Genomic DNA, 49,543 nt, shown 5'->3' with positions numbered 1-49,543 from the left:
GCTGCATCGGCGACACCGTCTTCGGCGCCGGCCTGTCCGCATCCACCGCCCGCCTCCTGGCCTGCGACGCCAAAATCATCCCCGTCGTCCTCGGCTCCAACTCCGAACCCCTCGACGTCGGCCGCTGCGAACGCCTTGTCACCAAAGGAATGCGGCGCGCCCTGAACACCCGAGACCGCGGCTGCGTCGTCTGCGGCGCCCCACCAGTCCAATGCGACGCCCACCACCTCAGATCCTGGATCGACGGCGGCACCACCGCGGTCAGCAACCTGGTCCTGCTCTGCCGCATTCACCACGTCGACCTGCACGCCGGCAAATGGGTCATCACCATCACCAACGGCAAAGTCCACGTCGCCCTCCCGACCTGGGCCAACCCACCATCGATCAAACGCCGAACACCCCCAAGAACTCCAGCCGAACCGTCGCTGGCGACTGCGCGCGCCCACGCCACCTGCACCTCCAGCACAACCAAACCCGGCATGACCGAGACCGGCATGACCGAGCGCTGCATGGATGGGCTGGGTGCGCGTGGGCTGCAGGCGGGCGAGCCTGGCGCGGACGGGCTGGTTCGGTGTGGTCCCGAGGCGGGCGGGGACGAGGGGTCTTTGCTGACGGCAACGGATATTCGCGCGGCCACCATGCGTGCCGTCTGGGGCGAAGACCTGCCACCCGAACCAGCAAGACACCGCGCACGGTTGGACCTGAGCAGCGACTTTGATCCATGGGGCGAGGCGCACGCGGGTCCCACGTCACCACCCTGCCCAACCTGACCTCGGTCAATTGGGTCAGTGCCTGAGTCGTGCAGTCGGTGGGAGCAGTTCAAGACGCACCCCGCAGGGTCAGCGCGGTCGATCAGGCGGTCGCACGTTGACGGGCTGCGTGAATCAGCCTGCCGGGTGATACACGGCCCGTGCGGTCGGCGAGTGTGAGAAGTTGCCGCCGAGTGTGACCACCGTGCCGCGGTACATCGTTTGCCTGCGGCAATCTCCTCACAGTCGAGGCGGGCTGCCTGTGGTGGTGCGCCGAGTGAAGCCACCGTGCCGATGGGTACACCAGTGAGCGGGCGACGGACCGCCATCACCGTCTAACAGTGCGCGGACCCGCATGTTCACGCTCAGCACGCCCTGCCCTGGGCAGCTCAATGCACTTAGACGGTGGTGCAGGTCCGAGCCCGGCCACCCGGTCGGCGCGAGTCGCGTTCCGCCCGCGCGGATCGATCACAACGTCCGAAAACACGCCGACACGCACCGACAGCCACCGCGAGTCTTCGGACGTAACGCCCCCACGCGCGGCTGCTCGCCGGGCTCGAACCGGACCGACGTCTGCCGGAAGAACAGCCGAATCCGATCCCATCAGTACCTGAGCCCGCCTGCCCGGACAAGCATCTCGCAGGCCAGCGTCATGCATTGCTTCGAATGCGGCGAGGATGACTGAAGTCAGGAGGCACACGCGGGTCCTACATCACCACCCTGCCTAACCCCGTGGCCGGATGATGCGGGGCATTGCGAGATCGCTGGCAAGGTTCGGTGAGTGCGTCGGTGAGTTGCTTGGCCTGGCCAGTCGGCTTGCCGATCGCGACGGCGGGCCGCCGTACTGGAGGGTCTCATACTGCGATTGACCACCGCCGAACGGTACGACGGCATGCCCGCGGACCTATCGGGCGACGTCGTACACCGGTACGCCCGTTGGCACGTATTTGACTAGGGCAACGTTCTCCCGGACCAGTTCCTCGGCGGTGGTCTGGCCGGTGCGGCGGTCGATCACCGAGCGCCAGATCTCGTTCCGCCGGAAGTAGTCCGTTCCGGTCCGCAGGAACCGCTCGCCCTGCGCGAACACCCGGTACGACGTCGCGGTTGGCGCGTCGGCGCGGATCTCACCCTCGAGGTACCGATCGCTGACTCCGACCCGGAGCTGGAACGTGTGATCGGTGTCGTTGCGGAACTGCAGGTCCACGTAGTTGTAGACGATGCTGCAACCGACACCCCACGGCAGCACGCGACCGTTGTCCGGGAACGGGTCGAAGCTGTGGGTGGATCGCTGCGTCACAGTCATCGGCGAGTGCAGCACCATCCAGTGCAGCAGGTTCGCGAGTTGGCAGATGCCACCGCCGATCCCGGGCCGCGCCTGGCCGTTGGAGAGCCGCATGCCTGGGAGATAGCCCTTGCGGCGGGTCGCGTTGCCGACCAGCTTGTTGAAGGAGAACGTCTCGCCCGGCCGGATCACCAGACCGTCGACCCGGTCACAGGCCAGCCGCAGGTTGGTGACCTTGTTGTGCTGCATCCACATCTCGGTCTCACCGAGCTGGCGCAGTAGCAACGACTTGTGCTGTTTGACTCGCACCGGCAAGTCCGCAATACGGCGCTCCTGTGCGTACGGCGTCCTGGATCGCAGCCACTCAACGCGTTTGCGGGCGCGGTGGTAGCGCACCGCCAATGGATACAGTGCGGGCACTCGCTCGGCCCAGCGTCGCCGCCGCGCTCGCGGAGCGACCCGGGCGCGTTCTGCGGCGCTGAGTTCGGCGAGACCGATTCGCCAGGCGAAGGTCACCTCACGGGGGTCGGCGGCTTCACGAGCCGGCACCACCCCAGTGGATGCCGGCCGTGCAGTCCGCCCCACCTTGGTATTGCTCTCACGCATTTTCGTTCCCCCGAACGACTCCGGCCTGGCGGCCGCCCCGGCAACGGTACGCCGGAGGTTCACCAGCCACATGACGACAACCACACGATCACATTGCGCTCTAAGGACTCCCGGACGCTGCGATTTGTTCGGGCCAAGCCCGAACGGGCTTCCAACGTGCCCGATCAGCCGACCTCCAGAGCGGTGCAGACCCAGCGGTTGCGGCGGAGCTCCATCCGCAGTGCGATCGCGCGGGAGCGTCCGCCGTGCCGTACGTGCGCAGCGATCTCAGCCACCTCAGAGTTCGGCCGACACACTCGCACTGACTGCAGTGCGCACCGGTCCTTCGTGCCGCGGCCGGTGGCGGTGGTGGTTAGCCCGAGCAGTCGCACCCGCCGGTTGAGCTCGACGAACACGTCCTCATCGGTGAACCGCACCAGCTGAGCCACCGGACGATCTCCCGCCAGAACCTCCGATACCGCCTGCGCCAATCGACCACCCCAGGCACGTGCTTCCGGAATGAGCGGCTGGGTCCCGTCGACCGCGGGCACCACGTCCAGTCGGACCCGCTGCTGCTGGATCGAGGTGCTGATCTCCTGGTGCGCACTGGTCATGTCACTGCTCCTTGTGGGTGGGCGGCACTCGCAGTACTTGGCCGGGAAGGATGAGGTTCGGGTCGGCGCCGATCAGCTGGCGATTAGCGGCGTACCACTGCGGCCAGCGCGCCGCGATCTCCTGATTCGTCGCCTGCACTCCGAGCTCCCGCGCCGCGAGATCCCAGAGCGTGTCCCCCGCGGCGACGGTCACCCGCGAGGCCCGTCCCGACCGCAGATCGGTGTACCGCGTCGCAGCACCCACCTCAGGCCGATCCGGCACCTGCACCCCACCAACCACCGGTACGGCGTCCTGTCGTGCCGGCCGTACGTCGCTGTCCCGCGGCTGAGGCACACCAGCCCCCGCCCGTACGCCGTTCCGCGGCCCGGCCTGCTGTCCCGAGCGAGCGGAGCGCGCGCCGAACTCCGCAGCTGACCGCGGCTCGGTAGCCCGGAGGGTGGTGCGGTTGGCGTCAATCTCGACAGCAGACCGCGGCTCAGTCGCCCGGAAGTCGGAGCGCTCAGCCGGCTTCTCCACCACTGAGCGCGGCTCGCTCTCCCGGAGGCCATCGCGAGCGCCGTCGATCCCCATGGTGGAGCGCGGCTCGGTGGTGCGGACGTTGGAGGCGATCTGCTCCGATGACCGCGGCTCGGTCGCGCGGGAGTGGGTGCGGGTGCCGCCGACCTCCACCGACGGCTGTGGCTCGGTGGTGCGCCAGATGTTGCCGGTGAGTTGGACGGTGGAGCGGGGCTCCGTGGCGCGCCAGGTGGCGGCGGGTTGGGTAGTGCCGGACTGCGGTGCCGGCCAACCGTGGGGAGACGCTGCGTGCGCGACGCCCACGGTGAGCGGAGTGACTGCAGCGACGCCGAGAGCGGAGCGCAGCAGAGCCCGGGAGGTCGTGGAGGTGATGCGGGCAGCAACCGCCCCTGCCGCTGCACCGAGAGCGCCGGGCAGCTGCTCGAGAGCCGTCGCAAGCACTGCGAGGACCAGCCACCCATAGGCGACCCACGCCACCCCGCCGACCGCGAGCACGGTCAGCGAGTCCAGGTCGTGGCTGTTCGCGGCCGTGATAGTCCCGGCCGTCACCCAGCGCAGCGCGACCCCGACGGCCCCCAGTGCGCCGATCGCCAGCAGGCTCTTTACCCCTCGAAGCATCCCGTTCACCCCGCTTCGCCTCCGACCTATGAGTTTGCTTTAGTTTGCGTTGGCTTGACCACTATAGACCGGAAGTGGCGACAGTTTGCAAGCGAATACGTCACGGAAGGTGAGGTAAGTTGGCGCATATGCAGTGGGATGCGCTGTTCGAGGACCTGGAATCGCAGTTCGACGCGCTCCAGGAAGGCGACCTGTACGGCGAGGTCGCGGACCGGATCCGGACCGAGGTCGGGAAGATCACCGTGCTCGACCGGCTCCGGGGTGCCGTGGACACGGTCGTCCGGATCGAGCTGGCCACGGCCGAGCCGCTGCAGGGACTACTCACCCGCGTCGGCAAGGACTGTCTGCTGATCGAGGCCGACCGTGCCGAGGAGTGGCTCGTGCCGGTCGCCGCGCTCACAGCGGTGCACCGGCTCGGACCCTGGGCCGAGCCTGCGGTCGGCGCGGTGGCCGGGAAGCTCGGCCTCGCGCACCTGCTTCGCGGAATCGCCCGGGACCGCTCACCGGTGACCCTGTTCTGCGGCGGAATCCCGATCACCGGCACGATCGACCGCGTCGGCGCGGACTTCCTCGAGGTCGCCGAACACCCCCTCGACGCGCCCAGGCGCCGTACCGAGGTCTACAACGTCCGGCTCATCCCCACCCAGGCCCTACAGGCCGTACGTCGACGGTAAACGTTAGAGCTGGGCGTCCTCGGCCTCTTCGCCGAACGGATGGCTGTCGATGAACTGCTTGGTCTCGGTGTAGAGCCGCTCGATGTACTTCTCGAGCTCGCTGGCCTCGACCCGCCACTGCCCGCGGCCGCCGATCTTCACCGCGGGGATGTCACCGCGGCGGACCAGGGCGTAGACCTGGTTGGCGGAGATGTTCAGGACCTCGGCGACGTCGGCGAGCTGGAGGAAACGCGGTGCCGGCATCGAGGAACTCCTTCAGGTAGTAGCGGGTTCCTTCAGTTTGCCACGGTTCGCCCGAGGACGATCAAGTTTGTCCCCAGCCATGACAATCTGTGGATAACTGCCTACACAGAGTCGCCAAACACGGCAGAATGCACACAGAAGCGAAGCGACTGGGGGAGCCGACGTGGTGGACACAGCAGTGCGGAGTGGGTTCGGGGCGCCGTCGGTCCCGGCGCAGCGCACCCGGCGGGCGCGTTGGAAGGACGGCCGTCTCGTTCTGGGCGTTCTGCTCGTGGCCATCACTGCGCTGGTCGGTGCGAAGCTGCTGTCGTCCGCCGACGACACCACCACGATCTGGGCGGCCAAGCGCGACCTGCCCGCCGGGACCAAGCTGACCGGCGAGGATCTCGCCACCGTCCGCGTCCGCTTCACCAGCGGTCAGGACGCGGAGCAGTACGTCGCTGCCGACGCGGAGCTGAAGGGTCTGGTCGTGGCGCGCGCGATCGACGCCGGTGAGTTCGTGCCCCGCGACGCCGCCGTACCGCAGGCCGACAGCGACCGCACCGAGCTGCCGCTGTCGGTGGCGACCGGCAGACTCCCGTCGGACACCGCCAACGGTGACAAGGTCGACATCTGGGTGGTGCCGAAGGACGACGGACAGGCGGCCAAGCTGCTCTGGAGCGACGTCCGGGTGCTGCAGATCGACTCGGTGAAGGGCGTCGCCGGTGGCTCCGCGCGCAGACAGGTGCTGGTCGCGCTGGCCCCGAAGGACCTGCAGAAGCTCCCGGCCGCGCTGACCGCGATGAGCCAAGGCGAGCCGACTCTGGTCCGGCGGGCGGCCTGATGGCGATTCCGGTCCTGCTTGCGGTGACCGGTGCGCCGTGGGAGGCAGACGTTGTACGCCGGACCGAGCGCGCACCGGGCATCCGCGTCGTCCGGCGCTGTGTGGACATCGCGGATGTGATGGCGGCCGCGGCGAGCGGTCAGGCCCGGGCCGTCCTGCTTGCCGATGACCTCTCGCGGCTGACGTCCGATGCAGTGTCCGCGCTGCATGCGCGCGGCATCGCCGTACTGGCTCTGGTTGATCCGAGTGAGACCGGAGAGGCCTTCGGCCCCGAGGACCGGCTCAGCCGGATGGGGATCGAGCGGATACTGCCGGCCGATGTCAGCCCGGAGGATCTGGGTCGTGCGATCAGTGACGCGGTCGACGCCGGCCCGCCGATCGCGCTGTCGCATTTCGCCGGCGGATTCGTGCCGACCGGCGGGGAGACCGAGCACAGGTCGGCCCAAACGGAGTACGCCGCCGGGACCGGCCGCATCTTCGCGATCTGGGGCCCGACCGGTGCACCCGGCCGGACGACGGTCGCGGTCGGCCTGGCCTCCGAGCTCGCAGCCAGAGGCATGCCCACACTGCTCGCTGACTGCGATGTGTACGGCGGCACTGTCGCCCAGCAGCTCGGAATGCTCGACGAGACGTCCGGCCTGGCCGCCGCAGCCCGCTCCGCATCGAGCGGCACGTTAGACATGATGACGCTGGCCAAGCATGCCCGGCAGGTGGAGCGGCACCTGATGGTGCTGACCGGGCTGAGCCGGGCCGACCGCTGGACGGAGCTGCGACCAGCCGCGGTCGAGTCGATCTGGTCATCCGCGCGGCTGCTGTCGCCGTGCACGATCGTCGATCTCGGGTTCTGCATAGAGACCGATGAAGAGATCTCGTTCGACTCGCTCGCCCCGCGGCGCAACGGAGCGACGGTCGCGACACTCGAGCAGGCCGACGAGGTGATCGTGGTCGGGTCCGCGGACCCGGTCGGCCTGACCCGGCTGATCCGCGCGATCCACGAGGTGCGCGGGCTCGTCCCCTCCGTCAACCTCCGCGTCGTGGTGAACCGGGTCCGCTCCGGTTCCCTCGGCAGCTCACCGGCGGAGGCCGTCGCCGACGCCCTCGGTCAGTACGCCGGTATCCAGGTGGCCGCCCTGCTGCCGTACGACCTGGGCGCGGTGGACGCGGCGATGGCGCACGGCCGCAGCCTGGCCGAGGCCGCGAGGTCCAGCAAGCTCCGCAAGTCCCTGCAGCAGCTCGCCACCTCGATCGACAAGACCTTCGTCCGCTGACTCACCAGGGTCGGGCCAGGGAGATATGGGGGTTAACCCCACCGACACCGGCCCGCTCGTGTGACAGGCTGCTGGGGATGAGGGAGGAGCTTGATGTCTGAGTCGCAGCGGCGGCCGGCGAGCACGATGAGCGCCGAGCGCAGGTACGGGATCGCGATCTCGGTCGCGCTCATCCTGGGTGGCGTCTACTGGGCGCTCACCGGTCTGACCGAGGGTCCTCGGAGCGGGCAGACCACCTACAAGCTGGACGACCGGACGCTGGTGGTCGAGGGGAATTCGACCAGTGTCGAGATCCGGCCGGGTGACGGCGACGAGCTGAAGGTGGATCGGCAGTTCGAGCGGAACGCGCTCGGGTCCGACCCCACCGACACGTTCAAGGACGGCAAGCTCCAGCTCAAGGAGACCAACTGCGGATTCCTCTCCTTCGGCTGCAAGACGACGTACGTGCTGACGGTGCCGCGCGACGTGAAGCTGACGGTGAAGAGCACCAGCGGCCCGATCAAGGTCACCGGGATGACCGCCGACACCGAGGTCAAGACGAGCTCGGGAGACATCGAGGTCCACGACCTCGGCGGCACGCTCCGGATGGAGACGAGCTCCGGCAGCATCGACGCCGACGGGCTGAACGCGAGCACAGTCACGACCAAGAGCAGCTCGGGCAGCGCCGAGGTCGTTTTCGCCACCGCGCCGCTGTCGGTGGACGCGAAGTCCAGCTCCGGTGACGTGCTGGTCAGGGTCCCGTCGGGACCCGAGACCTATCAGCTCGAGACCGACACCTCGTCGGGTGACAACGAGCCGGAGATCCGGCAGGACCCGTCCGCCACCCGCACGATCAAGGTGAAGACCTCCTCCGGCGACATCGACCTGGGCTACGGCAACTGACAGTAACCATCAGGACCACGTCAGTGAGTCCGTTTTGTCCTGAGTAGTCTTGCCGCCATGGCAGAGGTCGACGCGGTACCCCGTGGGTTGCTGGTGGACTGGGGTGGCGTGCTGACCTCGGGACTGGATCCGGCGTTGCGGCGCTGGGCCGAGCTGGACGGGTTCGACTTCGACTCCTACGTCAAGGCCGTGATGGCCTGGCTGCCGGTCGAGACCGCCGAGACGGCCGAGATCAACCCGGTGCACGCCCTCGAGCGCGGGCAGATCGCCGTACCGGATTTCGAGCGCAAACTCGCCACCATCCTGATCCGGCCGGACGGCAGCCAGGTGCCCGCGGAGGGCCTGATCGAGCGGATGTTCGCGCATTTCGAGCACCAGCCGGCGATGAACGCGCTCGTCCGCCGGGCCAAGGCGCTCGGCATCCGCACCGCCCTGCTGTCGAACTCCTGGGGGAACAGCTATCCGCGCGACACCTGGGACGGCATGTTCGACGACATCGTCATCTCCGGTGAGGTCGGGCTGCGCAAACCCGAGCCGGAGATCTTCCTGCTCGCGGCCAGCCGGGTGAACCTTCCACCCGCGGAGTGCGTCTTTGTTGACGACCTGCAAGTGAACGTCGACGGCGCCCGTGCCGTCGGTATGACCGGCATCCTGCACACCTCGTACGACGAGACCCGGCGCGAGCTGGAGTCCCTGTTCGGAGCAGACCTGACGTGAGCACGACGACCACCAGTTCCACCGCATCCCAGCCGCTCGACCGGCGCCGTACCGTGATCGTCGTGGTCGCCGCCGCGGTCCTGGTCGCGCTCGGCGCGTGGATCGGCGGCAAGTACCACGGCATGATCGACCTGCGCGTGTACCGGCTGGGAGGTGACGCGCTGCTGCACGGCCCGGCCCTGTACGACGCGAAGCTGCCGGGGATCGGACTGCCGTTCACGTACCCGCCGTTCGCGGCGATCGCCATGGTGCCGCTCGCGCTGGCGCCCTGGGGGCTGGCTCTGATCGTCTGGACCACGGCGTCCGTGCTCTGCATCACCCAGCTGTGGCGTGCGAGCCTGCCGAAGACCTTCTGGTCATTCGTCACCCAGCGCAAGCGGACCGCGGTGCTGGTCGCGCTGACCATCGTCTCGCTGCTGCTCGAACCGGTCTGGGCGACGATCGACTTCGGTCAGATCAACTTGTTGCTGACCGCAATGATCCTGCTGGACCTGATCCGGCCGAAGGGCGCTCGCCTGCGCGGGTTCTGGCTCGGTGTCGCGATCGGCGTCAAGCTGACCCCGCTCCCGTTCCTCGCGCTGCTGGTCGTCACCAAGCAGTGGAAGGCCTTGCGGAACGCGATGTTCGGCCTGCTCGCCACGATCGCGATCGGTTTCGCGTTCGCTCCCCGTCAGTCCTGGCGGTACTGGACCGAGGTCGTCTTCGACGCCAACCGGGTCGGCGGGATCGCGTACAGCGGCAACCAGTCGATCAACGGTTTCCTGCACCGCCTCGGCAACACCGCGAGCTGGGTGCAGCCGACGTGGTTCGTTGCCTCGGTCATCGTTGGCCTGGGCGTGCTTTGGCTGGCACGCAAGTACTGGCTGGCCGATGAGCGCGTCACCGCGATCGCCGTGATGGCGCTGGCCGTCCTCTATGCCTCGCCGATCTCGTGGAGCCACCACTGGGTCTGGATCATCCCGCTGGGCGTCAGCCTGATCCGCGGCGTCAACCGCGTCTGGGGCCTCAACCCAGCGGTCGTCGCCGGGGTCCTCTGGTACGGGCTATTCGTGCTGCGCTCGATCTGGTGGGTCCCGTTCCGCGACGACCGCGAGCTCGACTGGTCCTTCTGGCAATCAATCCCCGGCAACTCGCACCTGATCCTCGGCCTGATCGCCTTCGTCGTCCTCGCCATCACCAGCCGAGGCCTCACCCGCACCGATCCTTCCCTCCGCTAACGTCCGAAGGATCGGAGGAGGGCCCTCCGGGTTCCCTGTAACGTCCGAAGGATCGGAGGGCCCTCCTCCGGGTTTTCGGACGTTAGGACGAGAAGAGCAACAGCAGGCCGCCGGCGGTGTAGCCGACCATGACGATCAGCAGAGGGAGCTGACCGGCCAGGGCCTTGTTGCGCGGGAACAGCGCGACGGCACGGTCGTGGGCGGAGATGACACCGAGCAGGTGGCCGCCGACCACGGCCAGCACCTGGAGCACCGAGATTGCCGTGCTGTGGTTGGTGATTCCGGTGTTCACGGCGAGCAGTCCGGTGCCGAACACGTTGGCGCCGTTGCTGAGCGGATCACTCAGATAGATGAGCGTCCGCTGCCCCTCCAGGATGAACAGCGTCAGGTAATGCGCGATGACGTAGCCCAGGGCAATCGGTACGACGGAATGCGCGAACAGCCCGGGCAACGTCGTACGGGAGCTGTCTGACAGTCGCCCGGCGAGCAAGGTGGCGCCGGAGTACGTGCCGAGCACGAAGAGCATGAACACGATCAAGGCCGCCGTACCGAGCCAGGTCATCGAGATGTCCTGGTTCTGGGCCCATCCGACCCACGCCGACGAGTTCGAGAAGCCGTCGTACGCGGTCGATCCCAGAAGCGCGGCAACCATGCCCACGAGTCCTGGCTGGGCTTTCAGTCCGTCCAGGTTCTCGAGTGGTCGCCGTACCACCAAGGAGCCGTCGGTACGGCGGCCCCACGGGGACAGGCGGGACATGAGCGTCGCGTAGACCTCGAACGGGTCGCCGGTCGCGAACCACCGGTCGCCGAACAGGACTGCACCGAAGAGGTTGATCACCACGTAGAGCGCGATCCACGCTTGTAGTACGGGGATGGTGGCGCGGTCCGGTGCGACCAGTTCCAGCCAGGTGAACGCGAAGATGCCGAGCGCGGCCGGCCAGAGCCCCACGCGTGGGGACAACTGGAGCAATCCCTTGGAGGGTGACTGACGCAGCAGCTTGCAGAACAGCAGATGCAGCGTTCGCAGCGGGTTGAGCGTCCGCCAGACCGGGCCGAGCAGGATCGAGAGCGGTACCAGGCCGACCCAGAGCAGGATGTAGATGAAGCCGAAGATCGGGTTCGTCAGCCGGTCCACGCCGAACACCAGCGCGAACATCGCGTACAGGAAGATCGCCAGCCCGACCAGCCGGACGATCCAGCGGAACCAGGCCGCGTCGACCGTCCGGGTGATTGCACCAGGCAACGGCTTCCCGGACTTGTTGCCCCGGTACTTGGGCGACTGCCACGCGAGCCCCAGTACGACGAACGAGACCGCCACGGCGACCGCTGCACCGCCCACGGCCAAGCCGAAGGGGATCGGCAGGTCTTGGCGACCGCCGATTCCGTGCAATGGGATCACGAGACTACGAGCTTCGCTACCAGCTTGGCGCTCTTGTGGGTCTCGACCTCGAAGGTGCCCTTCATGTCCGCGGTGAACTTCACCTGCGCGGGCTTGCCCGGGGTGAGCTCGAGCTCCTTGTTGTACCCGTGGATGTGCAGCTCCTCGTCGGCGTCGCTGACCGCGGTGACCAGCACGGACTGACCGGCCTTCACCTTCACGGTCGCGCCGCTCGGGTTGACCTTGCCGTTGGCAACGGTGATGGCCAGCGTCACGTCGGCCTGGTCACCGGACGGGTCGGCGGTGTTCGAGGGGCCGGACGAGTTCGGCTTGCCCGGTGTCGGCGTGTTCGTCGGTACGTCGGACGGTGCCGTCGTCGGGGCGGTCGTCGGGGTGCTGGGGGAGCCGCCACTGCTGGAGTCGTTGCCACAGCCGGCCAGGACGAACAGGGCCAGAGCGGGCAGGAGAGCGGTGGCGGTACCGCGAGCGATCGTCGAACGCATGGGTCGAGGGGCCTTTCAAAGGGTCTGTTCAGTTCTCAGGGTGCGGAGCGCACCCTCTTGCCTGACGAACACCGAAGACTCAGTGTTCCCGTACCAAGCAGTGTCGCAGCCCACTGTCCGTGGGTACGGCTAGGGTGACGGAAAGCCATCCGCCAGAGAGACTGTTCCGCCAGAAAGGAAGGGTGACGTCCATGCCAGACCGCCTGTCATCGCTGGATCTCACCTTTCTCAAGGCCGAGTCACCGGCCACCCCGATGCATGTCGGCACCGTCGACATCTTCGAGCCGCCGGTGCACGGTGACGACGAGTTCGACTACGAGAGCCTGGTCGCGCTGATCCGGGACCGGATCGCGTTCGTGCCGCGGTACCGGCAGCGGGTGCAGCAGGTGCCCGGCCGGTTCGCCGGGCCGGTCTGGGTGGACGACGAAGACTTCGACATCACCTTCCATGTACGGCGCTCTGCGCTGCCCCGGCCGGGGACGCACGCGCAGCTGCTGGAGCTGGTGGCCCGGATCATGTCCCGGCGGCTGGATCGGGCCCGGCCGCTGTGGGAGATGTACCTGGTCGAGGGTCTGCAGGGCGACCGGTTCGCGATCATCGCCAAGTCGCACCAGGCGCTTGTCGACGGCAACAGCACGGTCGACATCGGTCAGGTCGTGCTCGACGCGACGGCCGAGCCGACGGAGACCCCGGTCGACACCTGGCAGCCCGAGCATCCGCCGTCCGCGCTGGAGCTCCTGGCCGGCGTCTTCGCGGACGCGACCCGGCACCCGACCGCGGCCCTGGAGCTGGCGCGGGCCGAGATGGCCAGCTTGACCGGATCGACCTCGGTTCGCGAGGTCCTCGGCGGCGTGGTCGGCTCACTGGCCGCGCGGCAGCACGCCCAGGAGAGCTCGCTGCACGTGAAGACCTCCGGCCAGCGCCGCTTCACCACGGTCGAGACCAACCTCGAGGACTACCGGACCGTGCGGGCGATGCATGGTGGCACGGTCAACGACGTGGTCCTGGCGGTCGTTGCGGGCGCCGTACGGGCTTGGATGATGACGCGTGGCGAGGGCGTTGGTCCGACCCGCCACGTGCGGGCCGTCGTCCCGGTCAGCATCCGCGATGACGACGACGAGGAGCCGACCTCGCTCGGCTCCCGGGTGATCGCCTCCGCGGTGACGCTCCCGGTGGGGGAGAACTCCCCGGTCATGCGGCTGCACCAGATCTCGTACCAGACCAAGGTGCACAAGGACACCGGCCGCGCGGTCAGCGCCCGCTCGCTGGTCGGCATCGCCGGATTCGCGCCGACCACGCTGCACGCGCTCGCGGCCCGGGTCGCCACCGCCACGGTCCGTCCGATCGACGACGTGGTGATCACGAACGTGCCCGGACCGCAGTTCCCGCTCTACGCCCAGGGCGCTCCGATGCTCGCGTCGTACCCGGTCGTGCCGTTGATGCCCGGACAAGGCCTGTCCGTCGGCGTCACGTCGTACGACGGGAAGGTGTTCTACGGGCTGAACGCGGACCGCACCGCGATGCCCGATCTGGCCGTTTTCGCCCAATGTGTGACCGATGCGCTGGACGAGCTGGTCGACACCACGAAAGGCAGCCGCAACCGGGCCTCCCGGGGGCGGAAGAAGCCGCGCGGTGGGCAGACTGGGAAGAACGACGCGGCGAAGAAGGCGGGTACATGAGGGTCTACATTCCATCCACACTGCGGCTGCTCGACGAGGCCTGCCACGCGGGCGAGTTCGGGCCACAGCCGCTCACGGTCTACGCCGTGACCCCGGCGCTGCGCGAGTGGTACGCCGAGGGCGACGACGAAGAGCTCGAGTACGCCGCCATGGCGCAAGCCGCCCGGGCGTCAGTCGGCCTCCTCGCCGACGACCCCGGTACGGCGCGCCGCCGGGTGGTCGTCTCCGCCGAAATGAGCGCCGTACCGCCGGCTGACGGTGCCGCCGAGCTCGGTGACGCCCGGCTGGAGCTGCACGTAGTCGTGCCGTGGCGCGCTGTCGCCTCGGTGCATCTGGACGAAACCGGAGCCGCCGCTACCGTCGGAAAAGCGGCAGAATTGTGGGCGTCGGCCCAGAACGGCGACGACGACGCGCTCTTTGCCCTCGACTCGTGCGAGGGTGAGGATCTGATGTGGTACGCGACCCAGGAGATCCCCGATCTGCTGGCCGCGGAAGGACCCCGCGGCCGACTTTAGGGAGCTGATGACATGCAGGCCATCTGGAAAGGCGCCATCTCCTTCGGGATGGTGACGATCCCGATCAAGGTGTTCTCGGCGACCGAGGAGAAGGACATCTCCTTCCGCCAGGTGCACGTCGCCGACGGCGGCCGGATCCGGTACAAGCGGATCTGCTCGATCGACGGCGAAGAGGTGCCGTACTCCGACATCGGCAAGGGCTACGAGATGCCGGACGGCCGGATGATCGTGCTCGAACCGGACGACTTCGCCGACCTGCCGCTGACCAGCAAGAAGGTCATCGACGTCCTGGAGTTCGTCCCCGCCGACCAGGTCGACCCGCTCTACCTCGGCAAGTCCTACTACCTGGCAGCCGACGGCGGCCCCGGCGCCAAGCCCTACGTCCTGCTCCGCGACGCCCTCGAAGGCTCCGAGCTGTACGCCCTGGTCAAGGTCGCCCTCCGCTCCCGCGAGAGCCTCGGCCTGCTCCGCACCGTCGACAACATCCTGATCCTCCAGGTCATGCTCTGGCCGGACGAGATCCGCGACGCCGCCTTCGCCGCCCCACCCGAGGACGTCGAGATCCGCTCCCAGGAGAAGGCGATGGCCTCCTCCTACATCGACACCCTCCGCGGCGAGTTCAACCCCGACCAGTACCACGACGAATACCGCCAGGCCCTCGAACAGGTCGTCGAAGCCAAGGCCGCCGGCGTCCCCCTCCCCGCCGAGTCCGACGAAGAAGAGACCGAAGGCGCCGAGGTAGTAGACCTGGTAGCCGCCCTCCGAGCCTCCGTAGAAGCAGCCAAGGCCCGCCGAGCCGGCACCGGCGACGCCCCCGCAAAGAAGACGGCAGCCAAGACCCCCGCCAAGAAGGCAGCCGAGCCCAAGAAGGCCGCAGCCAAGAAAACCGCAGCCAAGAAGACAGCCAAGAAAGCCACCAAGAAGTCCGCATAAGCAGCGTGGGGGGACCAACGATGACTGAACGAACCGAAGTACCCAAGGACCTCTCGGAGATCCCGGTAGACCCGGCGCATCCCCTGGTTGTGCCGGGCGCATTCCTGCTCGAGCTCATCCCGATGCCCGTCGCGGACCTGGACCGAGCCAAAGCCTTCTACGCTGACCAACTCGGGTGGACCTGCGACGTAGACCTCAGCCCTGGCGACGGCGTCCGGATTGTGCAGTTCACCCCACCGGGCTCCTACTGCTCGATCCTCCTGTCCACCGGCCTGCCCCAGATGGACATGCCGGTCGGCTCCCAACGCGGCCTGCACCTGGTGGTGAAGGACCTCGAGGCCGCCCGCCAGCAGCTCATCGCCCGCGGCGTGGAGGTCAGCGAGACCGAGGACCTCGGCGGCGTCTTCTACGCGTGGTTCACCGACCCCGACGGCAACACCTGGGCCCTCCAACACATGCCCTGGCGCGCCTAGCCCTCCTCGGCTGCGGCAGCTGGGGCTGCGGTTCTGCGACGCTCGAGGAGCTTCATCAGACCAGCCAGAGCCAGGAGCGCAGCCAGGGCGGCGGCTCCGGTCAGCAGGCCGAGCCGAAGTCCGGCCGGACGGTAGACGCAGGAGACGCTGCTCGCCGTTGGGCCAACCGAGACCGCCATCAGACCGGCCAGCTGGGTCGGTTTGCGGGCTGTGCGGTCGTCGACCCGGCATTGCCAGCCGGGCGTCTTGACGACTCCCATCACCACCAGGCCGCGCTTTCCAGGCGTCAGCTTGAGGTCGATGCGATGTCCACCGACGCTGACCGCGGCGGGCTGGCTGCGCTCGAGGCGGGTGACAGCAAGGTTCAGCTTGGCGCGGTCCAGGCATCCGATCGCGCCGACCGGCAGTTGGGTCGTGGCCGACGTCCGGAGCTTCAGGTCGAAGGAGCCGCTCGCATCGGTTGAGCCCACCGCACGCACCGCACCACCGCTGTAGATCCCTGGCCGCTTCCCGAACGCGGGAAGGAAGGAAGCCCACTGCTGCCCGGGCACCAGAACCTCCCCGGCGAATTCGCGCCCGGACAGATAGAGCTCGGACCCAGGCCGGCAGCGCCCGGCGAGCCGGAACTCAGCCGGCGTCGGAGTGCCCGCCGGCAACTTGATCGTGAGCAGACCTGGCCGGCGATCACTGATCGCGAGTGTCGATCCGGCGGCCGGCACAACCGTCAGCTTCGGGATCGCGTAGACGTCACTGCCGAGCGCGGTCTCCTGCAATCCGTAGGGTCCCGGGTCGGCCGAGACCCAGGGCTTGATCGGACGGACAGTGACGAACGGCGAGGCTGTACTGCGCGCCAACTCCAGCCCACCCTGGTCATCGGATCGGACCCGTGCGCCGACCGAGAAGACCGCGTCGATCACGGGGTTGGCCGGGTCGATGACAGCACGCCCGAAAGCCCAGTACCCGAACCCGAGGTTGATCAGCTCCTCCGACAGCTCGTCCGGAATCGTCGAGCTGTAGTACTCCGGCCCTTCACCGCCGACGAGCATCGGATCGTTCACGGTGCTGAACGCGCCCGGCGACACGCGGTGCCGCGGCCAGTCCTGGGCAGACATCACCAGCGCACGGGCCTGCTCCTGCAGCGGTCCCCACGTCGGCGTGGCGCTGTACTTCTCCGCCCGGGCCTTGTCGATCGCGTACGTCGACGCAGTCACCTCGGCCAGCACCGCCACAACGAGCAGTCCCGCGGCAACTCGCAGTACCAGCTGTGACTGTCGCCAACGCCAGGCAGCCCACGCGAGCACCGCCACGGCCACCATGGCCGGTACGACGACGCGCGTGAGCGGAGTTGTCGACCATGCCCCGAACGCAGCGCCGTACAAGGCCATCAGCAGCACCACTGGTACGGCGATCGCCAGCACATCACGTACTCCCGCGGCCAGCGACAGCCAGCCGGCGATCACCAACATCCCGGCCACGACGAACGCCTGCCGGAACGGGTTGCCGTTCGGCGAGTCGAACCCGTGCCAGATCTCGTGTGTGAGCGGGATCTGCATGCTGACGATCGTCAGCAGGATGACCACCGACCAGACGATCCGCTCCCGCCGCGCGATCCGCCGGTTGAGCGGGAAACTCAACGCGGCCAGCAACAACACAGTCCCAACAGCGAGTCCCGGCGTCTTGCCGACACCCTCAGAGGCGGGCAGCAGCCGTCCGAAGAAGCTCAGCCAGCTGATCGCGTCGAAATGCTCGTCCGGACTTGGCCGGGCATACCCGACGGACTTGAAGGTTGGCACCAGCAGTGGCGCGGAGAGCGCGATTCCGATCCCAACCACGACGAGGCAGCGCACAGAGCCGGTGAACCGATGCCACCACGATCCACCGTCGGGGTCGGACAGCACGCGCGCGATCAGCACCAACGCCGCGCCAAGTGTCGCCATGTAGACCGTGTAGAAGTGCGAGTACCAGAACAACGCAATCACGAACGGCGCAACCAGCATCGGAAGGACAGCTCGCCGCCGCCTGACCCACTCGCACAGCAAGCAGATCAGCGGGAACGCGATCAGCCCGTACAGCCAGCCGGTCATGTAGCCGCCATCATCGAGCGCCCAGCCGCAAGTCGCGTACGACACTCCGGCCAGGGCCGAAATCCAGGCCGGCGCGCCCGGTCGCAACATCCGCAAGTACGCCGTCATCGCCGCGGCCGCGGACGCGATCGCGACGATCATGATCGCGTACAGCGCAAGATCGATCCGGTCCCGCGGGAACAGCAGCACGATCCAGGACAACGCGGCCCCGTTATAGGCCATGAAGTCGCCGATATACGGAACGCCGTACCCACTGGACCAGTTGAAGATGAAGTCACCCGGAGAGGACCCAGTCATCACATCGCGCAGATGAGCATGCATCGGCACGAACTGCTGCCCCAGATCAAGAATATTGCGGCTACGCGCCCCGAACGGATACGTCCCCCGCAGCAAACCCCCAAGAATCACCGCAACCGCCGCAGCCAGCGCCGCCACCCCAGGCACCGCCATCCGCCCGCGACCTACCACCCTCAAACCCCAATTCTCTGCTCGTCCCCCGCCCCGACCGTACCGGACAACCACCACCGACCCCGCGCAATTGCTGCCATTGTCCAGAACCGGAAGCCCCGCGCACCCCTTCAGACACAAGCAAATCCATCGCTCGCCGTAACCGTTGCCTTACGCAACATGCTCGGCGTTGATTCGGGACAGCGGCAGGGCCGTTACAACTCCAAGGTCCGGCCCAAGACGCAGCGCGACATCGCCGGCTGCAACGACCCTCCGCCGGGTTGTACGGGTCGGGCAGCGCTCTGACCTGCACGAACAGCTCTTCCGGCGGTTGACCAGGTACTCCCGTATGTCACTTCGTGCAATTTTGTTGACTCGGAGCGTATCCGTGGGTCACCGTTAGTGCGCTTCTCTACCGCCATCGAGAAGCGCACCTCGGGGGTGCTGGCAGTTCAACTGTGGTGACTTCAGGGGTGAGGCATGTCTTTCAACGGGTGGGTTCTGCGCGCCTTCGCGCGCCCGATCGGTGTTCTTTCCGCAGCGACGATGGTCGCGTCCGGGCTGGTCGGGACGTCTCCAGCGGTGGCCGCCAAGCCACCGGTGGCGCCGAAATCGGCCAAGACCGAGGCTGAAGCCTCGCGCCTGGCCGCACAGTTCAACACCTCGGTAGAGGTGGAAGACAAGCTCACGGAGTACACGCGCACCGTCGCGACTCCGCAGGGCACCTTGCAGGCCGAGATCTCGAACCAGCCAGTGCGGATGCGCAGGGGCACGGGCTGGGTGGACCTCGATTCCACTCTCGAGACCCGCGCTGACGGACTCGTCGCGCCGAAGGCCTCTGGTTCGGATGTCGCCTTCTCGAACGGCGGCGCCGGCCCGCTGGCGCGCTACAAGCACGACGGCGCCACCTTCGAACTGAACAGCCCGTGGGCCTTGCCGAAACCGACCTTGTCCGGCTCCAAGGCGACGTACGCCGGAGTCCTGCCCGGCGTCGACCTGGTAGTCAACGCCACCTCTGACACCTTCAGCTACAACCTGGTCGTCCAGACCCGCGAAGCCGCCTTGAACCCGGCCCTGAAGGCTCTGACCTTCCCCGTCACCACCCAGAACCTCGAGCTGCGTACGACCCAGCCGGGCCGCCCGTCGTACGTCGATCGCTCCGGCCGCCAGGTCCTGTCCGTCGGCGAGGCGCTGATGTGGGACGCAGGCGGCACCAAGTCCAACGCAAAGCCGAGCGCCGCGATGGCGGTCGGCGAGGGGCCGTCGGGCCAGGCGAAGCGCGCGCTGATGCAGTTCGACGGCACCGCGGCGGGACTGACGGTCAAGCCCGATCAGCGGATGCTTGCCGCAGCCGACACGGTCTTCCCGGTCGTGATCGACCCCACGATGGAACTCACCAAGGACCGCGTCGGCTGGACTGCCGCCTGGGAGCTGTACCCGAGCACGTCGTTCTGGAAGACCGAACACAGCCTCGGCGTCGGCTACGAGGGCTGGGAGCAGAGCAAGATCGTCCGCTCCTACTACCAGTTCAACACCTCGTACTACACCAACAAAAAGATCATCAAGGCGTCGATGACGGCCTACGAAACCCACTCGGCCAGCTGCACCAAGAAAGGCGTCATCCTCTCGCGGGTCAAGCCGATCTCCCCTCGCACGACCTGGAACAACCAGCCCGCAGTCGAGGCCGACGTCGCGTCCGTGGTCGACGCCAAGGGCTGGAGCTCGGCCTGCCCCGCAGGCTTCCTCGAGTTCGAGGTCACAGCCTCGATGCAGGCCACCTCGAACGCCAACCTCACCTCGACCAGCTTCCGGCTGCGTGCCTCGGACGAGACCGACATGATCGCCTGGAAGCAATTCGACGCCAGGTCCCAGCTCCACGTCGAGTACGTCGCCTACCCGCTTCCTGGAGAGAATCTGGGCGCCGCTACTCCGACCGACTTCCCGGAGCCCTGCGCACCGTCGACCAATCCCACAATCGTGGCCTCGCTCAAGCCAGAGGTCTACGCGGCAGGCAAGGTCGGGGTCGGCGATTCCACCGCCCGGGTCTTCGTCCGGTTCCTGATCCGGGATAGCAGCGGCACCAATTTTGGCTTGGACAGCGGTCTCGCGTCTCCGGGTGTCCGCCAGGTGCGAGCCCCGGGGTTCAATCTGGTCGAGGGCAGGTTGTACACCTACAACGCGCAGACGGTCTATCCGACGCCGGCCGGCGAACTCCTGTCGGAGTGGTCGCAGCCTTGCTTCTTCAAGATCGACACCACACCACCGCCGCCGCCCACGATCAAGGCGGAGTACAACGGTCAGGTCGTGACGAATTGTCTGACCAGCCCGGATCCGAACGTCTGCCCCCTCGTGGTTCCGTTCGGCGAGAAGGTCAAATACACGATCTCGTCGAGCAGTCCCGATGTCACTGCCATCAGCTACGGCTTCAACGGCAAGATGACCCGCGTCAACTCGAACTCGGTCACGGTGTTCCTGGTGACGCCCAATCCGACCATCATGCTGCTGGGCGCCCAGTCTCACGATGCGGCCGATCACCCCAGCAAGACGGCATACCACAAGCTTGGTGTCGGCGCCCAGCCACCACCAGCAGCTGCCTGGAGTTTTGACGACGGATCGGGCGGTATCGCCCCGGATTCGACGGGCAACAACCATCCGTTGACTGTGACGGACGCCCAGTTCGACAGCAGAGGCAGAGTCAAGGGGTCCTTGCTCTCCAACGGCGTCAATAGCCGTGCGACGACACCGGCAACGTTCGTGGACACGTCCAAGAACTTCAGTATCTCGGCCTGGGCCCGGCTGACCGGTACGACGGACAGCGGCGTGGTCACCATTACCGGACAGGTGGCGCACGGTGGCCAGTTGCGGTACAACGCGACCACCAACCGTTGGACCTTCATCCAGACGATCTCGGATACACCCGCGCAGCCCCAGGCACGGGTGGAATCGCTGACCCCGCCGGTCAAGAACGCGTGGACGCACCTGCTCGGTGTCTACGACGCCACCGCCAAGACGATGACTCTGTACGTCAACGGCAGGTTTCAGAAATCCGTGACGTTCACCCACACGCCCTGGAAGGCCACCGGCAAGGTGGAGGTGGCATCGGTGCGATCCGATCCCAACATGGGCCCGGGCATCTTTCCCGGCTCGGTCGACGAGGTCAAGATCTACCAGCGCATCGTTCAACCCGCCGAGGCCGAACAACTCGCAAGTCCCCGCATCGATCAGTCCGGCAACGACCTCCCGATCGCAGGTCTGACCGCGAATTACCCCTTCGAAACGACTGCCGGTGGAACGACTCCGGACACCGTGTACGGGTCGAACCTGAATGTCGCCGGTTTCGCCGGTACGGACCAGAGTGCGGCGATCACCGAGGACGACGAGCGCGGAAAGGTTCTGACCGGGACCGGACAGAGCGCCGAGAGCGTCTCTATCGGTCGTCCCCTGGTTGATGCCTCAGGAGGCTTCACGGTCCTGGTGTGGGTCAAGCTCGCAGACCCCTCGAAGAACCAGGTGATCGTTCGGCAGGCCGGTACGACCAAGGACTCCTGGCGACTGGAATATCGGCGACTCGCCACCGACGACAAGGCGGAGTGGGCCTTCGTCAGATCGAGCGCAGACTCAACGTCAGGCGTTAGCACCTCAGCGATCCAGAGCACGACAACCATGGCAGCGTCGGAAGAGTGGACCGCACTCGCGGCTCAGTACGACGCAGCGACCGACCAGATCTTCCTGAAGCTGGCCGACCGGTCGGCCAACGGGAGCAGTAACCCGTTCGCTTCCCCCTTCACCACCGGCACAACCGTGGTCGGTAAGCCACCGGCGGACGCTACCTACGTGCCGTTCACCGGCTCCCTCGACGACCTTCGTGTCTACGCGGGCGTTGTACCGGACCACGATCTGTGCACCGAAGCCGGAAAGGTGAGCTGCTCCTGATGAGGCGAACCGTGCGCAAACTCAAGACCCGTAGCCTGCCGATCCTGCTCGCCCTGTCGCTGACTGCGGCCGTGGCAGTCGTCGGCCCGACCAGCTCGGCCGAGGCTCAGGACAAGTACCCGAACGCCCCGAAGGCGACCAAGCAGAAGAATGCCAAGGTGACGCCGCGCAAGTCGGTGGCGCCACCTAGCGAGGTCGACCCCGCGGCGGCAGCCGCCGATGCTGCCAAGGTTGCGAGCCAGCCGGTCAACTGGCCGGCGCCAGGCCGCCAGAAAGTCATCGTCGATGCTCCCGCAGCGAAGTCCAAGGGCTTGGTGACGGCCACTTCGGCGAAGGCCGGCACGGGAGTTACCGCCGATCTCGAGTTTCTCGACCAGGCGGCAAGTGCGCGCGCCGGCATCAGTGGAGTGCTGGTCAAGGCCACGACGCCGAAGGCCGTCCCTGATGCCCAGCTGACCTTCGACTACTCCGGCTATGCGAAGGCATACGGTGCCGACTGGGATCAGCGCCTCCAGGTCATCGCTCTGCCGGCGTGCGTTCTGACAACGCCGAACGTTCCTGAATGCACAACGAGCACGCCGCTCCAGAGCCGAAACGACGCGGCGTCGAAGACGGTGACCGCGAAGGCGCCCCTGAGCACGCAGCAGTCGGTCTTCGCCGTCACGGCAGGCTCGGAGTCCAGCACCGGTGACTATGCCGCGACAGGACTGGCGGCCTCCTCGAGCTGGTCGGGTGGTGGCTCCAGCGGTGATTTCACCTGGTCTTACCCGCTGCGCGTGCCGCCGGCCGCGGCTGGACCGATGCCGAGCCTGGCCTTCTCGTATTCCGCGCAGTCGGTCGACGGTCGCACCTCGGCCACGAACAACCAGGTCTCGTGGGTTGGCGAAGGGTTCGATCTGACCGAGTCGTTCGTCGAGCGTAAGTACACGAGCTGCGACGAGGACGGCAACCAGGGCAAGTACGACCAGTGCTGGAAGTACGACAACGCCACGCTGACTCTGAACGGCAAGTCGAACGAGCTTGTCCGCACGTCCGGTGGAGACACCGGAGCGAGCACCTGGAAGCTCAAGAACGACGACGGGTCGAAGGTCGAGAAGCTGATCACGACCGTCATCAATGGCGACTCTCGCAAGGAGTACTGGAAGGTCACGGCGACCGACGGCACCCAGTACTACTTCGGCAAGCACCAACTCAAGACCGGTATGCAGAAGTACACCCAGTCGGTCTTCACTGTGCCGGTTGCGGGTGACGACGCGGGCGAGCCCTGCCACGCCTCCACCTTCGCCGCTTCCCTGTGCACGTTGGCCTGGCGCTGGAATCTTGACTACGTCGTCGATCTGCATGGCAACGCGATGTCGTACTGGTACACCAAAGAGGTCAACAACTATGCGAAGAACGGTGTCGCTTCGCCGGGTACGCCGTACGTCCGTGGCGGCTACCTGAACCGGATCGACTACGGCCTCCGTGAGGACACGCTGTCCGACACCACGGTTGCGCCGCACCAGGTCGTCTACACGACCGCCGAACGTTGTCTGGCGAACTGCTCGACTCTGAACAGCACGACTAAGGCGAACTGGCCGGACGTCCCGTTCGACCAGATTTGCGAGGGAACAACCGCCTGCACCAACAAGGTTTCGCCGACCTTCTTCACGCGCAAGCGGCTGTATCAGATCCAGACCCAGACGATGGTCGGATCCGCCCTCCAGCCGGTCGACTTGTGGCAGACCAACCTGACCTTCGAGTCGAACGGCGACACTGCCAGCAAGCCGATGTGGCTGAACGGCATCTCGCACAGCGGTCAGGTTGGCACGGCGTTGAGCGTTCCGAACGTGACTTTCAAGAAGGTCGGTCTGGCCAACCGGGTCGACAATACGTCAGATGGTCTGCCGGGCATGGTTCGGTATCGAATCGGCGAGATCAACACCGAGACCGGCGCCAAGATCATGGTCAACTACGCGCCAAAGGAGTGTATGTCCGGCGAGCGGCCGGACAAGGACACCAACACCAAGCGCTGCTATCCGGCTGAGTGGACTCCGCCGGGGGAGGTCGAGCGCACCGACTGGTTCCACAAGTACGTTCTGGACAGCGTCGTGACGGCCGATGAGATCGGCAACGGCGCCATGATGACGACGCAGTACGTCTATTCCGGCGGTGGCGCCTGGCACTTCCAGGAGTCGCCGATGCTGAAGACCGAGGACAAGACTTGGTCCGAATGGCGTGGCTACGGCACGGTCACGACGTACGTCGGCGATCCGGCCGAGCCGGCGAAACGGTCGCGAAGTGTTACCAGGTACTTCCGCGGGATGGACGGCGACAAACTCGAGGGCACGACTGCCCGGCGGAATGTCGATATCGCTGACTCCGAAGGCACAGTCAAGGCTGACGCCGAGCCGCTGGCCGGCAGCCCGCGTGAACAGGTCACCTACCCGAACGCGACGTCGAACACGGAGATCTCCGGGTCGATCACCGATTACTCGATCGATGAGAAGGCCAGTCAGACCGTCCCCGGTGGCGTGCTGAAGTCCAACTTTGTCGGTACGTCGGCCACGAAGTCCCGAACCACTCGCGACGGGGGCCGTGCGGACCTGGTTCGTTCGACGGCGACGCAGTACGACCCGGACAACAACCTGCCGGTCAAGGTCACTGACTTCGGCGACGCTGCGAAGAGTGGCGACGAGACCTGCACACTGACGAGCTATGCCAAGAATCCGGCAACTGGGCTGATCGCGCTGCCGCTGCGGAACGTGTCGTCGACCGGTGCCTGTGACGCCACGTCCGCGAGTCCGCCGGAGGATCGGGTTCTGTCGGACGTGCGGAGCTACTACGACGGCAAGCCGTTCGGCACGGTGACGCTCGGCGACGCGACGAGCATCGAGCGGCTTCAGCATTACACCGACGGCGTCCCGTCGTACCAGAAGACCGGTACCAAGGGATATGATGCGCTCGGCCGGGTCACGTCGTCGGGCGATGCCCTCGGACGAGTCACTACGACGGCATACACGCCCGCGCTCACTGGTCCGCTGACCCAGACCGTGGTGAAAGCACCGACCGTGAACAAGTACGACGGAGCGGCGGTCAACTTCACAACGACAACGACCTATCGACCCGAGTGGGGTCTGCCGTCGAAGACTACCGATCCGAACGGCAAGGCCACGGAGATGGCCTACGACGCGCTCGGTCGTCTGACCTCGGTGTGGCTGCCGAGCCAGGTGATTGCTTCGCCTAAACTCGCCAACACCAAGTACACGTACACGATCTCGAACACCTCGGCCTCGTCCATCCGCACCGACTCGCTGAACATCGAGGCGAACGGCTACATCACGTCGTACCAGCTGTACGACTCGCTGCTGCGCCCTCGGCAGTCCCAGGCGCCGGGAGCGAACACCGGTCGCGTCATCAGCGAGACCCGGTACGACGCGAGCGGCCGGGCGATCTATGCGAACAGCGACATCTGGAACGAGTCGGCACCTGCGGCCGTCCTGGTCGACGTACCGAACGCGTCCGTGCCCAACCAGACGTTCAACGAGTACGACGGTGCGGGGCGGAACGTCAGGTCGACGTTCATGAGTGCGCTGCAGCCGAAGTGGTCGACTACAACCCTCTACGGCGGTGACACGACCACTGTGCTGCCACCCGCCGGGAGCAGCGCGACGTCGACCGTCGCCGACGCGAGGGGCCAGGTCGTCGAGCGCCGCGAGTACAGCGGCAACACGCTGAGCGGTACTCCTGATGTCACGAAGTACACCTATGACCTTGCCGGCCGGATGGTCCGGATGGACGGCGCCAGTGGAGTCTGGACCAACAAGTACGACCTTCGCGGGCGGAAGATCGAGAGCACGGATCCTGACTCCGGGAAGTCGACGTCGACGTACGACGAAGGCGACCGCCTGGTGTCCACGACGGATTCGACCAGCAACACGCTCGTCACGACGTACGACTCGCTGGACCGTAAGACAGCGCTGTACAAGTCGACGGCCGCGCCGGCGAACATGCTCGCGAACTGGAAGTACGACAAGACCGACCTGCTAGGGCAGTTGGCCGAATCGGCCAGTTACACCGACGGGCAGGCCGGTCCGAAGTACCTGACGACGATCGATTCTCGCAATGTTCTGTACAACCCGACGAAGGTGACCAAGTGGATCCCGTCGGCCAAAGAAGGTGCCGAGCTCGGCGGTAGCTACTACACGAACTACGACTACAAGCCGGACCAGAAGACACCGAAACTGATCTCCTACCCCGATGGTGGTGGGCTAGGGGCGGACAACGTCTCGTTCTCCTACACGCCGCAGGGCTTGCCGCAGCGCATGTACAACGCGGCGGGCGCGACCTATGTGAACGATGCCGAGTACAACCAGTTCGGCGACCAGACACTGCTCGATCTCGGCTCGAAGCATGACATGCCGGTCTCGAACATCTACGAGGACGGCACCCGACGTCTGAGCCGCAGCACCAGCGGCAAGGAGCAGGTCTTCTCCGACCACGTCTACACCTATGACGCAACCGGCAACGTCCTCAAGGATCACAACCTGGTCGACGGCGGCGACGCCCAGTGCTTCGACTACGACGGTCATCGCCGTCTCACCGAAGCCTGGACTCCGGCCAACGCCGACTGCACACAGGCCCCGAGTGCACTGGGGCTCGGCGGCGTGGCGCCGTACTGGCAGTCCTGGACCTACACGCCGACCGGTCTCCGGAAAACGCAGGTCGATCACTCCACGGCCGGCAACACCACGAGTACTTTCGCCTACAACACTAACCAGCCGCACACGCTGGCCAGCGTCACCCAGGTCGGTGTAGGTGCCGGCCCGGTGAAGGCCTTCGATTACGACGCCCGCGGAAATACCACCGTGCGGCCCGGTCAGACGCTCACCTGGAATGCGCAGGGCAAGCTCACCAAGCTGTCCGGCACTGAAGGTGACACCGAGTACGTCTACGACGCCGATGGCAGCCTGCTGGTCCGCCGTAACCCGACCGAGGTAACCCTGTTCCTCGGCGAGCTCGAGCTGACCCTCGATAAGGCCACCCGCAAGGTCCAAGGCAAGCGCCAGTACAGCTTCAATGGCCAAACCATCGCCGTCCGCACAGACAACGGCACCCCGACCTCCGACGTGTCCTGGCTCGTCACCGACTACCACGGCACCTCCCAGGTAGCCGTGAATGCGGCCACCCTGACTCCGACCAAGCGCTACGCCAAACCTTTCGGCGACCCACGCGGTGCCGCAGTGGCCTGGCCCGACGACCACGGCTTCCTCAACAAACCCGAAGACAAGCTAACCGGCCTGACCACAGTCGGCGCCCGCGAATACGACCCCACCATCGGCCGCTTCATCAGCCTCGACCCCCTGCTGGACCCCAACGACCCCCAGCAAATGCTCGGCTACACCTACGCCAACGACAACCCCGTCTCCGGCTCAGACCCCACCGGCCTCATCAACTCCGACGACGGCGAGGGAGGCGGCGGCTACACCGACGACGACGTCGACACGCAGTACTGCCCCGGCTGTCCCAACACCAACCCCAACCCCAACGGCCCCAACGCCGGCTATGGCGATGGCGGCGGCAACGACGACGGCGGCACCAACCACCCCAAAAAGAAGAAGCGCTGGTACGACCGCGTAGCCGACAACGTCAAGGACACCGTTGACCACGCCCACCAATGGGCCCAGGACCACGCCTCTGAGATCGGTACAGGCATCGCCATTGGCGTGGCCGTCGCCGGAACAATCGCATTCTGTGCTGGTACCGCCGGAATAGGCTGCCTGATTGTCGCCGGTGCAGTAATGGGGGCGTCCGGTGCAAGTCTGGGATACGGCGCTCGGATTGCTCTCGATGACCAAGAGTCGTTCGATACAGCCACCTACGCCACGGAAGTGGCAATAGGCACGGCCTCAGGTGCTGCTAGTAGTGCGGTCGGAGCTGGCATCCCTGCTGCGGCTGCCCTAACCGCGGGAACGGTCGGAAAGGCGGCTCTCGGAAAAGCCGGCAGCGCTGAAGGCAACGCAGCCCTCGGCGGGGCAAGTCCGAAGGCGACACGCGGCTCCGTGAACAAGGTTGGAGGTACCCAGAACTGCGTCTCCTGTGCGATTGCTGGAGATTCAACCCTCGGCGGAAGCCCGGCATCCGCGATCAAGCGAAATCCGGATGAGCCGTTTGCTGACGGGATGGTCTTGATCGAGCGATATGCTGGATCAACATGGCGTTGGATGGGACGGCCTAAGATCGAAGCAGAGTTGCTGGCGGCAGGAGAAGGTGCCCGCGGCATCGTCTACGGCGAGCGCAGAGGGACTGCGCACGTCTTTAATGCGGTCGTACAGCGCGGGCAAGTCAATTTTGTTGACTTCCAAAGTGGCGGTGCTGGAGTGTTTGAAAGAAGTTTCCGACGTACTGCATTTATTAGGACGAGGTGAATTTGGTGCAGCCGCAAGGGGAAGGCCCGGTGCTACTTCAGGATGCATTTGAGGCAACTCAGGAGTTGCTTGATATGAGGATCCGGCCTGTGCACGGGGCTGATGTTGTCATCTGCTCGTGCGAGGAATTTCCGAGCTTCTTCGTGTTCGGCTATAACACGCGCCGATTTCTGATCGGGATGAAGCTCACCGACTCACTCGTGGGGAATGGGCCTGTCGTCGTGCCGAAGTCGGGTGCTCCTCTCTACCTGGGCGGGTCCGGGAGCCCGATCGAGGAGCAACTCGGGGAGCGTCCGATCACCGAGGAATTTGGGGAGCCTGACTGAGGTTGTCGGAGTCGTCGCCAAGATGGCAAACTGTCGAAAACGAATCTCGAAGCTGCGTTGATGGTGGTTCCCTTTACGACAGTGCCGTAAAGGGAAAGTCTTACCTCAATCGACAGCGTCCCGGCGGCGGGACTGTTACGGGAGTGGCCGCCGCCTTCGGCCGGACGCGGATCACGCCGAAGCGATAGAGCAGGGGTACGACGCTTCGGGGAACCGGACCTGGTCGGAGGATGCCAACGGCAACCGGTTCGAGTACAAGTTCAGTGATCTGAAGATGCCGACCGAGGTCTGGGACATGAACCAGCCGGTCGACCCGAACAATCCTCCAGTCGACGAGCCGCGTGAAGGCGTTGACTACAAGGTTCGCTCCAAGACGCAGTACGACCCCGCGGGCCGCAAGGTGGCCGAGGTCGACGCGATGGGCCGCGTGGTGAGCCTTACCTACAACGCCGATGATTCGCTGAAGAGCCGGAAGCTGGTCGGGTTCCACGATCCCGACGGTTCGACGCGGGACGTCGTACTGGAGGACAACACCTACGACAACGCCGGAAACCGGATCAAGTCGGTCACCGACAACGGCAAGTCGACGACGACCTACACGATCGACAAGGTCGGACGGGTAACGACCGAGATCACCGACCCGACAGGGCTGAAGCGTAAGACGACGTCCACGCACGACCTCGCGGGCAACGTGACCCGCCAGGAGACGACGGGCGAATGGTCAAACGCGGACATCGCCGGTCCGACGGCAGTGACCGAGGCGACCTCCTTCGTCTTCGATGCGGCCGGACGTCGGGTGTCGCAGACGGTGGAGAACGCCAGCGGCAACCTGCTGACGTCTTGGACCTATGACCAGCGCGGGCTCGCCACCTCCACTACCTCGCCGCGCGGCAACGTGTCAGGCGCAGTCAAGGCTGACTTCACCAGCGTCTCCAGCTACGACGAACTCGGGCGTCTCGTGAAGACGGTCGCGCCGAAGGTCAAGGCCGAGTCCAACGGCGGTGCGCCGGCTGACGTGCAGCCGACTGCGACGATCGGGTACGGCGCGTTCGGGCAGGCGACCTCGTCGAAGGATGCCCTCGGCAACGTGGTGAAGTCCTCGTTCGACAAGCTGGGCCGCCAGGTCGAGGTGGCAGCACCGTCGTACACACCTCCGGGTGGATCGGCGCTGACTCCGAAGACTGCGTTCCGCTATGACCCGGTGGGCAATCTGCTGGAGCAGATCGACGAGCGTGGCAACGCGACCCGATTCACTTACGATCACCTGAACCGGCAGGTCCAGGTCGACGCGCCGGGCAAGACGAACGACGAGCGCGTGATCAGCAAGGCGACGTACACGCCGAACGGTGATGTCGAGTCGACGACCGATGCGCTCGGTGCGGTGACTCGATTGACGTACGACGATCTTGATCGGGTTGCCACGTCGACCGCGGTTGAGCGGAAGCCCACGGCGGCGAACTTCGTCACGCGGCTGACCTACGACGACATGGACAACGTGGTGAAGGCCCAGGCGCCTTCTGGAGCCTCCGCCACCAGCACGTACGACAGTCTCGGGCAGCTGATCCAGTCGACGGATCCGAACAACGTGGTCAGCCGCTTCGGCTACGACTACGCGGGTAGGCAGGTCCGGTCCTCGGATGCGCTGGGACGCAGCAGCGTCGCGGCGTACGACAAGGCGGGTCAGCTGATCACGTCGAAGACGCTGAACTCTTCGAACACCGCGCTCGGCACAACGAGCCTCGCCTACGATGCCGACGGGAACCTGAAGTCGTCGACACCGGCCTCCGGCAATCGGGCAACGACGTACACCTACGACGCACTTGGGCGGCTGATCGCTCAGGTCGACTCGGTGAACGCGACCGACTCGATCAACATCTCATACGGGTACGACGCAGCCGGCAACCGGACTCGCTACACCGATGGCCGCGGCAACTCGACCGTCTACACCCTCAACACGCTCGGGCTGCCCGAGAAGGTCATCGAGCCTTCGACCACGGCGCACCCGGCAGCCGCTGACCGCACCTGGACAGCGTCGTACGACGCAGCCGGCAACGCGGTCTCGCTGCTGTCGCCCGGTGGCGTCGTACGCAATCGGACCTTCGATGCAGCCGGTCGGTTGTCCAAGGAAGACGGCACCGGAGCCGAGGCCTCGACCGCGACCCGCGACCTGACCTACGACCTTGCAGGCCGCGTCGCCACCACGAGTTCTCTCGACGGCGTCAACACCTACACCTACAACGACCGCGGCATGCTCCTCCGAGCCGACGGCCCGTCAGGCACCTCAACCCACGGCTACAACCCCGATGGTCAGCTCACCCAGCGCATCGACGCAGCCGGTACGGCCGACTTCACCTACACCAACGGTCGCCCAGCCACCGCCACCGATCCAGTCACCCGGACACTGCAGACCCTCGGCTACAACGCCGCCGGCCAGCTGTCGACGATCGACTACGGCTCAGCGCGGATCCGCACCATCGGGTACGACCCATACGGCCGGATGAACTCCGACGTACTGAAGGCCGGTACGACATCGGTCTCGTCCATCACCTATGGCTACGACCCCGACAACAACGTCACCTCAAAGAAGACCACCGGTGTAGCCGGAGCAGGCGACAACACCTACGCCTACGACCAGCTAGGCCGCCTAACCACCTGGACCAAGGGCACCACTGCAACCCAATACGGCTGGGACAACGCCAGCAACCGCACGAAGGTCGGCACCAAACTAGCCACCTACGACGAACGCAACCGCCTCATCAACGACGGCACCTCGACGTACACATACTCCCCGCGCGGAGCCCTGCTCTCCAGGGTCAGCACCGAAGGCGGAACCACCACCACCGAAGCCTTCACCTTCGACGCCTTCGACCGCATGATTCGCACGGCAGACCGCGACTTCACCTACGACGCCCTGGACCGACCGGTCCAAGCAGGCACCGCCCGCATGCGCTACGCCGGCTTCTCCGACGAGGTAGTTTCCGACGGCACCCAGTTCTTCGGCCGCTCAGCCTCCGACGGCCTCTTGTCGATCGGCTACGAAACCACCAAGCGCCTGGTCCTCTCAGACCGCCACGGCGACGCCATAGCTGGCTTCGACCCCACTGACACCACCCTGTCCGCCGGCCTTCCTGACACCCGAACCTTCGACCCCTTTGGCAACTCGACCAGCGCCACCGGCCTCAAATACCGGATCGGCTACCAAGGCGACTGGACCGACCCCCGTTCCGGCGACGTAAACCAAGGCGCCCGCTGGTACAACCCCGAGTCCGGCACCTTCAACTCCCGGGACACCATGTCCTACGCCGCAGGTGTCGCCTCGGCCGTACCCAACCTCTACGCCTACGCCGGCGGCAACCCCCTCACCTTCAACGACCCTGACGGCCACGCGTTCAAAGACCCCGGGGGAGACAACAAGGACTGCACGCGGGACCTGGAGAATGGCTACCTTTCGCCAGTCGACGACGCAGTCATCTTCCCTTGCAATCCTCCAGAAGATACCAAGCCGAACTGCAAGAAGACCGGAACCTGCGACGGGAAATGCGACGGCAAGGGCAAGGGGGAGTCTAACTGCGGTCCCTGTAAAGGCAAGAACTGTGATGGCGGCGATGATGGCGGTTGCAAGAAGAACTGCGACCCGTGCAAAACTAAGCGCTGCGACCCCAAGCCCCCGCCGCCCCCCGCTTGTGATCCGCAATGCCAACTGAAGAAGAAGATCGAAAAAGAGCGCGAAAGAATCGAGGACGAGGGTAAGAACGACCCAAAGCCCCCACCGGGGAACCCGACCTGCACCAACGGCAACACATCCCTCTGCCCGATTAGCCCCACCCGGCCCGGCGGCATCGTCACCACCTGGGACGATCTGACCGACGAAACCGGCGACTACGCCGACAGCATCTACCAGCAAACCCTCAACCAAACCGGCTCCGTAATCGGCACCGTAGGAACCACCGGCTCCTACAACTGGTTCAACATGGGCATGCTCCCCACAGGCTTCAACCCCAAGGGAGACAACAGCGGCGTCGCCGGCTCCGGCTACGGCGGCGGCCCGACCGTTCAGGGGACAGCCATCGCTGGCCTCCTGGGAGGCATCCTCAAGGGCTCGTCGATCATCTTGCTGGCGATCGATGCCCAGAATTCCGCAGGATCCTCGGATGGATCTGCCTCGACAGGAAGCAACTCTGGCGCGGCGGCGCAACCGCCAGAGGAGGACGATCCAAAAGGTAAATCGCGATATGATTCTGACGGGAATCCGCTCGATAATTCCTCGATTTCCACGGATGATGCCCTTGACGCCGCAGAAAGGTGGCTAGGTCCCGGCTATAAGGAGCCAGTGCCGGGGAGTGGTCGATTCGTTTCCAAAGATGGCACGCGTGTTGCACGCCTAGGCGACAGTGATATCTTAGGGAAGCATGGCGGTGGGCCGCATATCAATCTCGAGCGGTTGGGTCCGAACCCACTCAAGCCCGGGAAGCTCAAAGTTCTCGAAAACCGTCACATATATCTCAAGTAGCTGCTTGCAAGATTCGAAATAGAGGTTGAATTGAATATCTCCCTGGATGTCCCAGAATATGACGCGGTTCGCGGCCTTCGGTTTGAGTGGGAAGATGGCTTCGAGGTAACGGTTGATGTCGACGGCTCCGAGGTTCATTTGTCCGCGAATCAGGCTGGCTTGATTTCGCTCGCTCGGCACCTGTTGACGCTTGCTCAGGCAGCGGTGCCCAGTGGCCACCACGTGCATTTGACTGCCGATCAAGAAATAAACTCAGATATCGATCTTATAATTGAAAAGAACGAGGATCTCGCATAATAAGATGATTTGTACTCAGGTAAGACGGCTCTCTACAAGGAGGCAGTCGCCCCAGCGAACATGCTCGCCACCTGGAAGTATGACAAGTCGGATCTGCTGGGGCAGTTGGCCGAGTCGGCCAGCTACACCGCCGGACAGGCCGGTCCGGCCTATCTGACGACGATCGATTCCCGCAACGTCCTGTACAACCCGACCAAGGTGACCCGGTGGATCCCGTCGGCCGAAGGCGTCGAGCTCAAGAATGGCTACTACACGAACTACGGCTACAAGCCGGACGCGAAGACGCCTGAGTTTGTTTCGTACTCCGATGGTGGTGGTCTGGGCGCTGACAACGTCTCGTTCGCCTATACCCCACTGGGGTTGCCGGATCGCATGTACAACGCGGCGGGCGCAACCTATGTCAACAATGCTGATTACAACCAGCTCGGTGATCAGACGCTGCTGGACCTCGGTTCGAAGCACGACATGCTGATCTCGAACATCTACGAGGACGGCACCGGCCGGCTGCTGCGCAGCATTGGCGGCAAGGAGCAGGTCTTCTCCGACCACGTCTACATCTACGACCCGAGCGGCAACGTCCTCAAGGATCACAACCTGGTCGACGGCGGCGACGCCTAGTGCTTCGACTACGACGGCCACCGCCGCGTCACCGAAGCATGGACCCCGGCCAACGCCGACTGCACCCAGGCCCCGAGTTCGCTCGGGCTCGGCGGACCAGCGCCGTACTGGCAGTCCTGGACCTACACGCCCACTGGCTTGCGCAAGACCCAGGTCGACCACTCAACCGCTGGTAATACCACCAGCACCTTCAACTACAACACTGACCAGCCACACACTCTGGCTGGCGTGACCCAGACCGGCCCAGGCGCCGGCGCGCCGAAGGCCTTCGACTACGACGCCCGCGGTAACACCACGGTCCGTCCCGATCAGACCCTGGACTGGAACGCCCAGGGCAAGCTGACCAAGCTCTCGAGCACCGAAGGCGACACCGACTACGTCTACGACGCCGACGGCAACCTCCTGGTCCGCCGCAACCCGACCGAGGTAACGGTCTTCCTAGGCGAGCTCGAGGTGACCCTCAACAAGGCCACCAGGAAGGTCCAAGGCAAGCGCCAGTACTCGTTCAACGGCCAAACCATCGCTGTCCGCTCCGACAACGGCACCCCCACCTCGGACCTGTCCTGGCTGGTCACCGACTACCACGGCACCTCCCAGGTAGCGGTCAACGCGGCAACCCTGACCCCAACCAAGCGCTACGCCAAACCCTTCGGCGACCCCCGAGGCGCCGAGCCAACCGCCTGGCCCGACGATAATGGCTTCCTCAACAAGCCGGAAGACAAGGTCACCGGCCTCACCACAGTCGGCGCTCGCGAATACGACCCAACCATCGGTCGCTTCATCAGCCTCGATCCCCTGCTGGACCCCAACGACCCCCAGCAAATGCTCGGCTACACCTACGCCAACGACAACCCCGTCTCCGGCTCCGACCCCACCGGCCTCATCAACTCCGATGACGGCGAGGGAGGCGGTGGCTACACCGACGACGACGTCGACACGGAGTATTGCAAGGGCTGCGTCAACGACAATCCCAACCCCAGAGGCCCCAACGGCGGCTACGGCGATGGCGGCGGCAACGACGACGGCGGCAGCAACCACCCAAAAAAGAAGAAAAAGCGCTGGTACGACCGAGTAGCCGACAACGTGGTCGACGTCGTTGACCACGCCCACGAATGGGCCAAAGAACACGCCTCCGAAATCGGCACAGGCATAGCTATCGGAGTCGCAATCGCTGGCGCGGCTGCGTTCTGCGTAGGAACCGCAGGCGTGGGTTGCGTCATCATCGCCGGCGCTGTCGCCGGCGCTGCGGGGGCCGGGCTCGGCTACGGCGCCGAAGTCGCTCTGGATGACAACCAGTCGTTCAGCACTGCCAATCTCGCGAAGGAAGTCGCCATTGGAGGTGCTACAGGTGCCGCAGGAGGGGCAGCCGGAAAGTTAGTGGGTGCGCTCGGAGCCAAGGTCCTGGGAAAGACCGCTGCCGCCTCCTGCTCATTCGCCGGCAGAACTACCGTTCTCATGGCGGACGGCAGCCACAAGCCGATCCAAGACGTCCGCGTCGGCGATGAAGTCATCGCCTCAGATCCCGAGACGGGTGAGCAGGCCGCCAAGGCTGTCGAGCACGTGTTCGTTCACGACGACACGGTCGTAGACCTCGAGGTCGACGGCGAAACCATCACCACCACCGAGGACCATCCCTTCTGGTCGGTCACAGATCGGCGCTTCGAACGCGCCGACCAACTTGGGTCGGGTGAGCAGGTCCTGGGGGCCGACGGCAGCCTCATGACGGTCTCCGGTCTGAGACCCGGAACGAAGCACGCAGCACTGGCCTACAACCTCAGCGTGCGAGAAATCCACACCTACCATGTCGGTGACCAGTCGGTCTTGGTGCACAATGTATGTGATGGAGCGCATCTGGCCCTGACCTACAAGCCAGGCTGGTCGGCTGCTCAGCGTGCAGCGGCCGACGCCAAGGTCGCTGCTCTCAACAACGCGAGACTTGTGGTTACCAAGGTCGAGCGTGCAGGCTCGGCCAGCCGTCGATATAAGGCTGCTGGCAACTCGGTGCCTGATAAACATGACGTGGATCATGTCATCGACCTGCAATTGGGTGGAGCGGACAATATTCTAAATATGAACCCCTTGCATTTATCTGTGAATAGAAGTTTGGGTAAACAAATTCAGCTCCAGCTCGCGAATAAGGGACTGAAAATAGGGGATCGGGTTTGCAGTATCTCAATATGTGATAGGTGAAACGCATGCTATTGGATAGATTCAGGAACGACTTTGATTTGACCGATGGTCAAGTTTCCGACGCTGCGGAATTCGTAGGTTTGACGCCGTTGCAAGAGGTGCGCGCGCGATTTGGCGGGTGCACCTTCCGCGATGGGCTGTATCGAATTCATGGTGAATCGTCGGCGGCGGTCGCGAAGGCGTGGGTTGATGACGCCTTTCCGGAGTTTAAAGGTCGCTTCGAGATCTTCGGATTCGATTGGCTCGGTCGGCAGTTTGCTGCCGACCGAGCGCGAGGCGAGGCCTCGGACCCTGAGGTGATGCTGATCGAGCCGGGTGCTGGGGAAGCATTGGAGATTCCGGTGCCCTTCTCGAAATTCCATGACGAAGAGCTCGTTGACTATTCGGATGAAGCTCTTGCTGTCAATTTCTATGCGCAGTGGCGATCGCAGTCTCCAGGCTCGCTTGGCTTTGATCAATGTGCTGGATACCAAGTGCCACTGTTCCTTGGTGGGAAAGATCAAGTTGAGAATCTGGAATTGTCAGACATTGAGGTCTATTGGGGCATCATGGGGCAATTGCGAGCGCAAGCCAGAGAAGTTGGTCTCGGGAACCCGATTGCTGGAATAGATCTGAGCTAGAGTCTTTGCGTGTCGATCCGCCCGCGGTCTGTGGCGAAGACCGGGACGATAATTAAACCTCTCGCCAGTTTGTCGAGGGGGTCGTTGCTCGGTCGACTTCTGCCTTAGGAAGGCGGGACGCCCGAATCAGTCGGTACCTCGCGGATTGAGACTCACAAGTCCTGGATGGGTTCGCAGGTTACCAAGCCTGGCGACCTGAAGGCGTGTTGAGCGAAACCTTGGTCCGCTCAACCGTGAGCCATGGGCAGGTAGCTAGGATGACTGAGGTAGTCGGTTGTTGTCGGTCGGCCCCGTGTTAGGCGACTCGGATCGCGAGAATATGGAGTGGAAGAAGGCCATCAATTCTCTTGATAAACGGGTTAGATCTGCGTGTGAAGGACTCGACGGTCCGCTGCGGGGTGAACGTCGTTCCTATGTCGACGGGCGGTTGGTGCCCAACGAGTTTGTCGGCTTCCGTACCGGAAGATTCAGTCGCAAGGATTCCCATCTAATGGTGCACGCGACGGTCCCGGTCGGACCCGTGGAAGACCGAGATGGTGTGCTGTGAACCATACTCGCAGGTACGGTGGAGGTTGCTGATGTATACGCAAGGCGTAAAAGATTGCCGATGCGCTTCCTGACTCCTCGCTGTTCTGGACCGCGCAACGTCAGACTGACGTGGCTGGCCCTGCCTACGGACTGCTTGTCGCGGACGTCAGGGCACTGAGTGGTTTATGCTGATAGGGCTCGGCCGGGCGGTGCTGCTACAAGGGAGGCGGCCGCGGATAACATTCTCGGACTCCACGCTGAAGAGAATGCACTATTGATCAGGATGTTCGAATGGTAGCTGTCGACGATGCTCTCTCCCGCTTCCTTCGGGATGCGGGAGAGAAGGCCCAGGTCTACTTCGCAGCCAGCTGTGTGGAGCGCGGCTCAGACGTATTCTTCCTGGCCGTAGCATCCGAACAAGATCGTGGCGCGGATGTTGAGACGTACCTGCGCCTCCTCGAAGACCTCTGGGTCGCAGCCGGCCTGTCCCCCGAGGAGCGGGCGTCGCACCAGGAGCGAATCGACGCCTTTTCAGAAATGCAAACGGAAGGCGACGACAAGCCGCCAGGAATCCTGGCGTTCGCGTTCGATGCAGTAGCAGCGATGTACGACGCCTACACTTACTTGGTTACCGGCGACTCGGACAACATCACGTACACCTCGAACCACAATCTCAACTCCGCTGGGTTTATCGACGATGCGGTCGCTGGAGAATCCAACCGCTACGAACAAGAGATAGCGACCCAGCTCCGCGACATGGAAACTCTCTCCGCGGATTTCGCTTCGGTTGACCTGGCCGTCCTCAGAGATCAGGCTCGGACCATAGGCAGGGGCCACATCGAGGCGCTCAGAACGGCCTTCCACTAGGTAGGGCGGCGCTTCATCACTCGCTCGCGCCGAAGAGCGGTGTCGCTGAGGAGTTCTACGAGAACTGCTCGGCGAACTTCAGGAGCCGTGCGTTCAGTTGGTCCGGGAACTCGCCGGACAACGCGTGGGTGGCTTCGGGCCAGATTTCGGTTTGGTTGTTGGGGATTAGGGATTGGGCTCGGTGGGCTGCTTTGTGGGGGTTGTGGGGGACTGTGCGGCCGCCTAGGAGGGCTAGGACGGGGACTTTGAGGCTGCGGAGGAGGTCGTCGCTGCCGTACTGGGGCATGGGGAGGGCCATGCGGTAGTTGCGCATGCCTTTGGTTAGGAGTTGGGCTATGGGGAGGGTCATGTCGGGGTTGCCGGAGACCCAGGCCAGGAAGCGGTCGCCGTGGCGTTGGGGGATGCCGGGGAGTAGGGAGAGGCCGGCTAGGAGGAACTTCGGGGAGAAGTGGGCCAGGACGTTGGCCGGCTCAATTAACGCGGCGGACGCGACGCGGTCGGGGGTGTGGAGGGCTTGGTTGAAGGTTAGCCAGCCGCCGCCGGAGACGCCGGCGAAGTGGGCCTGCTCGATTTCCAAAGAGTCGAGGACCTCGGTTAGCCAGGCGGCTTGGTCGGCTGAGGTTCGGATGGGGAGGGTTTGGATGCTTCGGCCGGGTTCGCCCAGGGAGTCGAGGGCGTAGACGGTGCGCTCGGCGGCCAGGGCCGGGATGTTTGGCTCCCACATGGCGGTGGTGGCGCCGCGGCCGTGCAACAACACGAACGGCGTTCCCTCGGCCGTGCCCCAGCGGTAGACGCGGACCTGGCCGTACGTGGTCGGTACGTCGCGGACCACCGGCGAACCGGGGATCGCTGCGATCGTCGCGTCGTACAACGCGAGGTATGAGGCCTGGGCTTGTGTGCTTGTGAAGTGTCCGACTCCGCTCATATGTTGAACGTACCTGTCAGGTTCGTGGTCTGGGGTTGGTCGTGGCACGATGAGATCGCCAAGCTGAGATCCAGTAGAGCCGACCGAGGAGCGCCGCACCCCATGGATGCCGTCACTGCAGTCCCGACCCCTGTGAACGAGCCGGTCAAGGGCTATGCGCCCGGATCAGCCGAGCGGGTGAGTCTGGAGGCGAAGCTGAAGGAGTTCAACGCCGCGGGCGCGATTGATCTGACGTGCACGATCGGTGGTGAGCAGCGGCTTGGTGGTGGGGCCTCGATCCAGGTGGTGCAGCCGCACAAGCATGCCCATGTTCTTGGAACTTTGGGCAACGCGACGGAAGCGGACGGGAAGGCAGCCGTGGACGCGGCGCTGGCGGCGGCGCCGAGCTGGCGCGCGCTGTCCTTCGATGACCGGGCGGCGATCTTCCTGAAGGCGGCCGATTTGCTGGCCGGGCCGTGGCGGGACACGCTGAACGCGGCGACCATGCTCGGTCAGTCGAAGACGGTTCAGCAGGCCGAGATCGACGCGGCCTGTGAGCTGATCGACTTCCTGCGGTTCAACGTCGCGTTCGCGCGCAACATCATCAACGACCAGCCGATCTCGAGCCCGGGGATCTGGAACCGGGTCGACTACCGCCCGCTCGAGGGGTTCGTCTACGCGATCACGCCGTTCAACTTCACCGCGATCGCCGGCAACTTGCCGACCGCGCCCGCGCTGATGGGTAACACCGTGGTCTGGAAGGCGTCGCCGACGCAGCAGTTCGCGGCGCACTGGACGATGCGGCTGTTCGAGGCCGCCGGGCTGCCGGCGGGTGTGATCAACCTGGTCACCGGTGACGGCATCGACGTCAGCAAGGCTGCGCTGACGCACCCGGATCTGGCGGGGATCCACTTCACCGGTTCGACGAAGACGTTCCAGTCGCTGTGGTCGACGGTCGGGACGAACATCGCGTCGTACAAGACTTATCCGCGGCTCGTCGGGGAGACCGGTGGCAAGGACTTCATCCTCGCGCACCCGTCGGCCGACCCGGCGGTGCTGAAGACCGCGATGGTTCGGGGCGCCTTCGAGTACCAGGGGCAGAAGTGCTCGGCCGCCAGCCGGTCGTACGTGCCGCGCTCGGTGTGGAACCTGATCAAGGACGACATCGTCGCCGAGACCGACTCGCTGACCCAGGGCGATGTCTCCGACCTGTCGAACTTCATCGGCGCCGTGATCGACGACCGCGCGTTCGCCAAGCACAAGGCGGCGCTGGACCGGGCCGCGGCGACCGACGCGATCCAGGTCGTTGCCGGCGGCACCTATGACGACTCCGAGGGGTACTTCGTCCGGCCGACGCTGCTGGTCTCCGACGACCCGACCGACGAGATCTTCACGACCGAGTACTTCGGTCCGATCCTCGGCGTGCACGTGTACGACGACGCCGACTACTCGTCGGTGCTCAAGGGCATGGAGCACTCGGCGCCGTACGGGCTGACTGGGGCGATCATCGCCCAGGACCGGCACGCGGTGGCCGAGGCGGCGGACTACCTGCGGTTCGCGGCCGGCAACTTCTACGTCAACGACAAGCCGACCGGCGCTGTCGTCGGCCAGCAGCCGTTCGGTGGCGCCCGCGCCTCCGGGACGAACGACAAGGCCGGCTCGATGTGGAACCTGATCCGCTGGGCCTCGCCGCGGTCGATGAAGGAGACCTTCACGCCGCCGACCGACTACCGCTACCCGCACCAGGGCTGAGCCTTAAGCAAGATCCCCCGGGACACCCTGGATTCGCTCAGGGATGTCCCGGGGATCTCCGAACAGCGGAATCAATCGAGGCTGCCGGAGCGTCTACCAGGTATGCATGAGACCGATCTGCACCTCGATCCCAACGAAGCATCTGACCTGTGCCGCGTCTTCGGCCCCGACGAGCTGGTACGGCGCGGCTGGGAGCGAGCGTTCGTGACGGTGCTCGACGAGGCGACCGCGGAGAACGCGATCGCCCTGCTGGCTCATGCCGCAGGCGCGCCGCTCGACGAGGGCTGGACGGCGGTCCGGGTGCCGGCCGACGCCGGAATCCACAACGGCCGCACCGAGGACGCCGAGGCCTGTGCGTCCCGCGACGGGTACGTCTACCTGGTCGGCTCGCAGTTCGGCAAGAAGCGCGGACCGCTCGCTGCCAAGCGCTCCTGGATCGCCCGCGTCAGCGAGGCCTCCATCGGTCGCACGCTGGATGACGGTACGCCGGCTGAGCTCGAGGTGGTGCGGATGCGCTTCGGTCTGCACCGGGCGATCAATGACGCGCTCGCGGGGATTGATCTGCTCCCGCTCGGCCCACTGGGACAGCAGGTGTACGTCGATGCCACTATCGCGACCGGGGAGTTGAAGGCGAAGCGCTGGAGTGGGACTGTCCGCGCGACGGATCACCCGGTCAACATCGAGGCCGCCGAGTTCAGTGCCGAGGGCAAATTGCTGCTCGGCCTGCGCTATCCGGTCACGGCGGACGGGCATCCGCTCGTGGTCGAGCTGGAGAATGTCGACGAACTGTTCGCCGACCCGGACGCCGTACCGCGTTGTGGTCGGGTCTGGGTGCTGAATGACGTCGGCACTCGGGAGGCCCCGGCCGGACTCCGCGCGCTCGACACCCGCGACGGGGTGGAGTTCGACGCGATCGTCGGTGACCTGGACGCCTCCGGCAAGTCCGCGACTGTCCTCGCCGACCACCCGGAAGGCGCGCTCGCCGACTCCGAGCACGTCCGCTTCGAGCTGACGACGGAGAGCGGCCCGGTCGGCACCAAGACGATGCACCACTTCGGCGGAATCCGCCGGATCGAGGGCATCGCCGTCGACCACGAAGGCCACGCCCACTACGTCATCGACGAAGAAGGCCACGTCGCCCTCCGCACGCTTGTCTTCGAATGACGTAACGTCCGAAAACACGCCGACCAGGCACTGCAGTCGTTCGGACGCTATCTGGTGAGGCCGCGGCGCACCGTGATGTAGAAGGTCGTCAGGTCGTCGATGAGGGCTTCGATCTGCTGCTGGTTCGTGAGGTCGGCGTCCAGCAGCCAGTCGGAGATCAGGTCGAACATGCCGCCGACCAGCCCGATCGCCACGCCGTGCCGAACCGTCCGCAACTCATCGGCCGGCGGGCCGTCGTACACGTCCCAGAGCTGTTCGAGGAAGCCGGCCGCCCAGCGGCGGTTGGCTCGCCGCTCGCGCTCGACGCTCTCCGAGATCCCCGACGCCATGCCGAAGGTGACTCGGGTGACCTGCGGATCATCGACGAGCGCGTGCACGAAAGTCGCGAGCAGCCGCGGTGCCTCCTGCCGCTCGTTCCCCGTGGCCTGCCGGGCGGCCTCCAGCATCTGTGCCTCGAGCCGGTCCGACGTCCGCCGCAGTACGGCGACGTAACACTCCTCGCGGCTCGTGAACAGCTCGTAGAAGCTCTTGGTGCCGATGTACGCCGTCGTACAGATCTGCTCGATCGACGTAGCGAGATAGCCGTTGGCCGCGAACAGTTTGAGCGCCGCGTCGAGCAGTTGCTCGCGTCGCTCCGCCCGTCGCTGCTCGGCGTCCAGTCCCCGAATGGTCCTACTCATGCGCTGGACGTTACCCCCGGTTCCGGTTCTGTAACCAGCAGAGCTGGTTTTGAACACGAGCTCTTGTCAATAACCCGAAGACGTGCTCAACTCTCGGTTACCCGCCGGTCACCGAACGATACGTCACGGGGAGCCCGCAATGTCCAATCGCCTCCGAAGAACCCTTGCCGCGCTGGTGGCAAGCGCCGTGGTGACAACCGCCCTGGTTACCACGACGCCCGCCACCGCTGCCCCGACAGTGACACCGACGTCCGGGTTCGACAACTGGTCCTGCAAGCCGTCGGCCGCGCATCCCAACCCGCTCGTGCTCCTGCACGGACTGGGCGGCAACGGCCCCGGCAACTACTCCTATCTCGGCCCGTACCTGGCTGGGAAGGGGTACTGCGCTTTCACACTGACCTACGGCCAGGCGAGCCCGCTGCTTCCGGTCGGCGGCACGATCCCGATCGCCGAGTCGGCCGCTCAGATCGAGGCCTTCGTCCAGCGCGTCCGCACGGCCACCGGCGCTGCCAAGGTGGACCTCGTCGGTCACTCCGAAGGGGCCTTCCAGAGCATCTACGGTCCCAAGATCCTGGGGTACGCCGGTCAGGTCGGGAAGGTCGTTGCCCTGGCGCCACCGACCCACGGGACCACGTTCGGCGGCCTGGTGACCGTCGCCGACTACCTCGGACTGCGTCCGGTCGTCGATCAGGTACTGCGGCAGTTCGGCTGCCCGGCGTGTGACGAGCTGATCGTCGGCGGTACGGCGGTGGAGCAGGTGACGGCCGGCCCGATCGCCCAGTCCGGCGTCAAGTACACGGTGATCGCCAGTCGTTTCGACCCGCTGGTCGTCCCGCACGAGACATCGTTCATCCGTGAAGCCGGTGTCACCAACCAGTTCGTCCAGGACACCTGCCCGCTCGACCCGGTCGGTCACGTCGGCCTGGCCTTCGACCCGACTGTCGCCCAGCTGGTGGCCAACGCGCTGGACCCAGCCCACGCCAAACGCGTCGTGTGCTTCTTCGGCCCGCCGGTCTAGGGGCTTAGGCGGAGTTCTGCAGTGGTGGGTCGACGAGCAGCGCGTACCCGCAGGCCACGCAGATCAGCTCGGTCGTTTCGTCGTGGTCGTGATCAACGGCGGCGACGCGTTCGAACGGCATCGTGCCTGCGCAGATCACGCAGTACTGGGCGGTGTCGGCGTACAGGAGCAGTTTCCGCATCCAGGCTCACCTCCAGGGAGCACTCACTCCACAGCGTGCCACCGCCGGGCCTGTTGACCCGGCAGCGACACACGAAGGTTCTACTTGGTCCAGTCCTGGCCGAGCTCGTGCTCCTTCACCAGACCCTTGCGGATGGCGTCGACGACGAAGGGCTCGATCTTCTTGCCGATCAGCGGTACGGCGACCTTGACGTCCAGCACGATGCCCTGGGTGGACTGAGCGCCGCCCGGGGTGATGCTCGCGGTGCCCTTCAGGGTGACCGGGGTGTTGGTGATCTCCCCGGCCACGTCGGCCATGCGGGACCCGTCGGCGGCCGCCGCGTGCCAGGTCTCGGTCTGGACGACGGTCAGCGTCCCGCCGACGAACTTGCGGGCGATGTCCGGTACGTCGTCCGACGCCATCTCCCGGGTCACCTTGACGATCGTGTCGGCGCCGGACTCGGTCACCTGCACGTCGTACGACAACGCGTTGGTCTTCTCGCAGGCCTGCTCACGGAACGTCTTGTCCGTGACGACTGCGAACACTTCCTCGGGCGTGGCGTCGTACGACGCGGACAGCTTCAGTTCCATGGCGCCATCTTTGCATTACGCATCGGTCACCAACCAGGGCCGTTGCCCGACATTGGAGCTCCTCATTTATGACGGACTCCATAGATATAAGAGCCTGGCAACCAACCTTGGGCTCAGATCGAAACCAATGGGCGCGCGTGTGTCGGGAGCGGGCCTGGGCCGGAGCCGATCAGGGCGCCGTCGACGAGTTCGGCGGCCGCGCAAAGGGCACCGAGTACGGCGCAATCGGCTCCGAGCGTGGACGCCTCGAGCCGGGGCATCCGCAGGCAGAGCAGTTCGAGTTCCGCGGCGAGCAGCGGCAGCAGCAGGTCGCCGTACGCCGCGAGTGAGCCGCCGAGGACAAGCACTTCGGGGTCGAGGATCGACACCACCGCGCCGGCGGTGTTGGCCAGCATCCGGATATATCGACGTACTGCGGCCAGCGCCTCGGGCGAGCCTTCGATCGCCGCGTTCAGGGTGTCGGCGACCGGATCCTTCGTCGCGCCCGAGGTGGGCGCTACCCCGCTCTGCTGGAGGTACTCCATCGCACCCTCCCACTTCAGCGCGGGAAAGCGGCTGAGGTCACCAGCAACGCCACCGAAGCCAGCGTGCGGACGACCATTGATCACCAAACCAAGCCCGGTCCGCCGCCCGGCCTGCAGGAGCACGAGGCTCTCCGGCCGACCCGGTCCAAGCTTCTGTTCGGCGAGGGAGGCCAGCCGGCTGTCGTTGTCGATGGCTATCAGTGCGTCCGGGAGGCTTCGGCGGAGGTGACCGGCCAGGTCCACACCTGTCCAGTCCGGGATGGCGGCCGACAGCAGCACGCGTCCGTCGCCGACCCGCCCGGTGCTTCCGGCGACCACACCCCAGATGTCCCCACGGTCGCGGCCGGTGTCGCGCAGGCAGTCGTTGATCGCCGCATCCAGGATCTTCAGCCGCTGTCGCGCCGGCACCTCTGGCGTCGTGAACCGACGGGATTGAGTCAGGCGATGACCAGTCAGATCAGAAATCGCGACCCGCAGATTGAAGGCCCCGATATCCGCCCCGATCAACACGCCCGCCCCAGCGCGGTACTCATACCGAACCGCCGGCCGCCCGCGACCCCGCACCACCGGCGCCGCCTCGCTCAGCCAACCGCTTGCGACCAGATCACGTGTCACCTCACCGACCGACGCCCGCGCCAGCCCGGTCTCCCGCACCACCTCGGTCAGTGTGTCCGCACCCGCGCGGACCGCGGCCAGGATCGCCAACTCGTTGATCCGCCGCAGCCCACCCAGATCCGTCCCGGCACTCATGCCGCCGAATTATGCCGGAGACCGGCTCAAATCGATCAGACCGGCGCGTTGAGCAGGTCCAGCGCCGACTGCTGCCGAGCCCCGTCCACCTTGTCGAGCGGGCCGTACCAGCGCAGTCCGTACTGATCCATCGGTGTCCGGTCCGCGGCGTACGCGCGATCCGCCTGGCGACGCAGGTACGTCGAGTAGGGGTGATCGGACAGTGTGGTGTTCAGATACGTCAGTGCCCGCGCGTAGATCCCTTTGAACGACGGCCCGTCGCCACCGCAGTCGCCACCCTCACACGGCTCCCGCAAGATGCCGTCGGAGGTGTGCAGTCCGGCAGCAGTCGTCGACGCGTTGGCGAGCTGCCGTGCCGTCGTCAGGTACGCCGAGTTGTTCGTTGCCTTCGACAACTCGACCAGTGCCGCGATCGGAACCCCCTGGTTGTAGGTCCAGGTGGTATCGCCGTTGTTCTTGCACGTGGACAGGCTGATCCCGTCGTTGACCAGGTTCGAACTGTTGATCATCCCGCTCTGCTGGAACCAGGTCCAGCCACTCTGCGCACGCTGCAGGTACGTCGTGTCCCCGGCGATCCGGTTGTGCAGAGCCGCGCTGAGCTGGATGTAGAGCGCGTTGGTGATCGCGTTCTTGTAGGTCTTGGCCTGACTCCACCAGACCCCGCCACCACAGACGTTGTCCCAGTGCGCCGCCATGTGGTCGGCGTCGGCCCGAGCCGTCTGCAGGTAGCGCGCTTCCCCAGTCAGGTCGTACGCCGCGATCCAGGTCAGACCCCACCAGCCGGTGTCGTCGATGTAGTCGTTGCGGAACTGTCCTTGGGCGGCGTTCAGGTTGAGGTCGTAGGTGCGGCCGATCGCGTACTTGTAGCTGTTCATGCCACTGACGCGGATGTTGTCGATGACCGCGTTCAACGCGTTGGCTGAGTTCCACCAGCCGGTGGTTCGCCACAGTCCGGTGGACCGGTTGTAGTCCTGCATCAGCGCGGTCGCTGCCGCCGTACGGCGATCCCAGGCGTTCCACGTCGTACGGGCCCAGGGGGAGCAGGTGATGTCGGGGCGGTCGCCGGCCTTGCCGCAGACGCGCAGCGCGCCGACGCCCTCGTTCGCCCAGTCGTCGACGTTGTACATCTGGGTCCGCCAGCCGGTCTGGCCGGCCGGGATCGTGGTGGCGCCGAGTTTGCTGCCATCGGCCCAGCTGCGGCCGCCGTCCATCGAGCGGTCCAGCCAGACCTCGTCACCGGGACTGCCGCCCTCGATCGATCCCCAACCCATCGCGTCGGCGTCGTCGAAGTGCAGCCGGAAGGTCCGGCCGAACAGGGTCGCCGACACCGGCGAGCGGTCCCCGGGGGACAGCGCCGGGTCGCGGGCGTCGCAGTACTTGTTGCAGATCGTGGCTTGCGGCGCCAAGGGGACCTCCGGGGTCGCGGGCGCGGGCGCTGGGGCACCGAGTGGAGTGATGAGCAAACTGAGGCTGGAAACGATTCCACCGAACATCACGAGACTCCCTGGGGCGGTAGGGGGTGGGCGGTGAACCGAAAGTAGGTGGCAGCTAACGCGACGTCAAGACATCAGCAGCAACGCGGCCAGCACGCAGGCGGTGAGCACCGCGGTGCCGGCCAGGGCGACCCGGCGGCCGCGCCGGCACCGCCGCTCGATCGCGGTGCGGTCGAGACCGATTGCGCACGGGTCGAAGTTCGGCGGGTCCGCGGGGGCGAAGACACTGCCCAGCCGCTCCAGCATCGGCCGGTTCGCCGCCTGCCGCGCCGCCTCCTGGACGACCCGGCGGCGGAGGAACTCACGGGGCTCCCGATCCGGCACCGGGAGCCCCGGAGGTACGGCGTACTGCACGACGCGGTGCGCGGCCGCGATCCGCCGGGAGCGGCTGATCGACGGCGGCAGAATCAGATAGGCCAGGCGGGCCAGCGACCGGTAGTCGTCCAGCAACAGCGCCTCGACCAACGGCTCTTCCCGCGTTGGCCCCTGGACGGGTCCGGGGATCAGCGGGGCTTCGACCGTGGCTGACATGCAACTCCTTGAATCGGCGTACCCCAGGTCCAACGAGCCAATGCCTGACCGGTCACGAACCGCCTGATATAGCCTCAGCCACATGGCAGACGAGGTAGTCGCGGGGCGCTGGGGCGGGGTCGAGGTCAACTTCGGTGAGGAAGGTGGCCGACTGACCTACGGCAGTTACCTACGGTTGCCGCAACTGCTCGACCAGCAACGGCTGGAGTCGAACCCGCCGGCCCACGACGAGCTGCTGTTCATCACGATCCACCAGGTCTACGAGCTCTGGTTCAAGCAGGTCCTGCACGAGCTGACAGCCTCCCGGGACGCGATGCTGAACGACGAGCTGTGGCTGGCCCAGCACCTCCTGCGCCGAGTGCACACGATCGAGCGCACCCTCACCCAGCAGGTCGACATCCTCGAGACCATGACCCCCCAGGACTTCGGCGAGTTCCGGCACCGGTTGTCGCCGGCCAGCGGGTTCCAGTCGGTCCAGTTCCGGGAGATCGAGTTCCTGTCCGCCGCGAAGGACCCCTCCTTCGTACGCCGGTTCCGCGGCCTGACCGAGGCCGAGACCGCCCGCCTCGAGCGCCGGCTCGACGAACCAAGCCTGTGGGACGCCTTCCTCGCCGTACTGGGTCATGCCGGTTTCGAGACCGACACGGACGACGCCATCAGCGACGCCCTCCGCAAGGTCGCCGGCGACCGCGCCCACTACGGCGCCGTCTGGGAGCTGGCCGAAGCCCTCCTCCAGCACGACGAACTAGCCGCCGCCTGGCGCGCCCGCCACGTAGTCATGGTCGAACGCATGATCGGCACCAAACCAGGCACCGGCGGCTCCTCCGGCGCCACCTACCTCCGCAGCCGCCTCGACCTTCGTTACTACCCGTTGCTGTGGGATCTCCGCTCTTCCCTCTAGCGTCTGGGCAATGAAGGTCTACTCGCAGGTTGGTCGGCAGCGGTTCTGGCAGGTTTTCGGCGACCTGTTGCTGGTCGGATGGGTCTATGTGTGCGTGCAGGTCGGCCTGCTGGTCTTCCGCATCACCAACGCCCTCGGGGCGCCGGGCCGCAAGACTGCCGAAGCTGGTGACGGCCTGGCCGAGGACCTCCGTCGGCTGTCCGAACCGATCGGCAAGGTGCCCGCGGTCGGCGACGAACTCCGCTCGCCCATCGACGGCGCCGCCGCGGCCGCCGCGCGCATGGCCCAGGCCGGCCGCGACCAGGCGCATGCCGTCGAACAACTCGCCTACGTGCTTGCCGCGGTCACGATCACCCTTCCCATCCTCTTCGCGCTCCTGATCTGGCTCCCGCGCCGCATTCGCTTCATCCGCCGCGCCACCGCCGCCCAGCGCTTCATCGACAACGCCGCCGACCTCGACCTGTTCGCCCTCCGCGCCATGGCCAATCAGCCCATGCACAAACTCGCCCGAATCTCAGACGACCCCGTCGCAGCTTGGCGCGAAGGCGACCCCACCGTCATCCGCCAGCTGGCCACCCT

Annotated in this window: 39 protein-coding genes; 25 read left to right on the top strand and 14 right to left on the bottom strand. The window is 65.7% G+C overall.

All coding sequences use genetic code 11. The features are described 5' to 3' along the window. Nucleotides 1–770, top strand: a 770-nt coding sequence (locus tag E1261_RS45900) for an HNH endonuclease signature motif containing protein (RefSeq protein ID WP_202874560.1), incomplete at its 5' end; no start/stop codon positions are given. 883 nt (nt 771–1,653) lie between these two features. On the opposite strand, the gene E1261_RS10075 is transcribed toward E1261_RS45900, so the two are convergent. From E1261_RS10075 to E1261_RS45895, 3 genes are all read right to left on the bottom strand, one after another. Continuing rightward, nucleotides 1,654–2,637, bottom strand: coding sequence for a VanW family protein (locus tag E1261_RS10075; protein ID WP_132405115.1), 984 nt, complete (start codon nt 2,635–2,637; stop codon nt 1,654–1,656). Between the two features lie 164 nt (nt 2,638–2,801). After that, entirely contained in the window at nt 2,802–3,230 is a 429-nt protein-coding gene (locus tag E1261_RS10070) for an Rv3235 family protein (protein ID WP_132405113.1), read from the bottom strand. 1 nt (nt 3,231) lies between these two features. After that, nucleotides 3,232–4,365 (bottom strand): LysM peptidoglycan-binding domain-containing protein, encoded by a 1,134-nt coding sequence (locus tag E1261_RS45895; RefSeq protein WP_202874559.1) that lies wholly within the window; start codon nt 4,363–4,365, stop codon nt 3,232–3,234. A 128-nt stretch (nt 4,366–4,493) separates the two neighbouring features. Between E1261_RS45895 and E1261_RS10060 the strand changes: the two genes are divergently transcribed. Further along, entirely contained in the window at nt 4,494–5,039 is a 546-nt protein-coding gene (locus tag E1261_RS10060) for a hypothetical protein (RefSeq protein WP_132405127.1), read from the top strand. Between the two features lie 3 nt (nt 5,040–5,042). Here the strand turns inward: E1261_RS10060 and E1261_RS10055 are convergent, their stop codons facing one another. Then, the gene (locus tag E1261_RS10055) at nt 5,043–5,282 is read right to left on the bottom strand and encodes a helix-turn-helix domain-containing protein (RefSeq protein WP_132405111.1); all 240 of its coding nucleotides are present in this window, start codon (nt 5,280–5,282) and stop codon (nt 5,043–5,045) included. Nucleotides 5,283–5,445: 163 nt separating this feature from the next. On the opposite strand from E1261_RS10055, the gene E1261_RS10050 reads away from it, so the two are divergent. From E1261_RS10050 to E1261_RS10030, 5 genes are all read left to right on the top strand, one after another. After that, a complete protein-coding gene (locus E1261_RS10050; protein ID WP_132405109.1) occupies nt 5,446–6,105 on the top strand; it encodes an SAF domain-containing protein in 660 nt (219 codons plus the stop codon). After that, on the top strand, nt 6,105–7,373 hold the full coding sequence (locus E1261_RS10045) for a CpaE/TadZ family protein (RefSeq protein ID WP_132405107.1): 1,269 nt from the start codon (nt 6,105–6,107) through the stop codon (nt 7,371–7,373). The genes E1261_RS10050 and E1261_RS10045 overlap by 1 nt, the downstream gene beginning before the upstream one ends. Nucleotides 7,374–7,466: 93 nt before the next feature. Next, the gene (locus tag E1261_RS10040) at nt 7,467–8,255 is read left to right on the top strand and encodes a DUF4097 family beta strand repeat-containing protein (RefSeq protein ID WP_132405105.1); all 789 of its coding nucleotides are present in this window, start codon (nt 7,467–7,469) and stop codon (nt 8,253–8,255) included. A gap of 57 nt (nt 8,256–8,312) precedes the next feature. Then, the gene (locus tag E1261_RS10035) at nt 8,313–8,972 is read left to right on the top strand and encodes an HAD family hydrolase (protein WP_132405103.1); all 660 of its coding nucleotides are present in this window, start codon (nt 8,313–8,315) and stop codon (nt 8,970–8,972) included. Continuing rightward, complete coding sequence (locus E1261_RS10030) at nt 8,969–10,189, top strand: glycosyltransferase 87 family protein (RefSeq protein WP_238176105.1); 1,221 nt, start codon at nt 8,969–8,971, stop codon at nt 10,187–10,189. Before E1261_RS10035 ends, E1261_RS10030 begins: the two co-directional genes overlap by 4 nt. Nucleotides 10,190–10,271: 82 nt before the next feature. Here the strand turns inward: E1261_RS10030 and E1261_RS10025 are convergent, their stop codons facing one another. Further along, on the bottom strand, nt 10,272–11,588 hold the full coding sequence (locus E1261_RS10025) for a hypothetical protein (protein WP_132405101.1): 1,317 nt from the start codon (nt 11,586–11,588) through the stop codon (nt 10,272–10,274). Next, a complete protein-coding gene (locus E1261_RS10020) occupies nt 11,585–12,070 on the bottom strand; it encodes a cupredoxin domain-containing protein (protein ID WP_132405099.1) in 486 nt (161 codons plus the stop codon). The genes E1261_RS10025 and E1261_RS10020 overlap by 4 nt, the downstream gene beginning before the upstream one ends. A 191-nt stretch (nt 12,071–12,261) precedes the next feature. Between E1261_RS10020 and E1261_RS10015 the strand changes: the two genes are divergently transcribed. The 4 genes from E1261_RS10015 to E1261_RS10000 are packed head-to-tail and all read left to right on the top strand — an operon-like array spanning nt 12,262 to nt 15,670. Beyond that, on the top strand, nt 12,262–13,749 hold the full coding sequence (locus tag E1261_RS10015) for a WS/DGAT/MGAT family O-acyltransferase (protein WP_132405097.1): 1,488 nt from the start codon (nt 12,262–12,264) through the stop codon (nt 13,747–13,749). Beyond that, nucleotides 13,746–14,264 carry a DUF6912 family protein gene (locus tag E1261_RS10010; protein ID WP_132405095.1) on the top strand — a complete coding sequence of 173 codons (519 nt, stop codon included), beginning with the start codon at nt 13,746–13,748 and terminating at the stop codon, nt 14,262–14,264. The genes E1261_RS10015 and E1261_RS10010 overlap by 4 nt, the downstream gene beginning before the upstream one ends. Nucleotides 14,265–14,276: 12 nt before the next feature. Then, nucleotides 14,277–15,197, top strand: a complete 921-nt coding sequence (ku, locus tag E1261_RS10005) for a non-homologous end joining protein Ku (protein WP_132405093.1) — start codon at nt 14,277–14,279, stop codon at nt 15,195–15,197. 20 nt (nt 15,198–15,217) lie between these two features. Further along, a complete protein-coding gene (locus tag E1261_RS10000) occupies nt 15,218–15,670 on the top strand; it encodes a VOC family protein (protein ID WP_238176104.1) in 453 nt (150 codons plus the stop codon). Here the strand turns inward: E1261_RS10000 and E1261_RS09995 are convergent. Then, nucleotides 15,667–18,222 carry a YfhO family protein gene (locus E1261_RS09995; RefSeq protein WP_238176106.1) on the bottom strand — a complete coding sequence of 852 codons (2,556 nt, stop codon included), beginning with the start codon at nt 18,220–18,222 and terminating at the stop codon, nt 15,667–15,669. The genes E1261_RS10000 and E1261_RS09995 overlap by 4 nt on opposite strands. A 459-nt stretch (nt 18,223–18,681) precedes the next feature. Between E1261_RS09995 and E1261_RS09990 the strand changes: the two genes are divergently transcribed. The 9 genes from E1261_RS09990 to E1261_RS09945 all read left to right on the top strand — a co-directional run bounded on the left by E1261_RS09990 (nt 18,682) and on the right by E1261_RS09945 (nt 38,497). Continuing rightward, entirely contained in the window at nt 18,682–22,134 is a 3,453-nt protein-coding gene (locus tag E1261_RS09990; protein WP_132405090.1) for a LamG-like jellyroll fold domain-containing protein, read from the top strand. Then, nucleotides 22,134–28,541, top strand: a complete 6,408-nt coding sequence (locus E1261_RS09985) for an RHS repeat-associated core domain-containing protein (RefSeq protein WP_132405088.1) — start codon at nt 22,134–22,136, stop codon at nt 28,539–28,541. The genes E1261_RS09990 and E1261_RS09985 overlap by 1 nt, the downstream gene beginning before the upstream one ends. Beyond that, nucleotides 28,538–28,867, top strand: a complete 330-nt coding sequence (locus E1261_RS09980; protein ID WP_238176103.1) for a YrhB domain-containing protein — start codon at nt 28,538–28,540, stop codon at nt 28,865–28,867. The genes E1261_RS09985 and E1261_RS09980 overlap by 4 nt, the downstream gene beginning before the upstream one ends. A gap of 274 nt (nt 28,868–29,141) precedes the next feature. Further along, on the top strand, nt 29,142–33,377 hold the full coding sequence (locus tag E1261_RS09975; protein ID WP_132405086.1) for an RHS repeat-associated core domain-containing protein: 4,236 nt from the start codon (nt 29,142–29,144) through the stop codon (nt 33,375–33,377). A 30-nt stretch (nt 33,378–33,407) separates the two neighbouring features. Then, a complete protein-coding gene (locus E1261_RS09970) occupies nt 33,408–33,674 on the top strand; it encodes an Imm32 family immunity protein (RefSeq protein ID WP_132405084.1) in 267 nt (88 codons plus the stop codon). 9 nt (nt 33,675–33,683) lie between these two features. Next, entirely contained in the window at nt 33,684–34,292 is a 609-nt protein-coding gene (locus E1261_RS09965) for a hypothetical protein (protein ID WP_132405082.1), read from the top strand. A gap of 138 nt (nt 34,293–34,430) precedes the next feature. Then, entirely contained in the window at nt 34,431–36,482 is a 2,052-nt protein-coding gene (locus E1261_RS09960; RefSeq protein ID WP_132405080.1) for a polymorphic toxin-type HINT domain-containing protein, read from the top strand. Between the two features lie 5 nt (nt 36,483–36,487). Then, a complete protein-coding gene (locus tag E1261_RS09955; protein WP_132405119.1) occupies nt 36,488–37,102 on the top strand; it encodes a T6SS immunity protein Tdi1 domain-containing protein in 615 nt (204 codons plus the stop codon). A gap of 819 nt (nt 37,103–37,921) precedes the next feature. After that, a complete protein-coding gene (locus E1261_RS09945) occupies nt 37,922–38,497 on the top strand; it encodes a hypothetical protein (RefSeq protein WP_132405078.1) in 576 nt (191 codons plus the stop codon). Nucleotides 38,498–38,552: 55 nt separating this feature from the next. Here E1261_RS09945 and E1261_RS09940 read toward each other — a convergent pair whose 3' ends face one another. Then, nucleotides 38,553–39,422 (bottom strand): alpha/beta fold hydrolase, encoded by an 870-nt coding sequence (locus E1261_RS09940; RefSeq protein WP_132405076.1) that lies wholly within the window; start codon nt 39,420–39,422, stop codon nt 38,553–38,555. Between the two features lie 102 nt (nt 39,423–39,524). Between E1261_RS09940 and pruA the strand changes: the two genes are divergently transcribed. Further along, nucleotides 39,525–41,153: an L-glutamate gamma-semialdehyde dehydrogenase gene (pruA, locus tag E1261_RS09935; protein ID WP_132405074.1), complete on the top strand. Its 1,629-nt coding sequence runs from the start codon at nt 39,525–39,527 to the stop codon at nt 41,151–41,153. 102 nt (nt 41,154–41,255) lie between these two features. Next, entirely contained in the window at nt 41,256–42,317 is a 1,062-nt protein-coding gene (locus E1261_RS09930; protein ID WP_132405072.1) for a hypothetical protein, read from the top strand. 47 nt (nt 42,318–42,364) lie between these two features. Here E1261_RS09930 and E1261_RS09925 read toward each other — a convergent pair whose 3' ends face one another. Continuing rightward, nucleotides 42,365–42,997, bottom strand: coding sequence for a TetR/AcrR family transcriptional regulator (locus tag E1261_RS09925; RefSeq protein ID WP_132405070.1), 633 nt, complete (start codon nt 42,995–42,997; stop codon nt 42,365–42,367). A gap of 139 nt (nt 42,998–43,136) precedes the next feature. On the opposite strand from E1261_RS09925, the gene E1261_RS09920 reads away from it, so the two are divergent. Then, nucleotides 43,137–44,015, top strand: a complete 879-nt coding sequence (locus E1261_RS09920; RefSeq protein ID WP_132405068.1) for an esterase/lipase family protein — start codon at nt 43,137–43,139, stop codon at nt 44,013–44,015. A 4-nt stretch (nt 44,016–44,019) separates the two neighbouring features. Here the strand turns inward: E1261_RS09920 and E1261_RS45200 are convergent, their stop codons facing one another. The 5 genes from E1261_RS45200 to E1261_RS09900 all read right to left on the bottom strand — a co-directional run bounded on the left by E1261_RS45200 (nt 44,020) and on the right by E1261_RS09900 (nt 48,063). Beyond that, nucleotides 44,020–44,196 carry a hypothetical protein gene (locus E1261_RS45200; protein ID WP_165952439.1) on the bottom strand — a complete coding sequence of 59 codons (177 nt, stop codon included), beginning with the start codon at nt 44,194–44,196 and terminating at the stop codon, nt 44,020–44,022. An 80-nt stretch (nt 44,197–44,276) separates the two neighbouring features. Beyond that, nucleotides 44,277–44,765 carry a DUF2505 domain-containing protein gene (locus tag E1261_RS09915; protein ID WP_132405066.1) on the bottom strand — a complete coding sequence of 163 codons (489 nt, stop codon included), beginning with the start codon at nt 44,763–44,765 and terminating at the stop codon, nt 44,277–44,279. 113 nt (nt 44,766–44,878) lie between these two features. Then, nucleotides 44,879–46,039 (bottom strand): ROK family protein, encoded by a 1,161-nt coding sequence (locus E1261_RS09910; RefSeq protein ID WP_132405064.1) that lies wholly within the window; start codon nt 46,037–46,039, stop codon nt 44,879–44,881. A gap of 35 nt (nt 46,040–46,074) precedes the next feature. Continuing rightward, nucleotides 46,075–47,532, bottom strand: a complete 1,458-nt coding sequence (locus tag E1261_RS09905) for a glycoside hydrolase family 76 protein (protein WP_132405062.1) — start codon at nt 47,530–47,532, stop codon at nt 46,075–46,077. Nucleotides 47,533–47,598: 66 nt separating this feature from the next. Beyond that, entirely contained in the window at nt 47,599–48,063 is a 465-nt protein-coding gene (locus E1261_RS09900; protein ID WP_132405060.1) for a hypothetical protein, read from the bottom strand. Between the two features lie 82 nt (nt 48,064–48,145). On the opposite strand from E1261_RS09900, the gene E1261_RS09895 reads away from it, so the two are divergent. Next, nucleotides 48,146–48,964, top strand: coding sequence for a tryptophan 2,3-dioxygenase (locus E1261_RS09895; RefSeq protein ID WP_132405058.1), 819 nt, complete (start codon nt 48,146–48,148; stop codon nt 48,962–48,964). 10 nt (nt 48,965–48,974) lie between these two features. Beyond that, nucleotides 48,975–49,543, top strand: a 569-nt coding sequence (locus tag E1261_RS09890) for a hypothetical protein (protein ID WP_132405056.1), incomplete at its 3' end; no start/stop codon positions are given.

Source organism: Kribbella albertanoniae (assembly GCF_004348455.1).
Classification (GTDB): Bacteria; Actinomycetota; Actinomycetes; order Propionibacteriales; family Kribbellaceae; genus Kribbella; species Kribbella albertanoniae.
This window is presented reverse-complemented; position numbering and strand designations above follow the sequence as displayed.

Coding starts and splice junctions, on each gene's coding strand:
- E1261_RS10075 (WP_132405115.1), bottom strand. CDS start 2,637: ATGCGTGAGAGCAATACCAAGGTGGGGCGGACTGCACGGCCGGCATCC.
- E1261_RS10070 (WP_132405113.1), bottom strand. CDS start 3,230: ATGACCAGTGCGCACCAGGAGATCAGCACCTCGATCCAGCAGCAGCGG.
- E1261_RS45895 (WP_202874559.1), bottom strand. CDS start 4,365: ATGCTTCGAGGGGTAAAGAGCCTGCTGGCGATCGGCGCACTGGGGGCC.
- E1261_RS10060 (WP_132405127.1), top strand. CDS start 4,494: ATGCAGTGGGATGCGCTGTTCGAGGACCTGGAATCGCAGTTCGACGCG.
- E1261_RS10055 (WP_132405111.1), bottom strand. CDS start 5,282: ATGCCGGCACCGCGTTTCCTCCAGCTCGCCGACGTCGCCGAGGTCCTG.
- E1261_RS10045 (WP_132405107.1), top strand. CDS start 6,105: ATGGCGATTCCGGTCCTGCTTGCGGTGACCGGTGCGCCGTGGGAGGCA.
- E1261_RS10040 (WP_132405105.1), top strand. CDS start 7,467: ATGTCTGAGTCGCAGCGGCGGCCGGCGAGCACGATGAGCGCCGAGCGC.
- E1261_RS10035 (WP_132405103.1), top strand. CDS start 8,313: ATGGCAGAGGTCGACGCGGTACCCCGTGGGTTGCTGGTGGACTGGGGT.
- E1261_RS10020 (WP_132405099.1), bottom strand. CDS start 12,070: ATGCGTTCGACGATCGCTCGCGGTACCGCCACCGCTCTCCTGCCCGCT.
- E1261_RS10015 (WP_132405097.1), top strand. CDS start 12,262: ATGCCAGACCGCCTGTCATCGCTGGATCTCACCTTTCTCAAGGCCGAG.
- E1261_RS10010 (WP_132405095.1), top strand. CDS start 13,746: ATGAGGGTCTACATTCCATCCACACTGCGGCTGCTCGACGAGGCCTGC.
- ku (WP_132405093.1), top strand. CDS start 14,277: ATGCAGGCCATCTGGAAAGGCGCCATCTCCTTCGGGATGGTGACGATC.
- E1261_RS10000 (WP_238176104.1), top strand. CDS start 15,218: ATGACTGAACGAACCGAAGTACCCAAGGACCTCTCGGAGATCCCGGTA.
- E1261_RS09990 (WP_132405090.1), top strand. CDS start 18,682: ATGTCTTTCAACGGGTGGGTTCTGCGCGCCTTCGCGCGCCCGATCGGT.
- E1261_RS09985 (WP_132405088.1), top strand. CDS start 22,134: ATGAGGCGAACCGTGCGCAAACTCAAGACCCGTAGCCTGCCGATCCTG.
- E1261_RS09975 (WP_132405086.1), top strand. CDS start 29,142: ATGCCGACCGAGGTCTGGGACATGAACCAGCCGGTCGACCCGAACAAT.
- E1261_RS09955 (WP_132405119.1), top strand. CDS start 36,488: ATGCTATTGGATAGATTCAGGAACGACTTTGATTTGACCGATGGTCAA.
- E1261_RS09945 (WP_132405078.1), top strand. CDS start 37,922: ATGGTAGCTGTCGACGATGCTCTCTCCCGCTTCCTTCGGGATGCGGGA.
- E1261_RS09940 (WP_132405076.1), bottom strand. CDS start 39,422: ATGAGCGGAGTCGGACACTTCACAAGCACACAAGCCCAGGCCTCATAC.
- pruA (WP_132405074.1), top strand. CDS start 39,525: ATGGATGCCGTCACTGCAGTCCCGACCCCTGTGAACGAGCCGGTCAAG.
- E1261_RS09930 (WP_132405072.1), top strand. CDS start 41,256: ATGCATGAGACCGATCTGCACCTCGATCCCAACGAAGCATCTGACCTG.
- E1261_RS09925 (WP_132405070.1), bottom strand. CDS start 42,997: ATGAGTAGGACCATTCGGGGACTGGACGCCGAGCAGCGACGGGCGGAG.
- E1261_RS09920 (WP_132405068.1), top strand. CDS start 43,137: ATGTCCAATCGCCTCCGAAGAACCCTTGCCGCGCTGGTGGCAAGCGCC.
- E1261_RS45200 (WP_165952439.1), bottom strand. CDS start 44,196: ATGCGGAAACTGCTCCTGTACGCCGACACCGCCCAGTACTGCGTGATC.
- E1261_RS09915 (WP_132405066.1), bottom strand. CDS start 44,765: ATGGAACTGAAGCTGTCCGCGTCGTACGACGCCACGCCCGAGGAAGTG.
- E1261_RS09910 (WP_132405064.1), bottom strand. CDS start 46,039: ATGAGTGCCGGGACGGATCTGGGTGGGCTGCGGCGGATCAACGAGTTG.
- E1261_RS09905 (WP_132405062.1), bottom strand. CDS start 47,532: ATGTTCGGTGGAATCGTTTCCAGCCTCAGTTTGCTCATCACTCCACTC.
- E1261_RS09900 (WP_132405060.1), bottom strand. CDS start 48,063: ATGTCAGCCACGGTCGAAGCCCCGCTGATCCCCGGACCCGTCCAGGGG.
- E1261_RS09895 (WP_132405058.1), top strand. CDS start 48,146: ATGGCAGACGAGGTAGTCGCGGGGCGCTGGGGCGGGGTCGAGGTCAAC.